This is a genomic window from Planomonospora alba (assembly GCF_039534085.1).
In the GTDB taxonomy this organism is placed as follows: Bacteria; Actinomycetota; Actinomycetes; order Streptosporangiales; family Streptosporangiaceae; genus Planomonospora_B; species Planomonospora_B alba.
The window spans coordinates 57182-108822 of record NZ_BAAAUT010000025.1; the positions used below are offsets into that span (position 1 = coordinate 57182).

The 51641-nt window shown below is 73.8% G+C and carries 47 protein-coding genes and 1 pseudogene (1 of these 48 cut by a window edge); 23 read left to right on the forward strand and 25 right to left on the reverse strand.

Translation table 11 applies throughout. From position 1 onward, the window contains the following. On the forward strand, nucleotides 1-111 hold the 3' portion of the coding sequence (locus tag ABD823_RS16715) for a hypothetical protein (RefSeq protein ID WP_344860513.1). Its footprint begins 693 nt before the window's first position; 111 of the gene's 804 nt are visible here — the last part of the coding sequence; its start codon lies off the left edge, out of view; it ends in the stop codon at nucleotides 109-111. 51 nt (nucleotides 112-162) lie between these two features. Here the strand turns inward: ABD823_RS16715 and ABD823_RS16720 are convergent, their stop codons facing one another. After that, nucleotides 163-876, reverse strand: coding sequence for a LysR family substrate-binding domain-containing protein (locus ABD823_RS16720; RefSeq protein ID WP_344860515.1), 714 nt, complete (start codon nucleotides 874-876; stop codon nucleotides 163-165). A gap of 54 nt (nucleotides 877-930) precedes the next feature. Between ABD823_RS16720 and ABD823_RS16725 the strand changes: the two genes are divergently transcribed. Next, nucleotides 931-1296 (forward strand): DUF5997 family protein, encoded by a 366-nt coding sequence (locus ABD823_RS16725; RefSeq protein ID WP_344860516.1) that lies wholly within the window; start codon nucleotides 931-933, stop codon nucleotides 1294-1296. 207 nt (nucleotides 1297-1503) lie between these two features. On the opposite strand, the gene ABD823_RS16730 is transcribed toward ABD823_RS16725, so the two are convergent. Next, on the reverse strand, nucleotides 1504-7017 hold the full coding sequence (locus ABD823_RS16730) for a VWD domain-containing protein (protein WP_344860518.1): 5514 nt from the start codon (nucleotides 7015-7017) through the stop codon (nucleotides 1504-1506). A gap of 139 nt (nucleotides 7018-7156) precedes the next feature. Here ABD823_RS16730 and ABD823_RS16735 point away from each other — a divergent pair, with 139 nt between their 5' ends. Further along, nucleotides 7157-8047: a TolB-like translocation protein gene (locus ABD823_RS16735; RefSeq protein ID WP_344860520.1), complete on the forward strand. Its 891-nt coding sequence runs from the start codon at nucleotides 7157-7159 to the stop codon at nucleotides 8045-8047. A gap of 213 nt (nucleotides 8048-8260) precedes the next feature. Here ABD823_RS16735 and ABD823_RS16740 read toward each other — a convergent pair whose 3' ends face one another. Then, nucleotides 8261-8713, reverse strand: coding sequence for a nuclear transport factor 2 family protein (locus ABD823_RS16740; protein WP_344860521.1), 453 nt, complete (start codon nucleotides 8711-8713; stop codon nucleotides 8261-8263). Nucleotides 8714-8833: 120 nt separating this feature from the next. Between ABD823_RS16740 and ABD823_RS16745 the strand changes: the two genes are divergently transcribed. The 8 genes from ABD823_RS16745 to ABD823_RS16780 all read left to right on the forward strand — a co-directional run bounded on the left by ABD823_RS16745 (nucleotide 8834) and on the right by ABD823_RS16780 (nucleotide 16514). Further along, entirely contained in the window at nucleotides 8834-10156 is a 1323-nt protein-coding gene (locus ABD823_RS16745) for a hypothetical protein (RefSeq protein WP_344860523.1), read from the forward strand. 92 nt (nucleotides 10157-10248) lie between these two features. Then, the gene (locus ABD823_RS16750) at nucleotides 10249-10647 is read left to right on the forward strand and encodes a hypothetical protein (RefSeq protein WP_344860525.1); all 399 of its coding nucleotides are present in this window, start codon (nucleotides 10249-10251) and stop codon (nucleotides 10645-10647) included. 113 nt (nucleotides 10648-10760) lie between these two features. Beyond that, nucleotides 10761-11084: a PadR family transcriptional regulator gene (locus tag ABD823_RS16755; RefSeq protein WP_344860527.1), complete on the forward strand. Its 324-nt coding sequence runs from the start codon at nucleotides 10761-10763 to the stop codon at nucleotides 11082-11084. Next, nucleotides 11081-11965: a hypothetical protein gene (locus ABD823_RS16760; protein WP_344860529.1), complete on the forward strand. Its 885-nt coding sequence runs from the start codon at nucleotides 11081-11083 to the stop codon at nucleotides 11963-11965. Before ABD823_RS16755 ends, ABD823_RS16760 begins: the two co-directional genes overlap by 4 nt. A 34-nt stretch (nucleotides 11966-11999) precedes the next feature. Further along, nucleotides 12000-12926 (forward strand): hypothetical protein, encoded by a 927-nt coding sequence (locus ABD823_RS16765; RefSeq protein ID WP_344860531.1) that lies wholly within the window; start codon nucleotides 12000-12002, stop codon nucleotides 12924-12926. Between the two features lie 6 nt (nucleotides 12927-12932). Further along, nucleotides 12933-14666: a peptidoglycan-binding protein gene (locus ABD823_RS16770; protein WP_344860533.1), complete on the forward strand. Its 1734-nt coding sequence runs from the start codon at nucleotides 12933-12935 to the stop codon at nucleotides 14664-14666. Further along, on the forward strand, nucleotides 14659-15336 hold the full coding sequence (locus ABD823_RS16775; protein WP_344860535.1) for an ABC transporter ATP-binding protein: 678 nt from the start codon (nucleotides 14659-14661) through the stop codon (nucleotides 15334-15336). The genes ABD823_RS16770 and ABD823_RS16775 overlap by 8 nt, the downstream gene beginning before the upstream one ends. Next, on the forward strand, nucleotides 15336-16514 hold the full coding sequence (locus tag ABD823_RS16780) for an ABC transporter permease (protein ID WP_344860537.1): 1179 nt from the start codon (nucleotides 15336-15338) through the stop codon (nucleotides 16512-16514). The genes ABD823_RS16775 and ABD823_RS16780 overlap by 1 nt, the downstream gene beginning before the upstream one ends. Here ABD823_RS16780 and ABD823_RS16785 read toward each other — a convergent pair. Next, entirely contained in the window at nucleotides 16507-17025 is a 519-nt protein-coding gene (locus tag ABD823_RS16785) for a phosphatase domain-containing protein (RefSeq protein WP_344860539.1), read from the reverse strand. The genes ABD823_RS16780 and ABD823_RS16785 overlap by 8 nt on opposite strands. 244 nt (nucleotides 17026-17269) lie before the next feature. Between ABD823_RS16785 and ABD823_RS16790 the strand changes: the two genes are divergently transcribed. From ABD823_RS16790 to ABD823_RS16805, 4 genes are all read left to right on the forward strand, one after another. Next, entirely contained in the window at nucleotides 17270-18073 is an 804-nt protein-coding gene (locus ABD823_RS16790; protein ID WP_344860541.1) for an SDR family NAD(P)-dependent oxidoreductase, read from the forward strand. Nucleotides 18074-18363: 290 nt separating this feature from the next. Next, nucleotides 18364-19470, forward strand: a complete 1107-nt coding sequence (locus ABD823_RS16795) for a TetR/AcrR family transcriptional regulator (RefSeq protein ID WP_344860543.1) — start codon at nucleotides 18364-18366, stop codon at nucleotides 19468-19470. A gap of 89 nt (nucleotides 19471-19559) precedes the next feature. After that, the gene (locus ABD823_RS16800) at nucleotides 19560-20186 is read left to right on the forward strand and encodes a transcriptional regulator (RefSeq protein WP_344860545.1); all 627 of its coding nucleotides are present in this window, start codon (nucleotides 19560-19562) and stop codon (nucleotides 20184-20186) included. Between the two features lie 6 nt (nucleotides 20187-20192). Next, the gene (locus ABD823_RS16805) at nucleotides 20193-21983 is read left to right on the forward strand and encodes a pyruvate, phosphate dikinase (protein ID WP_344860547.1); all 1791 of its coding nucleotides are present in this window, start codon (nucleotides 20193-20195) and stop codon (nucleotides 21981-21983) included. Nucleotides 21984-22190: 207 nt separating this feature from the next. Here ABD823_RS16805 and ABD823_RS16810 read toward each other — a convergent pair whose 3' ends face one another. Beyond that, entirely contained in the window at nucleotides 22191-23096 is a 906-nt protein-coding gene (locus ABD823_RS16810) for a sterol desaturase family protein (RefSeq protein ID WP_344860549.1), read from the reverse strand. 329 nt (nucleotides 23097-23425) lie between these two features. Here ABD823_RS16810 and ABD823_RS16815 point away from each other — a divergent pair, with 329 nt between their 5' ends. The 3 genes and pseudogenes from ABD823_RS16815 to ABD823_RS16825 form a co-directional block, all read left to right on the forward strand. Beyond that, entirely contained in the window at nucleotides 23426-24034 is a 609-nt protein-coding gene (locus ABD823_RS16815; protein WP_344860551.1) for a TetR/AcrR family transcriptional regulator, read from the forward strand. A gap of 124 nt (nucleotides 24035-24158) precedes the next feature. Beyond that, nucleotides 24159-24611: an iron chaperone gene (locus ABD823_RS16820; protein ID WP_344860553.1), complete on the forward strand. Its 453-nt coding sequence runs from the start codon at nucleotides 24159-24161 to the stop codon at nucleotides 24609-24611. A gap of 4 nt (nucleotides 24612-24615) precedes the next feature. Continuing rightward, nucleotides 24616-24899, forward strand: a pseudogene (locus ABD823_RS16825) (excinuclease ABC subunit UvrA); the annotation flags it as partial. A gap of 163 nt (nucleotides 24900-25062) precedes the next feature. Here ABD823_RS16825 and ABD823_RS16830 read toward each other — a convergent pair. Both ABD823_RS16830 and ABD823_RS16835 read right to left on the reverse strand, forming a co-directional pair. Continuing rightward, on the reverse strand, nucleotides 25063-25986 hold the full coding sequence (locus ABD823_RS16830; protein ID WP_344860555.1) for an LLM class flavin-dependent oxidoreductase: 924 nt from the start codon (nucleotides 25984-25986) through the stop codon (nucleotides 25063-25065). Between the two features lie 101 nt (nucleotides 25987-26087). Beyond that, nucleotides 26088-26570 carry a MarR family winged helix-turn-helix transcriptional regulator gene (locus ABD823_RS16835; RefSeq protein ID WP_344860557.1) on the reverse strand — a complete coding sequence of 161 codons (483 nt, stop codon included), beginning with the start codon at nucleotides 26568-26570 and terminating at the stop codon, nucleotides 26088-26090. A gap of 203 nt (nucleotides 26571-26773) precedes the next feature. Between ABD823_RS16835 and ABD823_RS16840 the strand changes: the two genes are divergently transcribed. Continuing rightward, nucleotides 26774-27436, forward strand: a complete 663-nt coding sequence (locus tag ABD823_RS16840) for an HD domain-containing protein (RefSeq protein WP_344860560.1) — start codon at nucleotides 26774-26776, stop codon at nucleotides 27434-27436. Nucleotides 27437-27450: 14 nt separating this feature from the next. On the opposite strand, the gene ABD823_RS16845 is transcribed toward ABD823_RS16840, so the two are convergent. From ABD823_RS16845 to ABD823_RS16900, 12 genes are all read right to left on the reverse strand, one after another. Continuing rightward, nucleotides 27451-28101 carry a response regulator gene (locus tag ABD823_RS16845; protein ID WP_344860561.1) on the reverse strand — a complete coding sequence of 217 codons (651 nt, stop codon included), beginning with the start codon at nucleotides 28099-28101 and terminating at the stop codon, nucleotides 27451-27453. Beyond that, nucleotides 28094-29272 carry a sensor histidine kinase gene (locus ABD823_RS16850; protein ID WP_344860564.1) on the reverse strand — a complete coding sequence of 393 codons (1179 nt, stop codon included), beginning with the start codon at nucleotides 29270-29272 and terminating at the stop codon, nucleotides 28094-28096. The genes ABD823_RS16845 and ABD823_RS16850 overlap by 8 nt, the downstream gene beginning before the upstream one ends. Before the next feature lie 3 nt (nucleotides 29273-29275). Continuing rightward, the gene (locus ABD823_RS16855) at nucleotides 29276-29971 is read right to left on the reverse strand and encodes an ABC transporter permease (protein ID WP_344860566.1); all 696 of its coding nucleotides are present in this window, start codon (nucleotides 29969-29971) and stop codon (nucleotides 29276-29278) included. Nucleotides 29972-29983: 12 nt separating this feature from the next. Next, entirely contained in the window at nucleotides 29984-30877 is an 894-nt protein-coding gene (locus ABD823_RS16860) for an ABC transporter ATP-binding protein (protein ID WP_344860567.1), read from the reverse strand. Nucleotides 30878-31076: 199 nt separating this feature from the next. Further along, nucleotides 31077-31844: a hypothetical protein gene (locus tag ABD823_RS16865; protein WP_344860569.1), complete on the reverse strand. Its 768-nt coding sequence runs from the start codon at nucleotides 31842-31844 to the stop codon at nucleotides 31077-31079. Then, entirely contained in the window at nucleotides 31841-32647 is an 807-nt protein-coding gene (locus tag ABD823_RS16870; RefSeq protein ID WP_344860571.1) for an ABC transporter permease, read from the reverse strand. The genes ABD823_RS16865 and ABD823_RS16870 overlap by 4 nt, the downstream gene beginning before the upstream one ends. Continuing rightward, a complete protein-coding gene (locus tag ABD823_RS16875) occupies nucleotides 32641-33357 on the reverse strand; it encodes an ABC transporter ATP-binding protein (RefSeq protein ID WP_344860572.1) in 717 nt (238 codons plus the stop codon). The genes ABD823_RS16870 and ABD823_RS16875 overlap by 7 nt, the downstream gene beginning before the upstream one ends. A 78-nt stretch (nucleotides 33358-33435) precedes the next feature. Then, the gene (locus tag ABD823_RS16880) at nucleotides 33436-34107 is read right to left on the reverse strand and encodes a response regulator (RefSeq protein WP_344860574.1); all 672 of its coding nucleotides are present in this window, start codon (nucleotides 34105-34107) and stop codon (nucleotides 33436-33438) included. Between the two features lie 76 nt (nucleotides 34108-34183). Next, a complete protein-coding gene (locus ABD823_RS16885; RefSeq protein WP_344860597.1) occupies nucleotides 34184-35275 on the reverse strand; it encodes a sensor histidine kinase in 1092 nt (363 codons plus the stop codon). Beyond that, nucleotides 35272-35835: an ATP-binding cassette domain-containing protein gene (locus ABD823_RS16890; protein ID WP_344860576.1), complete on the reverse strand. Its 564-nt coding sequence runs from the start codon at nucleotides 35833-35835 to the stop codon at nucleotides 35272-35274. The genes ABD823_RS16885 and ABD823_RS16890 overlap by 4 nt, the downstream gene beginning before the upstream one ends. A gap of 60 nt (nucleotides 35836-35895) precedes the next feature. Continuing rightward, nucleotides 35896-36549: a response regulator gene (locus tag ABD823_RS16895; RefSeq protein ID WP_344860577.1), complete on the reverse strand. Its 654-nt coding sequence runs from the start codon at nucleotides 36547-36549 to the stop codon at nucleotides 35896-35898. After that, a complete protein-coding gene (locus tag ABD823_RS16900; RefSeq protein ID WP_344860579.1) occupies nucleotides 36546-37883 on the reverse strand; it encodes a sensor histidine kinase in 1338 nt (445 codons plus the stop codon). Before ABD823_RS16900 ends, ABD823_RS16895 begins: the two co-directional genes overlap by 4 nt. A 181-nt stretch (nucleotides 37884-38064) precedes the next feature. Between ABD823_RS16900 and ABD823_RS16905 the strand changes: the two genes are divergently transcribed. Continuing rightward, on the forward strand, nucleotides 38065-40089 hold the full coding sequence (locus tag ABD823_RS16905; protein ID WP_344860580.1) for a serine hydrolase domain-containing protein: 2025 nt from the start codon (nucleotides 38065-38067) through the stop codon (nucleotides 40087-40089). An 85-nt stretch (nucleotides 40090-40174) separates the two neighbouring features. Here ABD823_RS16905 and ABD823_RS16910 read toward each other — a convergent pair whose 3' ends face one another. Together ABD823_RS16910 and ABD823_RS16915 are read right to left on the reverse strand one after the other, a co-directional pair. Further along, the gene (locus tag ABD823_RS16910) at nucleotides 40175-40492 is read right to left on the reverse strand and encodes an STAS domain-containing protein (protein WP_344860583.1); all 318 of its coding nucleotides are present in this window, start codon (nucleotides 40490-40492) and stop codon (nucleotides 40175-40177) included. Next, entirely contained in the window at nucleotides 40489-44658 is a 4170-nt protein-coding gene (locus tag ABD823_RS16915) for a SpoIIE family protein phosphatase (protein WP_344860585.1), read from the reverse strand. Before ABD823_RS16915 ends, ABD823_RS16910 begins: the two co-directional genes overlap by 4 nt. A 98-nt stretch (nucleotides 44659-44756) precedes the next feature. Here ABD823_RS16915 and ABD823_RS16920 point away from each other — a divergent pair, with 98 nt between their 5' ends. Together ABD823_RS16920 and ABD823_RS16925 are read left to right on the forward strand one after the other, a co-directional pair. After that, a complete protein-coding gene (locus ABD823_RS16920; RefSeq protein ID WP_344860586.1) occupies nucleotides 44757-46253 on the forward strand; it encodes a PP2C family protein-serine/threonine phosphatase in 1497 nt (498 codons plus the stop codon). Continuing rightward, nucleotides 46232-46588, forward strand: a complete 357-nt coding sequence (locus ABD823_RS16925; protein ID WP_344860588.1) for an STAS domain-containing protein — start codon at nucleotides 46232-46234, stop codon at nucleotides 46586-46588. The genes ABD823_RS16920 and ABD823_RS16925 overlap by 22 nt, the downstream gene beginning before the upstream one ends. 106 nt (nucleotides 46589-46694) lie before the next feature. Here ABD823_RS16925 and ABD823_RS16930 read toward each other — a convergent pair whose 3' ends face one another. From ABD823_RS16930 to ABD823_RS16940, 3 genes are all read right to left on the reverse strand, one after another. Continuing rightward, nucleotides 46695-47264 carry a hypothetical protein gene (locus tag ABD823_RS16930; RefSeq protein ID WP_344860589.1) on the reverse strand — a complete coding sequence of 190 codons (570 nt, stop codon included), beginning with the start codon at nucleotides 47262-47264 and terminating at the stop codon, nucleotides 46695-46697. 196 nt (nucleotides 47265-47460) lie between these two features. Further along, nucleotides 47461-48018, reverse strand: coding sequence for a DUF488 domain-containing protein (locus ABD823_RS16935; protein ID WP_344860591.1), 558 nt, complete (start codon nucleotides 48016-48018; stop codon nucleotides 47461-47463). A gap of 109 nt (nucleotides 48019-48127) precedes the next feature. Then, nucleotides 48128-48709, reverse strand: a complete 582-nt coding sequence (locus tag ABD823_RS16940; RefSeq protein WP_344860592.1) for a TetR/AcrR family transcriptional regulator — start codon at nucleotides 48707-48709, stop codon at nucleotides 48128-48130. 97 nt (nucleotides 48710-48806) lie between these two features. Here ABD823_RS16940 and ABD823_RS16945 point away from each other — a divergent pair, with 97 nt between their 5' ends. Next, on the forward strand, nucleotides 48807-50000 hold the full coding sequence (locus tag ABD823_RS16945) for an MFS transporter (RefSeq protein ID WP_344860594.1): 1194 nt from the start codon (nucleotides 48807-48809) through the stop codon (nucleotides 49998-50000). A gap of 151 nt (nucleotides 50001-50151) precedes the next feature. Here the strand turns inward: ABD823_RS16945 and ABD823_RS16950 are convergent, their stop codons facing one another. Next, complete coding sequence (locus ABD823_RS16950) at nucleotides 50152-50721, reverse strand: hemerythrin domain-containing protein (RefSeq protein WP_344860595.1); 570 nt, start codon at nucleotides 50719-50721, stop codon at nucleotides 50152-50154. Between the last annotated feature and the right edge of the window lie 920 nt (nucleotides 50722-51641).

A 51641-nucleotide genomic window follows, 5' to 3' on the forward strand; every position in this document is an offset into this window, starting at 1 on the left:
GGCGTCTCGCTGCTGCGCAGCGGCCCCCCGCCGACCAGGCGCGCCATGGTCTGGATCGCCGTCCTCATCGCCGTGCACGTCCTCATGACGGCCTTCGGCCCGAGAGGATGACGGCCCGGGCATCGGATGCGGCCTGTGACGGCCTGCGATGCGGTGCACCGTTCAGCGGGGACGGCGGCCCTTCCCGCCCCGGCCTGTCCGCGCACCCCCGCGACCCGACCCGCCCGGGGCGGGACTCCGCGGCTGCTTGCGCGCCTTCTCCGGGGCGGGCGCGGGGGCACGGCCCCGCGAGCTGTTCACCGTACGCCCGCGGACGATGCCGATGAAGTCCTCCACCAGCTCGGTCGTCGCCTCCGTGGGCCAGGCCAGCGCGACCTGCGACTGCGGCGTCTCCACGACCGGCCGGTAGGTCAGGTCCCTGCGGTGGTGCAGGCGCGCCAGCGACTGCGGGACCAGCAGCAGTCCGGCCCCCGCCGCCACCAGCTCGATCGCCTCCGCCGTGGTGTCCGGACGCGTGAAGGCCGGCAGCCCCGGCAGGGCCGTCCACTCAAGGGTGTCGTCCATCGGGTGGAGCACCTCGTCGTCGGCCAGGTCGGCGACGGTCACCTCGTCGGCGGCGGCCACGAGGTGGTCCTTCGGCACCACGACCACGGTGGTCTCGACGTAGAGGGGGATCACGCTGAGCCCCGCGCGGTCCACGGGCAGCCGCACGAACCCGGCGTCGGCACCGCCCGCGTGCAGGACCTCCACCGCCTCGGCCGCGGCGACGGGGACCAGGGTGAGCGGCACGTCGGGCACCCGCTCGGCCCAGACGTTCACCCATTTGGCGGGCGTCACCCCGGGCACGTAGGCCAGCCGGAACTCCCTGTCGGTCACCTGCCCAGGGTACCGATGTCAGGGAAGGCGGTTCCGCGCCATATCCTTGGCACCATGGCCAAGCCCAAGACCACTCAGACGATGAAGCCCGCGACCGCGGCCAAGAAGCTGGGTGTGCTCCTTGAGGCCACTCCCGCCGAGTTCCAGGAGGGAGTCGTCTCCAGGGACGAGCTGAACGCGCTGCAGGCGAATCCGCCGGCGTGGCTGGCCGATCTGCGGCGCAACGGGCCGCACCCCAGGCAGGTCGTCGCCGCGAAGCTGGGCGTCTCCAACTCCGGCCTGGCCAGGGGCGGCATCACCGGGCCGCTCACCACCGCCGAGATCGACGCCATCAAGGCGGAGAACCCCGAGTGGCTGCAGCGCGAGCGGTCGGTCCAGGCCGAGGTGCGCAAGGAGGCGCAGCGCCTCAAGCAGCGCTAGGCGTCGACGGCAGCGGCGGACCGGTCCGGTCCACCGCCATCCGCACCGGCCGCCGGGTCCTTCCGGTGCGGATGGCGCATCACGTTGGCGATGGCCGCGGCGGCCTGCTGATCGGTGAGCTCCCCACGATGCGCCGTACCTTCCGCATCGGTGATCCGGCGCCTGAGGGGAGAATCACAGGACCGCCCCCATCACCCTCCTGGACCGTCACGACAGCACCACCTTCGTGGCCAGAGAGCCGGTCTTGTCGGTTTGAGGGTTGAAGACGATCGTGTAGGTGCCCGTGGCAGGCAGCGTCATCTCCGAGATGGTGCAGTTGCGGCCGCAGTAAGGCGAACTCCCGAGCGCCGTGCCGTCAGGCTTCAGGAGGGATACCCGAACATCGGTAGAGGCGGTGAAGCTGGTACCGGTGAAGGTGATGGTGACCTTCTGGTCGGCGACGCCGCTGAAGGTCCAGCTCCCGTTCTGGCCCGGGGTCGTGGTGGTCAGGGTGGACACGGTGCCGCCGATGGTGATGGCGGCCGGGGAGAGGTCGGTGACCGGGTGGATCCTGAGGGTCAGCTTGCCGACCTTCTCGTCCTGCGGATCGAACTCCACGGTGTACGTACCGGCCACGGGCAACGCCACCGGCTCCAGGAAGCAGTTCTTCCCGCAGTACGTCGCGGACACCAGCACCGTCCCGTCAGGCTTCCTCACCGACACCCGGGCACCGGTGGAGGCGGTGAAGTTCGCGTCGGTGAGGTTGAACGACACGGTCTTCCCCGCCGTCCCGGCGAACGACCAGGTGCCGTTCTGCCCCGGCACCGTCGCGGTCAGCGTCGAGGCGGCACCGCCGACGGTGACGCTCCCGGTCAGGTGGGCGACCGGGTGGATCCTGAGGGTCAGCTTGCCGACCTTCTCGTCCTGCGGATCGAACTCCACGGTGTACGTACCGGCCACGGGCAACGCCACCGGCTCCAGGAAGCAGTTCTTCCCGCAGTACGTCGCGGACACCAGCACCGTCCCGTCAGGCTTCCTCACCGACACCCGGGCACCGGTGGAGGCGGTGAAGTTCGCGTCGGTGAGGTTGAACGACACGGTCTTCCCCGCCGTCCCGGCGAACGACCAGGTGCCGTTCTGCCCCGGCACCGTCGCGGTCAGCGTCGAGGCGGCACCGCCGACGGTGACGCTCCCGGTCAGGTGGGCGACCTCGTGGAGTTGCAGGGCCATCGAACCCGACTTGGCCTTCTGCGGCCTGAACTCGACGGTGTAGGTGCCGTCCGCCGGGAGGACGGTCGGCTCCAGCAGGCAGTTGCGCCCGCACGGGGTGTCGTCGATCAGCACGGTCCCGTCCGGTTTCCTCACCGCGACGTACACGTCGTACAGGCTGGTGAGCGTCGTCCCGGTGAAGTTGAACGACACCTGCCTGCCCGCCGTCCCGGTGAACGTCCACAGACCGCGCTGCCCGGGGACGGTGGTCATCAGCGTGGACGCCTCTCCCCCGACGGAGATCCGCGCGGTCACGTCCGGCGGCACGATGTTGAGCTGCGCCGAGATCGAGCCGGTCTGGATGCCGGCGGGGTCGGCCACCACCTGGTAGGTGCCGTCTACCGGCAGCACGGTCGCGTCGAAGTGGCAGGAGGCCGCGCAGGACTTCTCCGGCACGAGGACCGAGCCGTCCGGCTTGCGCATGAGGGCGTTCGCACTGGTGAACGTCCCGTCCGAGAGTACGACCGAGACCCGCTGTCCGGCCGTCCCGGCGAACGACCAGATCGGGTATTGCCCGGGGCCCTTGGTGGTCAGCTTGACCGCGGCGCCGTCCGCTGTGAGCGTCCCCGTGACATCGCCCTCGGTGACCTGCGCGGAGATCGAACCCACTGTCGTCTTGGACGGGTTCAGCACGACGGTGTAGGTGCCGTCCACCGGCAGCGAGACCGTGTCGAACGCGCACGACGCCTTGCAGAAGGTCGAGTCGAACAACTCCGTGCCGTCCGGCTTGCGCACCGACGCGTACGCGTTGCTGTAAGTCCCGTCCGTCAGGGCGAACGCGATGCGCTGCCCCGCCGTACCGGCGAACGACCAGGTGGCGGCCTGGCCCGGCCCGGTCGTGGTCAGCTTCACCGGCCCGCCGCCGACGGTCAGCGAGCCCGTCGCGTCGCCTTCGGTGACCTGCGCGGAGATCGAACCCACCGCCGTCTTGGACGGGTCCACGACGACGGTGTAGGTGCCGTCCACCGGCAGCGAGACCGTGTCGAACGCGCACGACGCCTTGCACCAGGTGGACCTGAACAGGTCCGTGCCGTCCGGCTTGCGCACCGACGCGTACGCGCCGCTGAAAGTTCCGTCCACCAGGGCGAACGCGATGCGCTGCCCCGCCGTACCGGCGAACGTCCAGTACGCCCGCTGGCCCGGCCCGGTCGTGGTCAGCTTCACCGGCCCGCCGCCGACGGTCAGCGAGCCGGTGACGTCGCCTTCGAGCGCACTCACCGTGATCGGCCCCGTGTGCACGTCGGTGGGATCGACGAGGAGTGTGTAGGTGCCGGTCATGGGCAGCGTGGTGGTGTCGAAGGCGCAGGCCGCCGAACAGTAGGTGGAACCGAACAGCCGTGTTCCGTCCGGCTTGCTGATCGAGGCGCTGGCGGCACCGGTCAGACCGCTGACCCCGAACGCGATCCGCTGGCCCTCCACACCGGCGAACGACCAGGACGCCGTCTGCCCGGGGACGGTGGTCGTCAGCGTGGACGGCGCTCCGACCGCGACCGCGCCGGTGACCGCGTCAGGCACCCCGAACAGCCGCAGTGCGATCGAGCCCGTCTTCGCGTCCTTCGGGTCCCATGTCACCGAGTACGTGCCGGTGACCGGCAGGGTCTCGGTGTCCATGAAACACTCCTTGCCGCAGGACTTCTGCGCCAGGATGGTCCCATCGGGCCCGCGCAGCCGCAGGGAGGCGTCGCCGAGCGAGCTCAGGGTGCCGTCGCCGAGTTCGGCGGAGACCTTCTGGCCTGCCGTGCCCGCGAACGTCCAGGTGCCGTGCTGGCCCGGATCGGTGACCTCGAGCGGCGCCTTCGGCCCGTCGATCGACGCGGTCGTGACGACGTCGGCCCCCAGCGTGTTCACGCTGAGCTTGTAGGGGCCGAACACGTCGTTCCAGGGCGAGACGCGCAACCGGTAGGAGCCTGCGGCCAATCCGTCGACGCGCTTGGCACCGCACAGGTAGGAGGTGGCGACGTTCGCGCCTGCGGCGTTCACCAGCTCCCACCTGAGCCCGAATCCCGGGCACTCCTGCGCGTTGACGAAGATCGAGGCCGGCTGGTCCAGTGTGAACCGGTACTCGTCGACCGCGACCTCTCCCTCCAGGTTGCCCGCGCCCGCACCGGGGACGCCGTCCGAAGCCGTGAACGGCAGCGACACCGTGAACGTCTCCGGCGGGACGACGTCGAGGTCGAGGGTGACGTTGTCGATCCCGTACGCCTGGTTCGAGATGCCGGCCGCCCCGGTGGCCGAGACCTTGATCTCGATCTGGCTCTTCTTGTGCGTGACCGGAACCGTGATGCGGTGCTTCGCCCATGCCAGGCCGTTCGCCAACGTCCCGGATGCGACGGGCGTCAGCTCGCCCGGCGTGATCATGTACGGGTCGCCTCGATCGGTCTCGATCTCGACCGTCTCGGCGTCGGAGTCGGACGTCCAGTCGCCGAGGACCATCAGGTCGAAGCTCAGAGTTCCGCGCTTGTGGAGCGGCAGCGACTGCACGAAGAACCGGTAGGAGTCGCTGCCGCTGAACGGCCCGGCGAACGAGCCCACCGCCGCGTCGGCCGACACCCGCGACGGCAGAACGTTCTTGCCGAGCGTCCCCTCGAAGTCGATCGCCAGGTCACCGTTCGCGTCGACGGTCTGCGCCGCCGGGTCGAGGCTCACCGTCTTCTGCTCGGCGGCGGCCTCGGCGAACGAGGTGTCCGAGGTCAGCGCGATGTCGAGGATGCAGTCGTTGAACGGGACACCGGGTTGGACGCCGCTCTCCTCGCATTGCGCGGTCGCGAGCTGCATCTGTTCGGGCGTCAGGTCGTGGATCGTGACGATGCGGGAGGGGAACTGCAGGTTCGTGAACGTCGCGGTGCTCTCGCCCGGTCCATAGGTGAACATCGACTCGGTGTCGTCCAGCCGCCACGAATTGGCGTAGTCGGTGTGCAGCTGGGCCGGCGAGGCGTTGGCGGCGAGCTGGGTGCCATCCCGCAGCTTCAGGTCGTTCTTCGGGTCGCCGTCGGCGTTGCCGAGCAGGCCCACGAGGTCACTGTCGGGGGACGGCGGCAGGTAGAGGCCGGCGGCGCCACGCCTCCAGGACAGGGCCGGTCCTTCGAGACCGTCGAACATGACGACCCACTTGCCGTCCTTCCGCAGGATGAACGCGTTCTCACCCAGGTAGAGGATCTTGTCGGTGTCGAGCGTGTGCTTCCGGCCGTCGATGTACAGGTCGTCCTCGTGGAACTCGACCTTGTGATCACCGGCCTCCATCGCGGCGTCGAACATCACCGACACGTCCCGGCCGCCGCTGGCGGGGCTGAGCCGGCCGTGGATCTCCAGGCCCCACTTCTCGGAGTCGGCGAGGACGAACTCCCCGACGGACTGCAGGTCGTAACCCAGGCCGTCCAGGGTGGTGAAGTGCGGCTCGCCCTTCACCAGGCCGCCGTGCTCGGAGAAGTACCACCACAGGATGAGGATGACCAGCGCGGTCACGCCGAGCGCCATCGCCGCCTCGATGGTGATGAAGCCGGCCGCGCGCAGGAACATCGCGCCCCGCTGGCTGGCGAGGAACAGTTCGACCTCGGCGGTCAGCGCGGCCGCGGCGGCCTCGACGCTGCCGTACGCGGCGACGTCCCCGGCGAGCGAGGTCGCGCCCACGGTCGTGATGCGCTGGATCAGTGGAAGGAGGATCGGCGGGACGGGCCATTTGTCATCGTCGTCGTTCTCTTCCTCCTGCGGGATGTCAGCGGGCGGGTCACCCGGTCCGGGCTGCCGTTTCTGCTGCTCGCACTTGCGTTCCTTCTTCACCTCTTCGATGTGGAGGAGACCGGGGGTCGGCGAGACGGCCTTGTACGTGGACAGCTGGTAACCGTTCTTGCCTCCCACCTTGCACGTGGCGTTCTTGCTGTAGACCTGGAACCAGTCCTCGTACGTGCCCCATCGGTTGAGGACCGTACCGGCGGTGACGTTCTTGATGCCGTTGGCGGTGAGCACGGCGGCGTACCGGGCGACCTGGGCGCCCCAGCCGGAGTAGTCCGGGTTGTCCTTGACCTTGGCCTCGATCACCTGGGCCCAGTTGTTACCGGCGCGGTCGTAGTAGATGATGTCGGGCCGGTCGCTGCCGCCGCTGAGGGTCGGCTCCCACTGGATCTCGGGGTTGATGAGCCCGCCGGCCACGCCGAGCTGATCGTTCAGGTACTTGATGGCCCGGGCCTGCCCGATGGCCTCGACGCCGCCGGACGGGCTGCACTCGCTGGGCCGCTGGTAGATGTGGGTCCCGAGCACGGGACGGTCACGCAGGCACACCTCGTTGATACGGCGGCGCGTGGAATACATGTGCTTGAAGACGCAGCGTTTCTGGCCGCTGGTGCCGATCGACCAATCGTCGCTGTTCGGCTTACACGCGATGGCCGCCTCCGCCCATTTGGGTGACAACAGCTCATGCATGGGGATGAGGAACCCGGCCATGAGCACGCCCACCATGATCACGCAGAGACGCCGCACGAGCTCACCCCGTATAAAGAGAAAATAAAGCCCAACGGCGGGACGCTACACCGGTAAGATCGTTTTGCGATAGATGCCGGAGTCGTCCAGTTCTGCAATTCTTGACTGACTGAACGCCCGACCAGCAAATGGAGGTTTCGTGGTCGTCGACCGGTCGTGGGAGATCGCATTCGACATGCTGGCTTCGCGGCCGGTGCGGGCGGCACGGATGGTCCTCGCGGTCCGCGGGCCCGATCGAACCGCCGTGATCGTACTGGACGCCGACAGCGACGCGTTCATGACCGTCCCCGGCCTTCCCCGGCACTTCGCGCCCGAGACGGTGTCGCTGTCGTCCGACGGCACCCGGCTGGTGTTCACGGCACGCCAGGACGACGGGGCCGGCCCTCCTCGGGTGGTGCTTCACACGCTCGCCACCGGCGACCGCCGGGAGTTCACCTCCGACGACTACATGCGCGCGGCGCTCTCCCCGGACGGCACCCGGCTCGCCGTCCTCGCCGACCTCTCGAACGGCCCCGGCATCCCCGGCGTCGGTGACGAGATCGCCGGCATCGAGCTGATAGAGACCGGCACCGGCGCCCGGTACCCGCTCTGGTCGGCTGAGGGGTACTGGGAGGAGGCCTCCATCAGCTGGTCCCCCGACGGCCTGCTCCTCTCCGCGACATACCTGACGCTGGACGACGTCCTCACCACCGTCGTCCTCGACCCCACCGGCAAGGAGATCGGCTCCTACGCGGAACGCGTCGCCCTGCCCGGCCCGCACTCCGTCTGGGCCTCCGATCACGAGCTGATCGTCTACCCGGAGCCCGACGACGAGAGCCCTCTGATCACGATCGACGTATCGACCGGTGGTGAGCGCCGCTTCACCAGGCGGAATTTCGACGCTTACCTCGCCATCAGCGGCGGCCGGGTCGTCCGCCCGGGTCCCGTACCCGAGCGGTTGATCACGACCGACCTGAACGACGACGACGAGCGGCCCTTCCTGAGCATCAGCCCGGCGGTCCCGGTCTGCGCCCTCGACATCGTTCCCTGACAGCTGCGGTGGAAGCGGGACCGGTGTGCGCTGACGCGAGCGCGCTGCCTGTCACCGGTCCGGCACCGACCGGAACCCGCCGCATGCGGATCGACCTGGTGTTCCTTCGGAGCGGGTTTCCCTCCGCCGAGCGCTGGAGGGCGGTGGTCGGCACAGGCTGCCCGCCGTGAGCGCGACCCGGGCCCTCGGCCCGGGGCCCGGATCACGGCGTGCTCAGCCGCGCGTGGCCGGCGGCCAGCCGTGGCCCCAGCCGCCCTGGACCATCGTCTGGAACGCCCACCCCTCCGCGGTCCGCACCAGGAGGTCGGCGTAGCGCATCGACTGGGTGCTCCCCTCCACGGTGACCGTGGCCTCCGTCTCGACGAGCACGAGGTTGGGCGTGAGGAAGCGCGGGGTCCGCACGGACGTCATCTCCATGCCCGCCGTCCCGCCGCCCATGACCTCGGTCATCACCCGCACGAACTCCTCGCGGTCCCACTGGCGGACGGCGCCGAAGCCGCCGGGCACGTCGGTGGCCAGGTTGAGCGGGAAGACCGCCAGGTCGGCGATCTCCTGGACGGCGCCCCGCGCGGCCAGCGCGTCGTACTCGGCGAACCAGGCGTCGATGCTCGCCAGGTCCTCGGCGCTCGGCGTGAACGTCTCGTTCTGCGCGGTGTCCTTTGTCATCGGGCTCCCTCCCACATTTTTCCGTACGATGTACGGTACAAGATACGGAACGATTGGGGCAAGCCGGTCATTCCCTCCGGCGGGTGATCGGTACGCTCGCGGCGGGGAAAGGGGGAGCCGATGCTCTTCGCCGTCGCGGCGGCCTCCGGGCTGACCTGGTGGCTCGGGCTGTACGTGATCGTGCGGGATCCGCGGGAGCGCGGATCCCGGTGGGCCGGGCTGGGGCTGCTGGCGTACGGCTCGGCACCGGCCGCCGGGCAGGTGCGCGCGGCGCTGGGAGGAGGGTCGGCGGCCGAGGCGCTGGCGGCGGCGGAGACCGTGCTGAGCCACCTGCCGGTGCTGTTGTGGACAGGGGCGGTGCTGACCCTGGTCCCCGGTGCCGAGCGCCTGGAGAAGGCGTGGGCACGGGGCCTCGTCCCGGTCGGCCTCGGAGCGCTCGCGTGGCTGGTGGTCTCCGGCCGGGAGGCGGAGGCGGGCACCGCGGCGCGGGTGGTGACCGGGGCACTGCTCCTGGCCCCCCTCGCCGGGGCGCTGGTGCTGCTGGTACGGGCCAGGCCGGCGCGGGTGGGCGGGCTCGTGACGGTCGCCACGCTGTTCTTCACGCTGGGCGCGGCGCTGCTGGTGCTCCCGCTCGGTCCGACCGGCCTGCTCACCGTGCTGGCCCTCGACGTGGACCTGGCCATGCTGGGCGTGGCCATCGCGATGTCCAGCGCGTTCCAGGCGGGGGAGGCGCTCTGGCGCGACATGCTGCGCTCCCTGCTGGGGGCGGCGGTCGTGATGCTGGCGTCGGGCGGCCAGGTGGTCCTGGCCCTCGTCCTCGGCGAGCCCACCCCCGCGCTCACCGCCCTGCTGTTCGGGGTGATCGCGGTGGCCGTCACCGTGCAGACGCTGGCCGGTCCGGTGCACCGGGCGCTGGACCGCATCGCCTTCCCCGGCGACCCGGAGATCCGCCGGGAGCGCGCCGAACTGCTCGCCTCCTCCGAGGCGCTGCCCCGCCGCGAACCGGGCCCTCCCCCGATGGACGAGGCCGAGTTCGCCCGCCTGACGCGGCGCGCCCTGGCCGCCTACGGCGACCTGGGCAAGCTCTCCAGCAGCCCGCTCGCGAACCTGCCGGTGATCGACGGGCGGGTCACCGGGGACAGTCCTCTGGAGCGGGCGGCCGAGCTGAAGACCCTGCTGCTGGAGAGCATCCGGCGGCTCAAGCCCCGGGACGGCGAGTTCGGCACCAGTGAGGAGTGGCGTTTCTACAACGTCCTCTACTTCCCCTACGTCCGGGGGCTGCGGCCGTACCGGAGAGGGGCCCGGCGCGACGGGCTCGGCCCGGTGGACCGGCAGGCGTTCGACTGGTTCCTGCGCGAAGTTCCCGAACGTACGCTCTACAACTGGCAGAACGCGGCGGCCAAACTCGTCGCCGACGACCTCCGCAGGGAGAACTGGCAGTGAATGGCAGTGCCGTGTCTGCAGCTGGCAGCGGGTGAGGCGGTGTGCTGAGGGCGTCGGAAGACGACGCACCCCGTTTCGTGAAGGAGCCACCGATGACCGCCGTGACCACCGCCGCCCGCCGCCCCGCCCTCCTCCCCCGCGCGCTGTGGACCGACGCGATCCTCACCGGAGGGTTCGCGGCCGGGCTGGCCGTCGCCGCGGGCCCGCTCTCGGGCCTGCTCGACCTGCCCGAGCCGCTGCTGCGCTGGGCCGGGATCGGCCTGCTGCCGTTCACCGCGCTCCTCGCCTACCTGGCGAGCCGTCCGGCTCCTCCCCGGCGGGCCGTACAGGCGGTGATCGCCGTCAACGCGCTGTGGGCCGTCGACAGCATCGCCCTGCTGTTCACCGGCTGGATCGACCCCAACCCGCTGGGCGTCGCCTTCGTCGCCGGCCAGGCCCTGCTGGTCGCCGCCTTCGCCGAGTTCCAGCTCATGGGACTGCGCCGGGGCTGACGCCCCGGTCCGCCCCGGCATCGCAAGGCCCCGCCGCGCAGGCACCCGGCTCCGCGCGGCGGGGCCTTCCCGCGCGTTGCATACACTCCGTTGAACGGAATACTGTCCCCCTCATGCCCAGAGGAACCTCAGAAGTCAGCGAGCCGATGTACTTCGTGCTCACCGCCCTCCGTGCGGGCCCGCTGCACGGACACGCGATCAGCAAGTCGATCAGGGAGCTGTCGTGGGGGCGGGTCCAGCCGTCCGTCGGCACGCTCTACGGCATCCTGGAGCGCCTCAACGAGCGGGGCATGATCACCGTGGACCGCGAGGAGACGGTCAACGGCCGCAGCCGGCGCTACTTCAGGATCACCCCTGAGGGCCAGACGCTGCTGGAGGCCGAGGCCATGCGGATGCAGGAGGCGGCCGCCCTCGTCCTGCGCCCCTCCGGCGCATGACCGCGCTCGAACGGCACTACCGCAGGCTGCTGTCGGCCTATCCGCGCGCGTACCGCCGGGCGCACGGCGACGAACTGCTCGACGTCCTGCTGGAGTCGGCCGCCCCCGGCAGGAGGGTCCCGCCGCTGAAGGAGGCGTGGGGGCTGCTGGTGGGCGGCGTGCGCAGCCGCATCACGCACCAGGCGACCGGCAGCGCCTGGGAGGACGGGCTGCACCTGGGCGTCACGGCGGTCGCCGCGGTGAACCTGGCCGCGCTGCTGCCGTACGCCGGGGCGCTGCCGCTGTGGACGCTGCTGTCGGCGCTGGCGCTGCTGGCGATCCTGCGCGGACATCTGCGCGCGGCGTTCCCGCTCACCTTCGTCACCGGCGTGAAGGCGGTCGGGCTCGCGGCCGGCCGGCAGCCGTTCGACGTGACCCTGCTGCCGGTCCACCCGAACCCGCTCGCCGACCGGGCACTGTTCCAGGACAGCGATCCGGCGCTCGTGGCGGCCGGCTACGCGATCGTGCTGATCGGCCTGGTGGTGCTCACGTCGCTGCGGCGGCCGGTGCGCGCCCGGTCATGGTGGTGGTGGGCGGCCGTCGTGCCGGCCGCCTGGGCCGGCCCCGAGTGGATGGCGCAGGAGACGGACTACCCCATCAGCCTGAGCCGGCTGGCCGTGGAGGCGGCGGCGTTCGGGCTGGGCACGGTGGCCGCCTATTCGGCCCGGGACCTGCGGTGGGCACTGGCGTCGAGCATCTACCTGCTGATGGTCTCGGGCGGCCTGGTCCTGCACGCCGACGCGTTGACCAGGCAGCACCTCGCCTATGCGGGCATCCTCCTCCTGCTGGCCGCGGCCGCCGCGTTCGCACCCTTCCGCCAGCGGCGGCACTGTCTCGATTGACCATACTCCGTTGAACGGAGTATGGTCTCCTGCCATGTCCAAGAGATCATGCTCGATTCTCGCCCTGTCCATCTCGGCGGCCGTCCTCAGCGGGTGCGGGGGCGCCGCCGAGGGCACCGGTCCCGCGCCCGGCGCGGCCGCGAACACGGGTGCGACCGCGAACACGGGTGCGGCCGCCGCCAAGGACAAGCGGCACCGGTTCGAGGCGGTCAAAGCCGACTGCATGAAGCAGAAGGGCTTCACGTACGTCCCGCACATCCGGCCCGCCGGACCGGAGAACGAGGAGGAGCGCCGCCGCGACTCCGGCGACTACCGCGCCATGCGGGAATACCGCGCGAAGTACGGGTTCGGGGTCTTCTCCACGCACGTCTACCCCGACGAGACCGGCGCCCCCGGCGCAGGGCCCGGCGACACCGCCGACCCCAACGCCAAGACGCAGGCGTCGCTCTCCCCCGCCCAGCTCACCGCCTACCGCAAGGCCAAGGACGCCTGCGTGGCCGAGGCGGGCAAGCAGGTGCTCGGGCTGACGCTGAAGTCGAACCTCGACTACCTCGGACAGCTCGCCAAAGCCCACAAGAGGGCCAGGGCCGACCGGCTCGACGGCGACCCGGAGCTCGTGGAACTGGCCGGTTCCATGGCCACCTGCCTCAAGGGCAAGGGCTACCGGGTCACCGACACCAGGCCGACGGCCATCGTCAGACGCGGTGAGATCGCGTTCATGGTGCAGCAGAGCAGGCTGGGCCGTGAGCAGAACCCCGACCAGGCCGGAGGTCCGAAGCTGACCGAGGAGACCGTGGAGTCCGTGAGGCCCACGCTCACCCCCGAGGAGGCCAGGCCGTACCTGGACAAGGAGATCAAGGCGGCGCTCGACGACCTGGAGTGCGGCAAGGACTTCTACGCGGCCTTCGCGCCGAAGAAGACGGAGCTCCAGCACCGGATCAACGACCAGTACGCCTTCTGACGGCCCATGAAGTCCCCCCGTACGCTCCTCGTCGGCGTCCTCGCCGGCGTCGTGGCCGTCGCCGGCGCGGGCTGGGCGGTCGGCACCCGGCTGCGCTCCCCCGCCGACGAGGCGGCCCGCCGGGCCGCGCCCGCCGCCTCGCTCGTCACCGCCGCGGTCGAGCGGCGCAGGCTCGTCAGCACCGTGGTGCTCAGCGGAACCCTGGAGTACGGCTCCCCGCTGCCGGTCACCCTGGCCGGCGTGGTCGGCGGCACGTCCGAGCTGCAGCGCGTCACCCGGGCGCCGCGCCAGGGCCGGATCAAGGAGGGCGCCGTGCTGATGGAGGTCAACGGCCGCCCGGTGTTCGCGCTGCGCGGCGCGGTGCCGATGCACCGCACGATCGCCCCCGGCGGTGAAGGGGACGACGTGGAGCAGCTCCAGCGGGCCCTGCGCAGACTCGGGTACGGCGCGCCCGCGTCGGGCGTGTTCGACCGGGCCACGATCGCCGCGGTCACCCGGATGTACGCCGAGAAGGGGTACGAGGCCCAGCGGCCGACACTGGCCGACCGGCAGACGTACGACACGCTGCGCAAGGCCGTGCGGGCGGCCGAGGAGACGCTGGCGACCGAGAAGAAGGCCCTGGACCAGGGGCGCGACGTGCTTCCGCTGAAGGTACGGCTCGACAACGCGAAGGAGGACCTGGAGTCGGCGCGCGCCGCGCTGGCCGCGGCCGAGTCCCGGGAGCTCACGCCCGCGGACGAGACCAGGCGGGCGGCGGCCGAGTCGGCCGTGCGGGCGGCGGAGGAACGGCTGCTGGAGGCCGAGCAGGCGCTCGCGGCCGCGCGGAACCGGCCGGGCGGCGCCCCCACCGGCCTCCCGGCGGGAGCGGCCGCGCCCACCCCCGTTCCCGGACCCGCCGCCGACACGGCGCTGCTGGAGCTGAAGGCCGCCAACGCCAGGGCGGACCTGGCTGCGGCGCAGGAGGCCCTCGACCGGGTCGTGGAGGAGGCCGGGGAGGCGCGGGAGGCCAGGCTGGAGGAACTGCGCAAGGCCGTGCGGACCGCGAAGGAGGCGGTGGTCACCGCCGAGCAGGCGCTGCGCCAGGCCAGGCGGCTCTCCCCGGCCCGGCTCAAGGTGGCCAACGCCAGGAAGGACGTGGCGGCGGCCAGGGACCTGCTGGCCGAGTACGCCCGCACGTACGGCGTGTCGATCCCGCCGGGCGAGGTGGTCTTCCTGCCGGAGCTGCCGGCCCGCGTGCAGAAGGTCTCGGTGAAGCCGGGGCAGCCCGTCGAGGACGCGGTGGCCACGGTGACCGGCTCGACGTTCGCGGTGACCGGATCGGTCGAGGCGGCGGAGTCGGAGCTGCTGCGGCCCGGCATGGAGGCCGTCATCGAGCTGGACACCGGCGGGACGTACCCGGCCAGGCTCGCCGCGGTCGGCGAGAAGGCCCGGCTCCCGGGCGCCGCCGAGCCGCCGGAGGGCTCCCGTCCCGTCCTGCTCACGCCGTCGTCCGGCAAGGGCCTGAAAGCCGGCACGGCCGTGACCGTGCGGGTGACCGTGGGGGCGACCGAGGAACCGGTGCTGGTCGTGCCGGTGGCCGCGGTGATCACCTCGGCGGACGGCAGGGCGCGGGTGCGGGTCGAGTACGCCACCGACCGCACCAGGGACGTCGAGGTGCGCACGGGCTTGACCGCCGACGGGAACGTCGAGGTCAGCGGCGCGATCAAGGAGGGTGACCGGGTGGTGGTCGGCGATGCCTGAACCGCCGGTCATCGAGCTGAGCCGGGTCTGCCGACGCTTCCCCGCGCGACCGCCCGTCCGCGCGCTGCACGAGGTCTCACTCCGCGTGGACAGGGGTGACCACGTGGCCGTCATGGGCCCGTCGGGTTCGGGCAAGTCCACCCTGCTGAACGTGCTGGGCCTCCTCGACCGCCCCACGTCCGGCCGTTACCTCCTGGACGGCGTGGAGACCACCACGCTCCGGGACGGAGCCAGAACCCGGCTGCGGGGCGACCGGATCGGCTTCGTGTTCCAGTCCTTCCATCTGCTCCCCCACCGCAGCGTGGTGGAGAACGTGATGCTCGCCGAGATCTACGGCGGGCCGGCGCGCAGGGGCAGAAGGGAGCGGGCCCTGGCGGCGCTGGAGCGGGTCGGTGTCGCCCACCGGGCCGCGTTCGCGCCCAACCTGCTGTCCGGGGGCGAACGCCAGCGCGTGGCCATCGCCAGGGCCCTGATGGGACAGCCGTCGCTGCTGCTGTGCGACGAGCCGACGGGCAACCTCGACAGCCGCAGCACCGGGGCGGTCCTCGACCTGTTCGACGGGTTGCGGGAGCAGGGGCTGACGATCGTGCTCATCACGCACGAGCAGGAGGTCGGCGAACGGGCGCGGCGCCGGGTGCGGATCACCGACGGCGTGCTGGTGGAGGAGTGATGCGGGTACGCGACCTGGTCGGCGAGGCCGTCGCCGGCGTGCTCGCCCGGCCGGTGCGCTCGGCGCTCACCACGCTCGGCACCGTGCTCGGCATCACCACGCTGGTCGTCACGCTCGGCGTGGCGGCCACCGCGGGCAACCAGATCGTCGGCCGCTTCGACGAGCTGGTCGCCACGGCCATCACCGTGGAGGTCCCCGAGTCCACCGGCACGCCGCTGGTGACCTGGGACGCGGTCGAGCGGCTGACCAGGCTGCGCGGCGTGGAATCGGCCGCCGCGGTGGCCGAGCCGGAGGAGGGCGAGAGCCTGCCCGTACGCGCCAACGACCTGGTGGATCCCACCAGGGTCACCACGCGTTCGCTGACCGTGCTGGCCGCCACGACGGGACTGCCCGAGGCCGCGCGCGGCCGGATGGTACGGGGCCGCTTCTACGACAGCGGGCACGTACGGCGGGGCGACCGGGTGGCCGTGATCGGTGACGAGGCGGCCAGGATGCTCGGCATCACCCGTCTCGACCGGGCACCGGCGGTCTTCGTCGGGAAGCACGCGTACACGGTGATCGGCGTGCTCGGTGACCTGCGCCGGGAGAGGAGCCTGAGCACGGCCGTGATCGTGCCGCCGACCGCGGGCAGGCGGTTCGGGCTGCGCGACGTCACCCGGGTGCTGGTCAACACCGGCCTGGGCGCCGCGGACCTCATCGCGGGCCAGGCGCCGACCGCGCTCAGCCCCGGGAACGGCGACATGCTGCAGGTGATCACCCCGCCCAGCCCCACCAGGGCGCGGGACGGGGCGCAGGACGACGTCGACGCGCTGTTCCTGATCCTCGGCCTGGTCTCGCTGGTCGTGGGCGCCGTCGGCATCGCCAACGTCACCCTCGTCACCGTGATGGAGCGCGTCCCGGAGATCGGGCTGCGCCGCTCGCTCGGCGCGGCGCGGCGGCACATCGCCGCCCAGTTCCTGCTGGAGTCCACACTGATCGGGCTCACCGGGGGCGTGATCGGCACCGCCCTGGGCGTGGTCGCGGTCGTCGCGATCTCGGCCGTCAAGCAGTGGACGCCGCTGCTCGACGTGCGCCTGGCGGTCGCCGCGCCGGTCGCGGGAGCGCTGGTGGGACTGCTGGCCGGGCTCCATCCGGCGCTGCGCGCGTCCAGGATGGAGCCCGTGGACGCACTCAGGTGAGCCGTTCCGCGCCTCCGGGCGGGGGCGGCGGGAACCGCAGCACCCAGCGGCGTTGCCACGGAGTCTCCACGGCCCGGTGGTGGTGGTGCTCACGCGCCCAGGCGACGGCGTCGGCCGGGTCGAGACCGGCCAGGATCGCGAGGCAGGCGATGACCGTGCCGGTGCGGCCGACGCCGCCTCCGCACGCGACCTCCACCGCTGCCCCCGCGCGCGCCCGCTCGTGCAGGGCGCGGATCCGCCGCACGGCCAGATCGCGGTCGCGCGGCAGGAGGAAGTCGGGCCACAGGATCCACTCGTGCGGCCACCGCAGCCCGCCCTCGTGGCGGCTGCGGAGCCGGTCGGAGCCGAGGTAGAGGCCGAAGTCGGGCGTCGGCCCCTCCGGCGGCGGACGGCGCAGGCCGCGGCCGCGGATCCAGGAGCCGTCCGGCAGCCGGATGGCTCCCGCGAGCGGCGGCTCACTCCCCGGCCCGCCGCCCGGCCCGGCCGCCGTGCCGTCCACAGGGTGTTCCATCGGTTCCTCCTCGTGTCCTCCGTCGAGCGGCGCCGCCCGGATGGACGCGCTCCCCGGGCGTTCCACCGGTGAGGCACCGCGCCGCCGTGCGTCGTGCGGCACGTCCCCGGCCGACCGGCGTGCCACGCCCAGACACTACGGACGACCGGGCGGGTCCGGAATGAGGCGCGTGGCCGCTGCGGGGCGCGGTGCCGCTCCCGGCGCGCGGGTAGGGACGGGAGGGGAGACGGAAGGCGGCGGGAGCATGGGGAACGGATCGGGCACGGCCGTGGTGACGGGGGCCTCGTCGGGGATCGGGGCGGAGTACGCCGCCCGGCTGGCCGGGCGGGGCTGGGACGTGGTGCTGGTCGCCCGGCGGGCCGACCGGTTGGAGGACCTGGCGCTGCGGTTGCGCGGGGAGACCGGGGCCGCGGTCGAGACCTTGGCCGCCGATCTGGCCGTGCCCGGTGATCTGTCGCGGGTCGTGGAGCGGGCGGCGGCGCGGGACGTCGGGTTCCTGCTCAACAACGCCGGCATCAACGGCTACGGGCCGTTCGCGGACCTCGACCCGCCCCTCATGGCCAGGGTCCTCGACGTCAATGTCGTCGCGCTCACCACCCTCACCAGGGCCGTCGTGCCCGGCATGCTGGAGCGGGGACGCGGCGCGGTCGTCAATGTGGCCTCGCTGCTGGCCTTCGCCGGCTCCCTGCCTCCCGGGCCGCTGCCGCAACGTGCCGTGTACGCCGGGACCAAGGGGTACGTGGTCGCCTTCACCCGCACGCTCGCGGCCGAGCTGGCCGGCGGCCCGCTGCGCGTACAGGTGCTGTGCCCGGGGCTGACCGCCACCGAGTTCCACCTGAGCACGGGGGCGGAGCCGGTGCCGGGACGTGAGCCGTCGGTGCACCGGGAGGGCGGCATGCCGGTGGACGAGGTCGTGGACGCCTCGCTCTCCGCCCTGGACACCGGCGAGGTGGTCTGCGTACCGGGTCTTCGCGACGGCGGTCCGATCGAGGGACTGGTCGCGGCGGAGCTGACCCTGCGGACGGCCGCCCGCCTCCGGCGGAGCTGAGGGGTGCCGAGGCCGGGAGCGCCGTGCCGTGGCAGCGGCCGTGTCGGCACGGTGACGGCCCGGTGTCAGAGCGGCCGGCGGCGGTGGGTGCCATGAGCGGTTCAGCGGTCGCGGAGACCGGGTTCCTCGTCACGCCCGGGCGAACGGGTGAGAACTCGTTCCACGACGCGAGCGCGCCGCCGTCGGCGTCCTGACCGGCGGACGATCCTGCTAGATGTTCTCATCATCCAGATGTTGTTATCATTTGGATGACGGGCTCCGCGGGGCCGTAGCGGGCGGAGGGGGCGGGCATGGCGAGACTGACCCGGGCACAGCAGCAGGAGCGCACCCGAGCGGCGGTGCTGGCCGCGGCGAGACAGGAGTTCGCCGAGCGCGGGTACGCCGACGCCAAGGTCGACCGGATCGCCGAGCGCGCCGCGCTGACCCGCGGCGCGGTGTACTCGAACTTCCCGAGCAAGCGTGCGCTCTACCTCGCGGTCCTGGTCGACTCGGTCGGGCACACGGGTGCGGCCCCGCCGCCGTCGCCGTCCGGACTGGCCGACGCCCTGGGCGCCTTCGCCCGCGTGTGGCTGGAGCGGCTGCCGCTGACCGGTGACACGCCCGCCCACGGGAGGCTGCTGTCGCGCTCACCGGCCGGGTTGTTCGACGACGAGCCGGGCCGCACCGCGCTGGCGCAGGTCACCAGGCTGGAGGCGGTGCTGCTGGCGCTGGCGCTGGAATCGTGCGCGCCGCACCGCACGGAGCGGGTGCGGCTGGTACGGCTGGCCGAGCTGCTCCTCACCCTGCTGCACGGGGCCGGGCACCTGGCCGACGCGGCCCCGGGGTTCGGCGACCCCTTCGATGTGGCGCGCGCCTGCGAGCACCTGGCCGGCCTCGACCTCGCCGACACGTGGGACCCGCCGCACCTGCCCCACGTCGCCCCCGCGCGGCTCGTCCGGGACGCCTGGGAGCCGCCCGCGGGGCTGCCGGACCAGATCACCGGCCGCCCGGTCGGGCTCGGGACCGACGGGGTGATCGCGGTCCTCGGAACCGCCCGGCTGGAGGCGGCCGAGGAGGCCGTCCGCGCCGCCCGCCCGGGCGACCAGGTCACCGTGGCCGTGGTGACGGGCGACCCGGCCGAGGTCGGGCGTCTCGTGCGGCTGAGGATCGGCGACCTCGCCGGCTGCCTGCGGCGCGTGTTCGCCCCGGACGCCTGGCCGGGACTCCGCGTCGTCCTCGACGAGCACGGCGCCGTGGCGGCGGCCGCCGGGATCCCCGGCCCGGACGACGCCACCGAGGCCGCGGTGCGCATCCGGGCGGGCGAGGTCGCCGCCCGGGCCTGCGGGCGGGGCGCCGCCCACGCCGCGGCGGCCGCGGACGGCTCGGCCGCCCCGCGCTCCGGCGGAGCCGGGAGATGACCTCCTCCTCCCGGCACACCCCCGGTATCGAGACGAGTTCTCCCGGCACACCCCGGTATCGAGACGAGACGGACGGAAGGCCTGCCGACATGATGGGACCACCCGGTTCGACCGGCGATGACCTGCTGGTGCTCCACACCCTTCGCTGCATCGGGTTCGCCGGTGCCGCCCGCGTGGCGGAGGCGGCGGGACTGCCCCGGCCCGTCGTGGAGTCCGAGCTGGACGATCTGGTGGCGGCCGGCCTCGTCTCGCACGATCCCGGGGACTTCGGCGGGTGGGGGCTGACCGAGGCCGGCCGCGCCGCGGACGCCGAGCGGATCTCCCGGGAGCTGGACGCCACCGGCGCCCGGGCCGCGGTGACCGCGGCGTACGAGGACTTCCTCGTGCTCAACCCGGAGCTTCTCGACATCTGCACGGCCTGGCAGCTGCGGTCCGCCGACGGCGCCTTCGCGCCGAACGACCACACCGACCCCGCCTACGACGCCCGGGTCCTGGAGCGGCTCGCGGACCTCCACCGGCGCGCCGACACCGTCTGCGCGGAGCTGTCCGCAGCGCTGCTCCGGTTCCGGCGCTACCGGGTACGGCTCGCCCGCGCGCTGGACCGGGCCGGATCCGGCGCGGTGCAGTACGTGACGGACGATCTGGAGGCGTACCACACCGTGTGGTTCCAGCTCCACGAGGACCTGCTGGCCACCCTGGGCATCCCGAGGCGCTGAACCGCCGTGCCGACGACCTGGATCCACCCGCTCTCGGCGGAGGTCGCCGAGGGCCCGGACGTCCTCGGCGGCAAGGCGCACGGCCTGGTCGTCCTGCGGCGTCTCGGGCTGCCCGTGCCCCCCGGGTTCGTCATCGGCACGGCGGCGTGCCGTGCCTTCCTGCGCGACGGGCGGTTCCCCGACGGCCTCACCGCCGAGCTGGCGGCCGCCGTCTCCTGGCTGGAGGCCGTCACGCGGCGGCGCCTCGGCGGGTCCGAGCGGCCGCTGGCGGTCTCGGTCCGCTCGGGCGGCGGCGTGTCGATGCCCGGCATGATGGCCACGATCCTCGACCTCGGCCTGACCTCCGGGGCGACGGCGGGCCTGGCCGCGGAGACGGGCGATCCGTGCTTCGCGCTCGGCGCGCGCCTGCGGTTCCTGTCCGGTTTCGCCTCGGCGGTCTCCGGCCTGGCGCCGGAGAGCCTGGACGCCGTCGTACGCGGGGCGGCCCGGCCCGGATCCGGCGGCCGGGCGGGCGACCCCGCATCCGGCTGCGGGACGGACGACCCCGCCGGAGACGCGCGCGGCGAGGAGACGCGCCTGGCCGAGGCGGTCCGGGACCTCGAATCCCTCATCCGCGAACGGACCGGCCGGCCGGTCCCGGACGACGCGATGCGCCAGCTGGAGCTGGCGGTCGGGGCCGTGTTCTCGTCATGGGAGGCCCCGCGCGCCAGGGCCTACCGCGAGGTGCACGGCATCCCGCACGACCTCGGCACGGCCGTCACCGTGCAGGCCATGGTCTTCGGCGACCGCGACGGGCGCAGCGGCAGCGGCGTCGCGTTCAGCCGCGACCCCGGCACCGGTGAGCGCGTCCCGTTCGGGGAGGTCCTGTTCGGCCGCCAGGGCGAGGACGTCGTCTCCGGCAGGTCGGCGACCCGGCCCCTGTCCGAGCTGGCCGGCCGGGAGCCCGCGGTGTGGACCGGCCTCCTGGACGCCCTGGACCGGGTCGAGGAGCACTACCGCGACGCCTGCCACGTGGAGTTCACCTTCGAGACGGGCGAGCTGTGGCTCCTGCAGGTACGGCCCGGCGGCCTCGCCGGCCGCGCCGCCGTCCGCGTCGCGGTCGACCTGGCCGACGAGGGCGTCATCGACCGCCGCGAGGCGCTGCTCCGGGTCTCCCCGCGGCACCTCCGGCACGCTCGCACGCCCCGGGTGGAGACGGCCGGCGCGGACGGCGTCCTCGCCCGGGGGCTGGGCGCCTGCCCCGGGGTCGCGACAGGCAGGATCGCGACGACCGCCGACAGGGCGGTGCGGATGGCCGCCGACGGCCCGGTCATCCTGGTGCGCCCCCACACCTCCCCGCTCGACATGCACGGCCTGGCCGCCGCGGCCGGGGTCGTCACGGCCGTCGGCGGACCGGCCAGCCACGCCGCCGTCGTCGCGCGGTCGATGGGCAGGCCCGCCGTCGTGGGGGCCGCGGACCTCACGGTCGACGCCGCCGCCGGCTGCGTGCGCGCCGGCGGCCGCACCCTCCCCGAGGGCGCGCTCATCACCGTCGACGGGACCGGCGGGCAGGTCCTCGCCGGCCGTCCCCGCACCGTCTCGACCGCGGCCGATCCCCGCCTGGACCGCCTGCTCGGGTGGGCCGACGAGGTCTCCGGCGGCGATCCGGACCGGGACGGCGCCGAACGCCTCGCCGCGGCCCGTGCGGTCCTGTCGGGCACCGGCGACGCCCTGCCGCGGACCCCGTCCGGGACCCCGCGGCCGGACACGGGACGGCCGGACACGGGACGGCCGGACACGGGACGGCCGGACACGTGATCACCGGTCGGCGCGCCGGGCGGCGTCATCCGCGGCCGCTCCGCGCCGGTGATCTGGACCATGCCTCCTCCTCCCCATGATTTCGCTACTCGAAGTATCGATACTGTTCGTAGCGTAATGGGTCGTGGTGCGCGCAGGCCCCGGGCGGTCCCGTCCACCGGGCCGTCCGGGTCATGCGCGCACCGGGGTCCCGCCCGGCGGACCGGGTCACGCCACCGCCCGCTCCCGCCGGTCGGGATCGGGAACCGCGGAGCCGGCGTGGCAGGCGCCCGAGGCGCGGAAGGGTTCGGCGAGCTGGGCCAGATAGCCGGTGGGGTAGTGCGGCTTGGCGGCCATGCCGAGCTGGCCGGAGGTGAAGCGGCGACCCGGGTCGTAGGAGAAGGTGCCGAGCAGGTGGTCCCAGACCAGGGTGAACAGCCCGAAGTTGACGTCACCGACGCCGGCCCACTTCAGGTGGTGGAAGCGGTGGCCCTCGTTGAGGGCGAGCACGTACTTCAGGGCGCCGACGCGGTAGTCGGCGTTGGAGTGCTGCAGCAGCAACTGGACGGCGACGGTGACGGCCAGCGCGGAGGCGACGTCGAGCGGCAGGCCGACGAGGACGAGCGGGGCGACGCCGACGCCCGTCTCCAGCGCCTGGTGCAGGGGGTGCTTCATCAGGCCGTTGAAGCCGTAGAAGCGGGTGACGGAGTGGTGGACGGCGTGGAAGCGCCACAGCACGCCGATCCTGTGGCTGGCGTAGTGGGTCAGCGTGATGCCGAGGTCGGCGACCAGGACCGCGGCCAGCACCTGCAGAGCGAAGGGCCAGGAGTGCGGCCATAGGTCGGCGACGGTGACGGTGGCGGCCAGCAGCGGGATGGCACCGACGCCGGCGAGCAGCAGCAGCTCGTTGACACCGGCGTGCGCGACATCGCGGGCGCCGTCACCGGCCGGCCTGTTCCACTCGGCCTCGTACGGCAGGACGCGTTCGGCGGCGAAGGAGCAGCTGATGGCCACCGCCAGCAGGGCGACCAGCCACAGCTTGGAGGCGCCGGTGGCGGCCAGGGCGGCGGCGGCGCCGTCGACACCCAGCAGCATGAAGGGCACGTAGCCGTAGCGGACAACGGATTTCACCATGCTCATCAGCGTCGCGGCCGGGCCGGGCCCGGGGCGGGATGACCGCCGCCCGCACCCGGCGGCGGGTGCGGTGGGCATCGGCCAGCTCCACCGTCCCGGTGGCCACGACGAGGATCTGCAGGGCCGCGTGCGCGTGCGGCTCGGTGGTGCCGACGTCGCCGGTGAAGGCGAGCCGGCCCGGCTGCAGCATGGTCGTCCCCTGCCACCCGGCCGAGGTCGCGGACGAGGGCGCCGCACCGGTGTCCCCACCCATGCCCCCTCCTCGGCCGGACGGTTCCGCCACGTCACGTATCGATACCGACCGTAGCGCAAATGACTATCGTGTGGCCATGACCAGATCGACCCCGTCCACCAGGCCACCCGGTCGTCCGCGTTCCGGCGTCGACGCCGCGGTCTTCGCCGCGACGCTCAGCGCGGTCGACGAGCTCGGCTACGCGCGCGCCACCGTCGACCGCATCGCGGCGGCGGCCGGCGTCGCGAAGACGACGATCTACCGTCGCTGGCCGTCGAAGGGCGCGCTGATCGTGGACTGCCTCCTCGACGCGTTCGGCCCGGTGCCGCTGGAGGGCGCCGGGCGGGCCGAGCTCATCTCCTCGGCCGTCCGCTGGGCCGCGGCGAAGATCGGCGAGCCCGGGGTGGGCGACGCGTTCGCGGGCGTGTTCAGCGACGCCGTCAGCGATCCGGCGCTGCGCGAGATCCTGTCCACCCGGCTGCAGGACCCGTACCGGCTCGCGCTGCAGGACGCGCTCGGCGAGCCGGAGCACCGGGTCCTGTTCCTCATCGACGTCGTCGTCGGAACCCTGCTCCACCGGATGGGCATGACCGGTGAGCCGATGGCCGACGCCGACGTCTCCGCGCTGGTCGAGATGGTCCTGTCGCACTTCGCCGGCGGCGCCGGGCCGGACCGGAGCGCGGGTTCCGGGGCTTCCGGCGCATGAGCCCCGGGACGGGCCGCTCTCCGGCCGGCCCCTCCCGGCGCCGCCGCATCGTCATCGCATAGCGGATGTATCAACCCGGACGGGCATTCTTGATCTCACACCGGAACCGACGGAGGAGAACACGATGAGCAGCACCGGCAACAGCGCGTACGAGGGGTTCACGGCCGAGGAGCGGGCCGCGATGAAGGAGCACGCCCAGGAGATGAAGAAGGCGGCGCGCCGCGGCTCCAAGGCGGACAAGGCGGCGGAGGCGGAGCGGGACGTGCTCGCGAAGATCGCCGAGATGCAGGAGTCGGACCGGCTCATGGCCGAGCGCGTCCACGCCGTCGTCAAGGCCAACGCCCCGGTCCTCGCGCCGAAGCTCTGGTACGGGATGCCCGCCTACGCGCTGGACGGCAAGGTCGTCTGCTTCTTCCAGAGCGCGGAGAAGTTCAAGGCGCGGTACGCGACGCTCGGGTTCAACGACTCGGCGAAGCTGGACGAGGGCGTGATGTGGCCGACCGCCTTCGCGCTGACCGAGGTGACGGCCGAGGTGGAGGAGAGGATCGCCGCGCTGGTGAAGCAGGCGGTGAGCTGAGGCCCTGATCCGCGTGCACGGCGCGCGGGTGAACAACCTCGAGGACGTCAGCGTCGAGATCCCGGAACGCCGGCTGACGGTGTTCACCGGCGTCTCCGGCCCGGGCAAGAGCTCGCTGGTGTTCGGCACGATCGCCGCGGAGTCGCAGCGGCTGGTCAACGGGGCCTACAGGTCGGCACCGCCACCGACGCCAACGCGATGCTGCGCATCCTCTTCAGCCGGCTCGGGCGGCCGCACATCGGCTCGCCCCAGGCGTTCTCCGGGCTCATCCCGAAGATCCGCAAGTCGTTCCTGCCGAAGGACCGGGAGGCGATGCAACCGCACATCCGCCACCTCGGCTCCCCGCCCACCGACACCACCTACGTCTTCGACGAGCCCACCGGCGGCCTGCACCTGGCGGCCTACGTCGGCGCCTGACCGCGTCCCGGGCCGCGCCGCGGCCCGGGACTGCTCAGCCGTCCTCCTTCGCGACCGCCTCGCGTACGGCCGGGGCGACCTCCCGGGCCCAGCGGCCGAGGGTGACGGGGTCCGGCACGCCGTGATCGGCCGCGAAGAGCGTGAAGCCCGACGCGCCGTGCTCCAGCACGGCCCCGGTCAGCTCCTCGACCCACTGGCCGACGGAGCCGCCGATCCAGCGCCCGTCGCGGTCCCGCGTGGCGGGCAGCGGCCGGTCGGTGATGCGTCCGGGGAAGTTGAAGACCGTGCGGATCTCGCGCGGATCGCGGCCCACGGCCGCCGCCGCCTCGTCGATGACCGGCCGCGACGTGCGGTACCGCTCGCTGAGCCAGTCCGCCGCGTGGCCGGGGATCCAGCCGTCGGCCACGCGGCCGGTGGCGGCCAGGGATTTCCGTCCGACCGATCCGGTCCACACGGGGGGAGCGGCCACCGGCGCCGGCTCGATCCGCTCCACCCGGTAGTGCCGGCCCTGGAAGGTGACCGGTTCCCCGCCGCCCGCCAGCAGCTTGACCAGGACGATCGCCTCCTCGAAGGCGTCCACGGCGTCACCGGGTGACAGCCGCGGCACCCCCATGTCGGAGATCCGGTCCCACAGCCCGCCCGCGCCCATGCCGAGCACGATCCGGCCGTCCGACAGCGCCGACAGCGACGTCACCGTCCGCGCCAGCATGGGGGCGGGCCGGGTCGGCAGGTTGGTGACGTTGGCGAATCCCGCGATGCGCTCCGTCCGCCCCAGGATGAACCCGAGAGCGGCGTAGGCGTCCACGCGCCCGCCGATGTAGGGGTGGTCCGACAGGGAGAAGACGTCGAGCCCGTCACGGTCGGCCTGCTGGACCATGCGCAGCAGCCGCGGCACCTCGTCGATGCCGCTGTGCGCGCCGAAGCCGAAGACGACTTCTCGTACAGGTGCACGACCCATGATTCACGCTCCCAGGAAAAAAGGCCGCAGTTCGCATAACGAACCATATTAGTTCGCAACACGAACTACAACTCCCCGTTCCGCCGGGAGGGCGGCACACCTCAGTTCCCGCGGTCGCCCGCGTCCTCCTCCCCGGGCCCCAGGAAGACCGCAGGGACCTTGTTGTCCAGCACGACGCGGCCGAGCAGGGCGGCGAGCGCGTCGCGCTCGGCCGGGGCGAACCCCGCCGTCAGCGCCTCGATCCGCCGGCAGGTCTCGGTGTAGAACTCCTCCGCTATCCGGCCCCCCCGCCGGGTGAGCGCGACCCGCACCGCCCGCGTGTCCTGCGGATCCGGCCTGCGCTCGACCAGGCCGTTGCGCTCGGTGCGGTCCACCAGGCCGGTGAGGCTCGACTTGGCCAGTCTCAGCGTCGCGCCCAGTTCGCCCATGCCGTACGGCTTGGCCATCAGCACGCACAGCAGCTGGCCCTGCTGCGAGGTGATGCCGTACTCCCGGGCGGATTCGGCGTACACGGCGTTCACCAGGAAAGCGGACCGCACCAGTGCGGCCGCGATCCCGATCCGGCCGCCATCATGCTTAACCATCCGGCCAGGCTAACATTCGCCCGCCCCTGCAGTTCGCAGGACGAACTAGCCGGTTTCCCCGCAGCGCCCGCCGGGTTCCCGCCCCCGCCTTCAGGACGGCTGAAGCATGGACTAAGCTTCAGGGTGACTGAAGCTTGAGGAGACCGGGCGCGGGACGTCCCGCCCTGCGCCCACCCGAGCACCACACGGAAAGGACGACTCCGGTGGACGACGACCAGCTGCCGTTCCCCCGCACGGACCTCGCCCTGGGCGCGGCGCGCTTCGCCCGGGAGATCGAGGACCCGGCGATCTTCAACCACAGCATGCGCAGCTACCTGTACGGCCGCTTCATCGGCGAGCAGCAGGGCCTGCGCCCGGACGCCGACTACGACGACGAACTGCTGTTCCTCGGCTGCGTGCTGCACGACGTCGGGCTCAGCGACGAGGGCGACGGCGACCAGCGCTTCGACCTCGACGGCGCCGACCTGGCCGCCCGCTTCCTCACCGACCTGGGGGTGCCCGCCGAGCGCGTCGAGGTCGTGTGGGACGCCGTCGCCCTGCACCTGTGCCACGACATCGCCCTGCGCAAGCGGCCCGAGATCGCCCTCGTCTCGGCCGGCGCGGGTTTCGACCTCGGCCCCGACGGCCCCTACACCCTCCCGGCCGGCTACGCCGACCGCGTCCACGCGGAGTTCCCCCGCCTGCGCGCCTCGGCCGTCCTGTTCGACGCGATCGTCGGGCAGGCGCTCGCCAAGCCCCACAAGGCTCCGCCGTACACCATGCCCGGCGAGCTCCTGCGCCAGCACACCGGCGGGGAGTGGCCCACCTGGCGGCAGCTGATGACCCGGCCGCCGAGCTGGAACGACTACGGCCACCCGGCGGCCTGAGCCCCCGCGGCCGGTCAGCCCCCGTCCAGGGTGAGCAGACCTCGCCGGAAGGCCGCGGCGACGGCCGCCGCGCGGTCGTTGACGTCGAGCTTGGCGTAGATGTGCAGCACGTGGCTCTTGACCGTGGCCTCGCTGATGAACAGGCGGGCGGCGACCTCGCGGTTGGTGGCGCCCTCGGCGATGAGGGAGAGGATCTCCAGCTCCCGGGCGCTCAGCGGGGCGGCGGGCGTGCGGACCTGGCCGAGGAGGCGGGTGGCGACCGACGGGGAGAGCACGGCCTCCCCCCGCGCCGCCGTGCGCACGGCGCGGACGAGCTCGTCGCGGCCGGTGTCCTTGAGGAGGTACCCGGTCGCCCCGGCCTCGATGGCGGGCAGGACGTCGCGGTCGGTGTCGTAGGTGGTCAGGACGAGCACGCGGGCCCTGCTGCCCGTCCGGGCGAGTTCCTTGATGGCCGCGACGCCGTCCGTGCCGGGCATGCGCAGGTCCATGAGGATCACGTCCGGGTCCAGCGCCCGCGCGAGCTCGACGGCCCGGGCGCCGTCGGCGGCCTCGCCGACGACCTCGAAGCCCGGGTCGCCGGTGAACATGCCGCGGATGCCGTCGCGGACGATGGGGTGGTCGTCGGCGATCAGCAGCCGGACGGGGGTCTGCGAGGGCTCAGTCACGGGCCACCGCCGGGACGCTCGCGGAGATCGCGGTGCCCGCGCCGGGCTCGGACTCGATCACCAGGGTGCCCGCCAGCCGGTCGACCCGCTTGCGCATCGACGTCAGGCCGAACCCGCCGGCGTCTCCCACCCGCTCCGGGGCGAATCCGGCGCCGTCGTCGCGGACGTCCAGGGTCACCACGTCCTCCATGTACGACAGGGTCAGGCCCACCCGCGACGCGCCGGCGTGCTTGGCGGCGTTGGCCAGCGCCTCCTGCGCCGTGCGCAGCAGCGTCTCCTCGACCTCCGGATGCATGGGACAGACCGTACCGGTGACGGTGAAGTCCGCGCGCACCCCGTTGAGCTCGCCCCACCGGGCCACGACGTCCCGCAGCGCCTCGGGCAGCGGAGCCGCCTCCAGTTGGCCGGGCCCCACCGCGTGCACCGAGCGCCGGGCCTCGGCGAGGCTCTCCCGCGCCAGCCCTATCGCGTTGTCCACGTTGCGCCGCCAGTCCTCGGCCTGCTTGGCCGCCTGGAGCTGGGTGATGATGCCGGTCAGGCCCTGGGCGAGGGTGTCGTGGATCTCCGCCGCCATGCGCTGCCGCTCGTCCATCACGCCCGCCTCCCGGGCCTGGACCAGCAGCTGGGCCTGGAGCCCGGCGTTCTCCCGCATGGCCTCCTCGAGCCGGGCCACCATGCGCCTGCGCTCGTCGCTCCGCTCGGCGGTGACCTCGCCGACGAAGCTGAACAGGCTCACCCCCGCGACGATGGCGGCGGTGAAGAACAGGTAGGTGAAGATCGCGTAAGGGGTGGGCTCGGGCAGGCCCCCGCCGTAGGCCGCGACGCTGATCGCCGCCGTGGCACCCACGCCGGCCAGCCGCCACTTCCCCTTCAGGTACTGCCAGGAGTGGAGATATCCGATGAAGCCGAAGAAGCTCGCGAACCACACTCCCTGCGTGCAGAGCACGCCGATCAGGACCACCAGTCCGGCCACGTAGACCGCGCCGCCGGCCACGCCCCGCGGCATGAGCCCCGTCCAGGCGGCCGCGAGAACGGTGAGGCCGAGCGTGATCCAGGGGCTCGCGCCGCCCAGCAGGGAGAGCACCGCGGAGACCACCAGCAGGACGTACGGCGCGGCCGCCATCTGGCGCTCCAGCAACCGTTCCCATCGGTCGAGCCGGCCGGTCGTCATCCGTCACTCCCAGCGGAAGAACGTGGCCGCCGCGATGCTGACGACCAGGGCGTAGCCGGCCAGCACACCCAGCAGCAGGGGGCTGGGAGCAGCACCCGCCCAGATCTCGCGCATGCTCTGCCCGAAAGCACCCAGAGGGGTGTACTCCCCGATGCGGGCCACCATAGCGGGCATCTGATCCTTGGGCTGCATGAGCCCGGCGAGGTAGGCCATCGGGAAGTACAGCAGGACCCCGATGCCGTTGGCGGCCCGGCCGTTGGGCGCCAGCGCCGCGATGAGCAGGCCGATCGCGAACATGCTCGCCGTACCGAGGAGGAACACCGCCGCGGCGGGCAGCACCCCGGTGGGCAGGCGGGCGCCGAGGACGGTGCCCGCGACGGCCAGCAGCAGGCCGCAGGCGGTCACCGCGAGGACGAGCTGCAGGATCAGCTGCACCACCAGCAGGTTGACCGGGCGCACCGGGGTGGCCGACAGCCGGCGCAGGATGCCCCGCTCGCGGTAGGTGGCAAGAGTGGTGGGCAGCAGGTAGAGGCCCACCATCCCCACGGCGATGGCCAGCGCCATCGGCAGCAGCACGGTGTCCCCCGGCTCGATCGAGCTTCCGAACACCACCAGGATGAACAGCGGGATGAGCAGCGAGAACAGCGCCCCGGGCTCCCGGGTCAGCAGCTTGGTCTCGACGACGGCGAGCTTCATCATGTTCGGATTCCTCTACTCGAAGGAGCGGCCGGTCAGGGCGGCGAAGGCGTCGTCCAGGGTGCGCTTGTCGATGCGGAGATCACTGACCAGGACGTGGTGGCGGGCCAGGTGCGCGGTGACCGCCGTGGCGAAGTCGCCCCGGCCGGTGACGACCACCCGGTCGCCCTCCCTGGACACACCGGTCACCCCGGGCAGCCCTTCCAGGCCCGCCGGGTCGCCCGCCATCAGCCTGAACCGCATCCGGTGCTCGCCGCCGACCAGCCCGGCCGGGGTGTCGACCGCCACGACCCTGCCGCGGTCGAGGACGGCGACGCGGTCGCACAGCTCCTCCACCTCGTCCATGAAGTGGCTGACCAGCACCACCGTCACCCCGCTCGCCCGGACCCGCTTGACCAGCTCCCAGGTGGCGCGGCGGGCCTGCGGGTCCAGGCCCGTGGTCAGCTCGTCCAGGAAGGCCACCTTCGGGTTGCCGACCAGCGCCAGCGCGATGAACAGCCGCTGCTTCTGGCCGCCGGACAGCTTGCCGAAGCGGGCGTCGCGCTTGTCGGCCAGCCCCCACTCCTCCAGCAGCTCCCGCCAGTCGCGCGGCTCGGTGTAGAAGGAGGCGTACAGGTCGAGGGCCTCCCACACCTTGATGTTCTCCGGCAGCCGGGTCTGCTGGAGCTGCACCCCGATCAGCTCGCGGACCTTGCGCGCGTCCTTCACCGGGTCGAGCCCGAAGATCCTGATCGACCCGCCGTCGGGCCGGCGCAGGCCCTCCACGCACTCCACGGTGGTGGTCTTGCCGGTGCCGTTCGGCCCGAGGATGCCGAAGATCTCGCCCTCCTCCACGGAGAACGACACCCCGTCCAGAACGGTCAGGTCCGCGTACCTCTTGCGGAGGTCTGTGACTTCGATGACTGCCATGGATCAAGGATCTTCCGTCCCCGTCCGGGGCGAATCGATCCGCCGGCCACACTCGGCCGCCGATCGTGCTGACCCTCGAATCCACCGAACGGTTGATTGCCACCCGCGGGGATCATGTGCGGGGTCCCCGGACCGCGCCGCCGGGCCGGGCCGCACCACCGGGGCCGGACCGGCCCCCGGCAGGAGCGGCCGGGAGCCGTCAGCCGTCCCGCCGGGCGGTGGCCGCCCAGGCGGCGCCGACGGACACCGCGGCCCACGCCGCGACCACCAGCAGGCCCACCGGCCGCTCCAGCGCGAGATCCGGGCCCTCGGGCACGCCGAGAAAGCTCAGCGCCGCCTCGTGCGGCAGCGACCGCACCACCTCGGGCGCCATGCCCCGCAGCAGCGGGGAGACCAGGACCGGCAGGGCGGCCAGCACGGCCAGCGGGGCGACGACCGTCCTCGCCAGCGCGGCGAACCCGTACGCCACCAGGCCGACCAGCAGGTAGGCCACCGCCTTCGCGGGCACGCCGCCGGCCGCCCCGCCCGCGTCCGCGCCGCCGAGCACGTGCCGGACGAGGTGGCCCGGCAGCACGGCGGGGAGCGCCGCGACCGCGAGCACGCCCAGGACCGCCAGGAGCTTCGACAGGAAGAAGCGGTCGCGGTCGGGAACCGCCAGCAGGCTCACCCTGACCTGTCCGCCCCGGTACTCGCCGCCCGCCGCGAAGACCGGCACGGCCGCGAAGGCGTACACCGGGGCGAGCAGCACGGTGCCGGACCGGGCGAGCGCGACCTGCCCGTCCGGGCCGGCGAGGCGGACGGCGTCCGTGGCGGCCAGCAGGCCGAGCAGCGTGTCGGCCGCCAGGGCCAGGGCGAGCGCGATCCACGTCGCGGGCAGGGTGAGGATCTTGGTGAGCTCGGCGCGGACCGGATCGGACAGCCTGATCCCGTCCGCGTCCGGAACGCCACCGGCCGGGGCCGCGGTCATCGCGCGTCCCGCCGGGTGAGGAGGACCGCGGCCGTGACGGTGGCCAGCAGCGGCCAGGCGACGAGCACGGCCATGGCGTGCGCCGGACCGGCGGACAACCGCAGGTCCTCCCCGGGGAGGAGGATCAGGTTGCGGCCCGCGCTCAGCGGGACCAGCGCGTCCAGCGCGGGGGCGAAGGCCGCCAGGACCTGGCTCATGGTCAGCGCGGTCAGCACCACGGTGACCAGGACGCCGGCGAGGGTGCTGCGGGCGATCAGGGTGACGGCGAAGGTGACGAGACCGCTCAGGACCGCGTAGGCCAGGAACTTCGCCTGGGCGGCCCACGCCTGCGCGCTCACCACCAGGCCCGGATCCCAGCCCCTGGTCGCGCCGTACATGAACGCCGTGCTGATCGCGGCGATGACGGCGGCGGCGGACAGCAGGAAACCGCCGGTGGCGAGCGTCTTCGCGCCGACCAGCAGCCCGCGCCGCGGGACCGCGAGCAGGGAGGCCCCGAGCTGGCCGGCGCGGAACTCCTGGCCCCCGATGACCGCGGCGGTGAAGGGCAGGAACAGGCACATCTGGAACGACGACGCGGCCAGATACTCGGCGAGCGCCTCGCGGGCCGGGCGCACCGTGCCCGGGAACCGCTCGATCATGCCGTCCGCGGTGATGCCGTCCACCGCCTCCGTCTCGGCGTCTATGTTCTGGGTCCACAGGAGCAGGTGCAGGCCGACGACGGCACCGGTGACGAGCCACACCGCGCGGAGCGTGACGATCTTCGTCAGCTCCGCCCGGACCGCGGCCGCCGCGTCCCTCACCATCCTCCCCTGCCTTCCCGGTCGCCGGTGAGCGCGAAGAACGCCGACTCCAGCGACCCGTGCCCCGCGCTGAGGCCGGCCAGCGGGCCGTGCGCGACGATCCGGCCCCGCGCGATCACGATCGCGTCGTCGGCGGTCTCGGCCGTCTCCGCCATCAGGTGGCTGGAGAGCAGCACGGTACGGCCGGACGCGGCGTACTCGCGCAGCAGGTCCCGCACCCGGCGGACGCCCTCCGGGTCGAGCCCGTTGACCGGTTCGTCCAGCACCAGGACCTCCGGGTCGCCGAGCAGCGCCGCGGCGATCCCGAGCCGCTGCCGCATGCCGAGCGAGTAGCCCTTCACCCGCTGCCGGGCCGCGCCGGTCAGGCCCACCAGTTCGAGCACCTCGTGCACCCGGCGGCGCGGGATCCGGTTGCTCTGCGCGATCCAGGTGAGGTGGTCCACGGCGCGGCGCTCGGGCACCGGGCCCGCCCCGTCCAGCAGCGCCCCCACCGTGCGCAGCGGGTGGCGCAGGTCCCGGTAGCGCCGTCCGCCGATCAGCGCGGTGCCGCCGTCCGGGCGGTCCAAGCCGAGCAGCACGCGCAGGGTCGTCGACTTGCCGGCCCCGTTCGGGCCGAGGAAGCCGGTGACCCGGCCGGGCCTGACCGTGAAGCTGACGTCGTCCACCGCCGGCTTCCCGCCGTACCGCTTGGTGAGCCGCGTGATCTCTATCATCCCTCGCCTCGTGTCTCGTGTCGGAGCACTCAGCATCCGGCGAGGCCGCGAGCGGGCGCGTCACCCGGAAGTAGACAGCTAACGCGGCTCGTGCAGCAGTCCCGCCTCGTGGGCGAGCACGGCCAGCTGGGTGCGGTCGCTGACGTCCAGCTTGGCGAAGATCCGGCGCAGGTAGGTGCGGACCGTCTCCAGGCTCAGGCACAGCTCGTCCGCGATCCGCCGGTTGGACAGGCCGCGGGCGACCAGCCGGATCACCTGCAGCTCCCGCTGCGACAGCACCTGCCGGGTGAACGCGTGCCGCTCGTCGGGCCGGCGCGGACGGAACCGGTCCAGCAGCCGTACGGTCACCTCCGGGGCGAGCATCGCGTTGCCCGCGTGCACCGTGCGGACCGCGTGCAGCACCTCCGCCGGGGCCGCGTTCTTCAGCAGGAAGCCCGACGCGCCGAGCGTGAGCGCCTCGTGCACGTACTCGTCCAGGTCGAACGTGGTGAGCATCACGACCCGGGTGCGCGTCTCCGCCAGGATGCGCCGGGCCGCCTCCAGCCCGCCGGTCCCGGGCATCTGCACGTCCAGCAGCGCGACGGACGGCCGCAGCGCCGCCACCAGCCGCGCCGCCGCCTCCCCGTCCGCCGCCTCCCCGGCGAACCGGAAACCCGGGGTGCGTTCGAACAGCTTCCGGTACGCCCCGCGCAGCCCCGCGTCGTCGTCGGCGAGGAAGACGGAGACCGGATCGGACCCCGGCCCGCTCACGGACCGCCTCCGGGGAACGCCTGACCGGCCCGGCCCGGGCACGGTCCCGGCGGACGTGCTCCCCCGGTTCCGGCCGTCACGGGGCTCCTCCCACGGGCAGCCGGGCCTCCACCTCGAAGCCGCCCCCGGGCCGGGCCCCCCACGCCACCGTCCCGCCCACCAGCCGGGCCCGCTCCCGCATGCCCCGCAGCCCGGACCCCGATCCGGCGCCCGGAGCCCGGCCGACCGGCCTCCGGGCCCCGCCGTCCCGGACCCGGACCACCAGCACGTCGCCCTCCCGGCGCACCCGCACCGTGCACCACGCGCCCGGGGCGTGCCGCACCACGTTGCTCAACGCCTCCTGCACGATCCGGAACGCCACCGCGCCCACCCGGCCGCCGACCGCCCCGCCGGCGTCGACCCGGGCGTCCACGTCGACGCCGGCGGCCCGGGTCGCCTCGACGACCTCCGCGAGCCCGTCCCGACCGGGCGCCGGCCCGCCGTCCGGAGCGCGCAGCGTGCGCACCAGGCCCTGCACGTCCTCCAGCGCCCTGCGGGCGTGCTCCTCCACCTCCGACAACGTCTCGCGCAGCTCCTCCTCCCGGGCGTCCGGCAGGCCGAGGACCACCCCCGACTGCGCGATGACCACCCCGAGCGCGTGCCCGACCACGTCGTGGACGTCCCGCGCCACCTCCAGCTGCACCCGCATCCGCTCGGCCTCCCGAGCGGTCGCGAGCTGCCTGCCGGTGACGGTGCCGAGCAGCCAGGACACGCTCAGCGCGGCCACCGCGAACACCACCTGCCGCCCCGGCCCGGCCGCGTCCCCCTCCGGCACCGCGGTGACCATCGCCAGCCCCGCGAAGACCCCGGCCAGCACCCCGGCCACGACCCGGGTGCGCCGCGCCCGCTCGATCGCGAGGGGGTACAGGCACCAGGCCGCGGCCAGCATGGGGTCCTGGCAGACCCCCAGCACCGTGCCGGCGACGGTGGCGGCCCCGGCGGCCAGCGTCGCCCCGAACGGCGCCCGCCGCCGCAGCACCATCGCACCGGCCGTCATCCCGGCCAGCACCGCCCCCGCCGCCACCGTCGGCCACGCTCCGGCGCCGAGTGCCGGCCACGCCCAGAACACCGCCACGACGCCGGCCGCCGCGCCGCCGTCCACCGCGCCGTCCACCCAGGGCCGTGTCATCCCCCGCACGCCCAGCACCGTAGGCGAACGATCGCCGATCGGCCACACCCGCGCTCCCCGGTGACTCCCGGTGACTGGAGCAGCTCGCCGTGGGTGCCCTGCTCCACGACGCGCCCCCGGTTGAGCACGACGAGCCGGTCCATCCGCACGACGGTGCTCAGGCGGTGCGCGACCACGACCGCGGTACGGCCCTGCATCAGGCGCCACAGAGCCTCCTGGACGAGGATCCCGCTCTCGGAGTCCAGGGCGCTGGTCGCCTCGTCCAGCAGCGGGATCGGGGCGTCGCGCACGGACCGGTGGAACATGGCGGGTTCCTGGGGGACGTAGGCGATGAGGCTGCGCGGGTCGGACTGGCGCAGCCGGGCGATGTCCTGGCCCCCTATCAGGATCCTGCCGCCGCCCACGTCCATGAGGCGCAGCAGCAGCCGGGTGAGCGTGCTCTTGCCTCCGCCGGACTGCCCGACCAGCCCGGTCTTCGCGCCGTCGGGGATGTCCGGGTCCAGGTCCTCGAACAGGGGCGGGCCGCCTCCCGAGCCTCCGGCCGATCCGAGCACAGCCATCCGCCCTCCCCGAACGCCGACGCCGCTGTGACCGCTCAGCACCCGCGCGGAACGCGGCGATCACTCGACGATGCCCGCGCGGAACGCGGCGATGGCCAGCTGCACGCGGTTGGTGGCCGAGAGCTTCTCGAACAGGCGGGTGACGTGGCTCTTCACCGTCGCCTCGCTCATGTGCAGGCGGGCGGCGATGTCGGCGTTGGCGTGGCCGAGGCCGATCTCGACCAGCACCTGCCGCTCCCGCTCGGTCAGGCCCCGCAGCCGCTCCAGGGCCGCGCGGCGGCGGCGCGTGCGGTCCTCCGCGGTGAGGCGGTCGATGAGCTGCCGGGTGACACCGGGCGAGAGCATCGCGTCGCCCGCCGCCGCGTGCCGTACGGCGCGCAGCAGGTCCCGCGGCGGGGTGTCCTTGAGCAGGAATCCCGTCGCCCCGGCCTCCAGCGCCCGGAAGACGGTGTCGTCGGCGTCGAAGGTGGTCAGGACGATCACCGCGGGCGGGTGCGGGCGCGCGCGGATCGCCGCGGTGGCGGCCAGGCCGTCGAGGCCGGGCATGCGCACGTCCATGAGGACCACGTCCGGGCGGGCGCGGGCGACCGCCTCGAGCGCGGCCCGCCCGTCGGCGGCGTCGCCGACGACGGCCATGTCGTCGGCCGTTTCGAGGATCATGCGCAGGCCGGCGCGGACGAGGGCCTCGTCGTCCACGAGCAGGACCGAGATCATGGTGCGTGCTCCGCGGGGACCTCGCCGGTCGCGGCCGGCGCGCCGCCCCGCTCGCCGTGGCCGGGCCGGGATCCGCCCCGGTCACCGTGGCCGAACCGGGGCTCACCCTGGTCGCCGTGGCCGAACCGGGGCTCACCCTGGTCGCCGTGGTCGAGCCGCGGGATGCGGGCCCGCAGCCGCCAGCCGCCGCCGGCCCCGGATCCGCGGGGGCCGCTGCGGAGGGTCCCGCCCACCAGCCGGACCCGTTCGGCCAGCCCGACCAGCCCGGAACCCGACCCGGGCAGGTCCGCCGGTGCGCCGCCCGCCGGGGCGTTGTCCACGGTGACGGTCACGCCGCCGTCCTCGCCGGGCTCCACCGAGACGGTGACCGGCGCGCCCGGCGCGTGCTTGCGGGCGTTGGTCAGACCCTCCCGGACGATCCGGTGGACCACCCGGGCCGCGGCCGGCGGCAGCGGGCCGGCCCGGTCGCGCAGCTCGACGCGCTGCCCGGCCTGCTCCGCCTCCCGCACCAGCGACGCCGGGTCGGCGAACGGCGCGCCACCGTCCGGGGGCGCGCCGGGGTCCGGCACGCCCGGTTCCTCCCGCAGCACGCCGAGCACGTAGCGCAGCTCCCGCAGCGCCTCGCGGGCGGTGACGCGGATGAGCGCCGCTCCCTCCTCGACCCGGGCGGAGCTCCCGCTCGCGGCGAGTTCCAGCGCGCCCGCGTGGAGCGCGATGAGCGACACCTTGTGCGCCAGGACGTCGTGCATCTCCCGGGCGATCCGGGTGCGTTCCGCGGAGCGGGCCTGCTCGTCGCGGAGGCGCCGCTCGGCCTCGGCGCTCTCGGCCCGCCGGTGGAGCGCCTCGGTCAGCGCCCGCCGGGTGGCGGCGTGCAGGCCGGCGGCCGTCACCACGGCGGCCGCGACGGCCGCCGAGACCGCGCCCTCGGCCGTCAGCCGGCCCTCGTCGATCCACGACCATCCGGCGAAGCCCGCCCAGCCGGTGAGCGCGAGCGCCCCCGCCTGCCGCCGGGGGGCGTACGAGGCGCCCGAGTACAGGCCGACGAGCAGGGGGCCGGGGTTCCCCGACAGCGCATACGCCGCCGCTCCGGCCGCGGTCGCCGGCCACCACCGCCGCCTGCGCCAGATCTGCGCGAGGCCGCCCGCCGCGCCCGCCGCCGCGATCACCGGCGGGGGCAGCGCCGACCAGTGCGCCCGCACCGCGAAGCCGGTCAGGACCAGGCACCCCAGCACCAGGGCGGCGTCCACGGCCCCGGGACCGGTCAGGCGGGCCCGCAGGCGGTCCGTCACCGCGTCCCGCGGCCCGGGGGCGTCCATGTCCGCGGCCTCTGCCATACCCCGCAGCCTAGAGACCAGGAGGGCACCGCGCCCATCCCGCTTTCGTCGGCGGACCGGGCGGCGCGGCTCCGACTTTCGTCGGAGTACGGCCTCGCCCGCGGACCGATGCGGGCCGCGCCCCCGCGTCGCGACCCTTGACGGTGTCCCCTTGCCGAGCACCGTCACCAGGAGCCGACCCATGAGCCGACCCGTGCGCAGCCGGCCGTCCCGCCTCGCCCGCCCAGCAGCCGCAGGGCTGCTCGCGGCCTGTCTCGCCCTGCCCGTCCTCGCCGGCCCGGCGGCGTCCCGGGCCCGGCCGCCCGCCGCGGCCGCCTGGTCCACCCCGGCCCGGCCCGCCACCGGGACCGCCGCTGCCGCCGGGCCCGCCTCGGCGGCCTCGCCCGCCCCGGCCCGATCACTGTCCGCGCCCGCCTGCCCTGCCCCCACCGCGCGGGCGCTGGCCGGTTTCTTCGACGACGCGGTACCGGCCCGCCTCGCCCGCGACCGGGTGCCCGGCGCGGTGGTCTCGGTGGTGTCCGGCGCCAGGACCGTGTTCACCGGGGGCTACGGCCTGGCCGACGTCGCGCGCGGGACCGCGTTCGACCCCGGCCGCTCACTGGTCCGGATCGGGTCGATCACCAAGCTGTTCACCTGGACGGCCGTGATGCAGCAGGTCGAGGCCGGCCGGCTCGACCTGGACGCCGACGTGAACCGCTACCTGAAGGGGTTCCGCGTCCCGGCCACCCACCCGGAGCCGGTGACGTTGCGGACCCTGATGGACCACACCTCCGGCTTCGAGGAGCGCGCGGTCGGCATCGGCGCGCGCACCGCGGCCGACGTGCCGCCGCTCGGCGAGTATCTGGCACGGCACCTGCCGGCCCGGATCCGGCCGCCCGGCGAGATCTCCGCCTACTCCAACCACGGCGCCGCGCTCGCCGGCCACGTCGTGGCCCAGGTCACCGGGGAGCCCTACGGCGCCTACGTCCGCCGCCACCTGCTGGAACCGCTCGGCATGACACGCAGCACCGCGGCCGAGCCGGTGCCCGCGCCCCTCGCGGCCGACCTCGCGCGCAGCTACGACTCCGAGGCCGTCCCCCCGCGCGCCGTCCCCTTCACCTTCGACGCGATGCCCCCCGACGGGTCGGTCAGCGCCACGGCCGCGGACATGGCCAACTTCATGATCGCGCACCTGAACGGCGGGCGGTTCCGCGGCACCGCCGTGCTGAGCCCGCAGACCACGGCGCGGATGCACCGGCGCTCCTTCTCCGCCGACCCCCGCCTGGGCGGGTACGCGCACGGCTTCATGGACCGCACCGTCGGCGGCCACCGGGTCCTGATGCACGACGGCAGCTGGGAGGGGTTCCGGAGCGTGCTGCTCCTGGTGCCCGGGTGCGACCTGGGGATGTTCCTGTCGGTCAACGGCACCGGCGGCATCGGGGCGGCGGCGGAGCTGACCCGCGCGTTCCTCGACCGGTTCGCCCCGCCCCGGGCGGCCGCCGGGCCCGCCCCGGAGCGCTCCCCGGCGGCCGGGGAGGCCCCCCGGGAGGGCTTCTACGCGCCGGCCCGGCACAACGCCTCGACGATCGAGAAGATCCTGGTCCTGCTCGGCCCGGCGCGGCTGCGGGTGGACGGTGACGGCACCGTCCGCTTCCAGGGTGAGCGGTGGCGGCCCCGGGGCGGCGGCCTGTACGCCTCGGCGGACGGCCGCGACCACCTGGTGGCCGTCCCGGGCGGGGACGGCCGGCGCTACGTGGCCACCGACGGTCCCGCCTACCGCCTGATGAGCGCCGCGGAGGGACCGATCGTCAACCTGGCGGTCCTGGCGGTCTTCACCGCCGCGGCCCTCAGCGCGCTCGCCGTGCCCCTGGCGGCGGTGTGGCGCCGGGCGCGGCGGCGGCCCGCCGCCGCGACGGCCGCCTGGCGGGCGGCACGCGCGCTGGCCTGCGGGGCCGCCCTGCTGGGCCTGGGGTTCCTGGCGCTGCTGGCGGCCCGGGTCCTCGGCGACACCGGCGACTTCCTGTACGGCGTGCCGCCGGACATGCGCATCCTGCTCGCCGTACCCCTCGTCGTGCTGGCGATGACGGCCGGGGCGGCCGGGTACACGGTGAGGGGCTGGGCGGGCTCCGGCACGGTCGCGCGCGTGCACCAGGTCGCCCTGTTCGCGGGGCTGGCGGCGCTGGCGTGGTTCCTGTGGCAGTGGAACCTCATCGGCTGGCGGTTCTGACCGCGTGGGACGGCGCGCAGCGGGAACCGGCCGGCCGCGCGGGCGGCGGGACCGCCGGGGCGGCGCGGGCCCCGCTTCCCGGCGCCTACCGCGGGGCCGTCCCGTCCGGTGCGATCCCCTCGACCTCGGTGACCTCGGTGAGCCCGGAGATCGTCAGGACGGGGGCGAGCAGGGGGTTGGCGACCAGCCGGATGCGCGGCGCGTGGGAGAACAGGACGGTCAGGCCGGCGCTGTCGAGGTAGTCCACCGCGCTCAGGTCGACGACCAGCGAGCCGTCGCCGGCGGACCTGGCCAGCGCGGCGTCCAGGGTGCCCGCGTTGCTCATGTCGATCTCCCCGGTGACGGCGAGGACCGGCGTGCCGTCGGGCCGTTCCGAGGCGACCAGGGTCAAAGGGGTGGTCATCGGGTGATCCTCGCATGCATGTCGACGGTGGTCCCGGAGGCACCGGGTTCGATGGTGACCTCGTGCATGAGGGCGCGCATGAGGGCGACGCCCCGGCCGCGGTGGGGATTGGCCTCGGGTTGCGGCGGCTTCCACCGGCCGGTGTCGGCGACGGTCAGGTGCAGGTCGCCGGCGGTGGCGACCGCCCGCAGGCGGATCGTGCGGCCGGGACTGTGGCGGTGTCCGTGCTCGATCGCGTTGGCGCAGGCCTCACCGGCCGCGACGAGCACGTTCTGGATCAGCGAGGGGTTGAGCTCGCAGCGGCTCAGCCAGTCGCGCAGGGCCGTGCGGACCGGGGCGAGCTGGCTGGACTCGGCGGGGAAGGCGACCTCCAGCGGCGCGGGCTGGCGGTACAGCAGCAGGGCGACGTCGTCGTTGAAGCCGCCGTCCGGCGCGAGCCGGGCCATGACGTGGGTCGCCAGGTCCTCGATGGGAGCGGCCCGCCCGTCCTGGACGGCGGCGCTGGCCTGGTCGATGCCCGCGGTCAGCGGGCGCCGGCGCCGCTCGACCAGCCCGTCGGTGTACAGCAGCAGGGTGGAGCGGGCCGGCATGGTGCACCTGGCCTCGGGCCGGGAGTGGTCCGGCCGTACGGCCAGCGGGGTGGAGCGGCCGCCCTCCAGCAGCTGGGTGGTGCCGTCGGGGTGGGCCAGGATGCCGGGCGGGTGGCCGGCGCTGGAGTAGACGAGGTCGCCGGTGGCGGTGTCCAGGACGCCGCAGAAGACGGTGGTGCACCTGGCGCCGGGGACGAGGGCGGCGAACCGGTCGAGGGCGCCGAGCACCTGGGCTGGCCCGGCCTCCTGCAGCAGCAGGGCGCGGCAGGCGCTGCGCAGCTGCCCCATGACGGCCGCGGCCTCCAACCCCCGCCCGACGCAGTCGCCGACCACGATCCCGATGCGCTCGCCGGCCAGCGGCACGATGTCGTACCAGTCGCCGCCGACCTCCAGCGGGCGGGTGGCCGGCTCGTAGCGCACGGCGAAGCCGTCGGGCAGCCGCGAGGGGCCGAGGATGGCGCGCTGGAGGGCCACGGCGGCCTCGCGCTGCTGGTCGAGCTGGTGCGCCCGGTTCAGGCCCTGGCCGAGGTGTCCGGCCAGCAGCGCGAGCAGGGTCTGGTCCTCGGTGGTGAAGGGCCGGTTCTGGCCCAGGTCGATCCAGAGCGTCAGAAGGCCCTGCGGGTGCTCCAGGGTGACGCCGGCTCCGTCCGCCCGGTCCGCGACCGGGCGCAGCGGCGGCTGCTCGCGCAGGGCCGACAGCTTCTCGCGCACCTGTTCCGGCAGGTCCTGCCAGCCGCCACCGGCGGGCGCGCAGACGAGCTCCGGCGAGGCGCCGCCGTTCCAGAGCGCCGCCGTGACCCGGCGGGCCCGCCAGACCTCCTGCAGCGCCTCCAGCGCCCCGGACAGGGCGTCGGTCACGTTGTCCGCCCGGGAGACGCGCATGCTCAGCGCGGCCAGCGCGCTCTCCCGCTGCACGAGGTAGTGCTCGGCGGTGACGTCGCGCACGGTGCCCACGACCCGGCGCCGGCCGGTGTCGGGGTCGGTGACGTCGTTGAAGGTGACCGCGATCCAGACCTGGTGCCCGTCGCGGTGGGTGACGGGGATGACGCAGCTGCCCCTGCCCTCGCTGACCAGCTGGGAGAAGGCCGCGGCGACCATCGCGTGGGCCTGCGGGTCCTCCCGCTCGTCCGGCCACCAGGGGTGCAGCGGGGTGTACGGCAGGCCCTCGGGGCCGTAGCCGAGGATGTCGGTGAACGCCGAGTTGATCTCGACGACGGCGCCGTTCTCGTCGGTGGCGAAGAACGCCTCCTGCAGCGATTCGATCATGGCGTTGCGCCACCGGGTGTGGTGGTTGCGCATGCGCGCCAGCTCGACGTTCGCCCGCACCCTCGCCAGCAGCTCGGCGGCGGAGAACGGCTTGACCAGGTAGTCGTCGGCGCCCGCCTCCAGCCCTTCGATGGAGGCCTCCTGCCCGGCGCGGGCCGACAGCAGCAGCACCGGGACGCTCGCGGTGCGCGGATCGGCGCGCAGCGCGGCCACCAGCTGCAGGCCGTCCAGGCGCGGCATCATCACGTCGCTGACGACCATGTCCGGCGGGTCGGCCCGCGCCGCCTCCAGCGCGGCCTGGCCGTCGTCCACCACGGTGACCCGGTAGGTCTGCCGCAGCAGCCGCGCGAGATAGTCGCGCATGTCGGCGTTGTCGTCGGCGATCAGCACCCGGGGCGGCGCGCCGCCGCCCGGCGCCGCGGGGTGCGCGGCGGCGGGGACGTCGGGGGTGACCGCCCGCCCGGCGTCCGCGCCGTCTCCGGGGATCCAGCGCAGGGTCTCCTCGACGAACGGGTCGGCGGTGGCGGAGACCGCCTCCGCCGACCCGGCCGGGATCAGGCTGTCGGCCGGCAGGTGAGCGGAGCCGAAGGGCAGCCGGATGGTGAAGGTCGTGCCCTCGCCCTCGACGCTGTCGGCGGTGATGGTGCCGCCGTGCAGGCCGACCAGCTCCTTCACCAGCGCCAGTCCGATGCCGCTGCCCTCGTTCGAGCGCGACCGGGCGCTCTCGATGCGGTGGAAGCGCTCGAACAGCCGCGGCAGCTCTCCGGTGGGGACGCCGATGCCGGTGTCGGCGACCGTGACGACGGCGTGGCCGTCCTCGGTGCGCAGCCGGACGCCGACGGAGCCGTCGAAGGTGAACTTCAGGGCGTTGCTCAGCAGGTTGAGCACCACCTTCTCCCACATGCTCCGGTCGATGTACACCGGCTCGGCCAGCGGCGGGCAGTCGACCTCGAAGGCCAGCCCGGCCCTGTCCATCGCGGAGCGGAAGACGCTGGCCAGCTCGGTGGTCACGGCCGCCAGGTCCACCGGCTCGTAGCGGGCCTGCATGCGGCCGGCCTCGATGCGGGAGAAGTCGAGCAGGGTGTTGACGAGCTTGCCCAGGCGCAGCGCGTTGCGGTGGACGACCTCCAGCTCCTCGCGCACCTGCGGGTCGGCCTCCTGCAGCCGGCCGCGCAGCTCCTGCACCGGCCCCATGATCAGGGTCAGCGGGGTGCGGAACTCGTGGCTGATGTTGGAGAAGAAGACGGTCTTGGCCCGGTCCAGCTCGGCCAGCTCCTCGGCCCGCCGCTGCTGGGCCTGGTAGCTGCGGGCGCTGGCGACCCCCGTCGCGACGTGCCCGGCGGCCAGCTCGATGAAGGCGCGGTAACCGTCGTCCAGGGGACGGTACCGGTTGAGCCCGGCCACCAGGAACCCGTACGGCGCGCTGCCCTGCTGCAGCAGCGGCACCACCAGCGCCTGCGCGGGCGGCTCCGCCCAGGCGCCGGACGGCAGGCCGGTGAACGGGGCGCCGTCGAGCGCCACGAGCGCCGACTCCCCGCGGGCCAGCTCCGCCGCGGGCCACGCCCCGCCGGTGTCGCCGAACGGCAGGACGGCGGGGGCGGCCGGGTGCCCGGCGGGGATCCCGGTCGCCCCCGCCAGCCGCGCGCGGTCGTCGCCGTCGAACAGGTAGGTCAGCGTGAACGGGAGGTCGTGCGGGTTGCCGCCGAGCTGCCTGCAGGCGAAGGCGAGCATCTCCTGCTCGGTGCGGACCACGCTGGGGTCGGAGCCGAGGTCCCGCAGGGTCGCCATCCGCCGTTCGCCGATGACCCGCTCGGTGTCCTCGCTGACGACGCACAGCATGCCGACCACCGCGCCGGCGTCGTCGCGCAGGGGGCTGTAGGAGAACGTGTGGTAGGTCTCCTCCGGGTAGCCGGCGCGCTCCAGGAACAGCAGCAGCCCTTCGTCCCAGGTCGCCTTCCCCGTGGCCAGCACGGCGTCGATCCGGGGGCCGATGTCGTCCCAGATCTCCGCCCACACCTCGCCGGCCGGCCGGCCCAGCGCCCACGGGTACTTCCGGCCCAGGGTGTCGCGGCGGTAGGCGGCGTTGCAGAAGAACGTCAGCTGCGGCCCCCACGCCATCCACATGGGGAACCGGGACGACAGCAGGATGCTCACCGCCGTGCGCAGGCTCTGCGGCCAGCCGGCGGGCGGCCCGAGCGGGGTCGCCCGCCAGTCCACCGCCGCCAGATCCGGGCCGACCTCGTCGTCGACGGCGAAGACCTCAGCCTCGCCCCCCGCCGGGCCGCGCTCAGCGCCGTCACAGCGCGTCATCTGACACCCTTTCGCTCACGCCGAGCCCGGCCGCACCGCGCCGGACCCGCCCACCGTGCCGCCGCGCGGCAGACCGCACCTCCCGCCTGCGGAGACCGGTGGCGTGGCTCGCCCGGCCCGCCTCCGCGACGGCCCTTCCATGTGCACCGGTCGACGACTCCCGGCTCGGAGCGGCAGGTACGCAAGGACCAGGTCAACGGTTACGTAGGATAGGGCAAATCGCTCCGGGGCCCTGCGTCCGCCCCTGTACCGCACGGAGCGAGGCGGGAAAGGAGCCTGACGTCAGCACCGCCGACGAAACGCGCCGGCTGGCGGCCGTACGCCGCTACGCCTCTCTGGACGCCCCCGGTGACGACGCGTTCGGCCGGGTGACCTCGCTGGCCGCACGGATCTTCCACGCGCCGATCGCCACCGTGACGCTCGTCGACGACGAGTGGGTCCGGTGCAAGGCCGCCCACGGGCTGCCGCCGCGGCTGTGCCAGGGCAGCCGCGCGGTGAGCCTGGGTGCCGCGGCCGTCACCCACGACGGCGTGTACGTGGTCCCCGACACCTCGGCCGACCCGCGTGCCTCCGCCGACCCGCTGGTCCGGGGCGAGCCCGGGGTCCGGTTCTACGCGGCGGCTCCGATCGTCACCTCCGACGGCCACCGCCTGGGCAGTGTCAACGTCATGGACACCCGCCCCCGGCAGGCGACCTCCGAGCAGCTGGCCTCCCTGCGGGACCTCGCCGCCCTGGTCGCGGGCGAGCTGGAGCTGCGGCTGACCGCCTCGCGCACCGTCGCCGCCGAACGCGAGCTGCGCGCCGGGGCCGAGCGCCTGGCCCGCACCCTGCAGCGCACCCTGCTGCCCCCGGCCCTGCCGCGGGTGCCCGGCCTGCACGCGGCCGCGGCCTACCACCCCGTCTCCGCCGACGAGGTCGGCGGAGACTTCTACGACCTGTTCCCGCTCGACGGCGACCGCTGGGGGTTCTTCCTCGGGGACGTCTGCGGCAAGGGCGCCGACGCGGCCGCCCTGACCTCCCTGGTCCGCTACACGCTGCGCGCCGCCGCCGTCTACGATCCCGACCCGTGCGCGGTGCTGGCCAACCTGGACGCGGTGCTGCAGCAGGAGCACGCCGGGAGCACCGCGCCGCCGCCGTACTGCACCGCCGTCTTCGGCGTCCTGGAGCCCGACCGCGACGGGTTCACCGTCACACTCGCCGGCGGCGGGCACCCTCCGGCCCTGATGGTGCGGACGGGAGGTAGCATCGAGGCCGTCCACCCGGAGGGAGGGCAGCTGATCGGCATCCTGCGTGACCCGTACTTCGCGCAGGTGAGGACTCGTTTGAACGCCGGGGACGCGTTGCTGCTGTACACCGACGGCCTGATCGAGGCCCGCACCGAGGCCGGGGCCAGGCTGGACGAGGAAGGCCTGGCCGCGTACCTCGCCGCCGCCGCGCCCGCCACCGCCGACGACCTCCTCACCGCGGTGCACAAACTGATCGCCGCCCTGGGCGAGGGCGTCTCCGACGACACCGCGGTGCTCGCGCTGTCCGTACCCGCCTATTCGACCGCCGTCCCCCTTCAGGAGTCCTGGTGCAGCATGACCACGACCTGACCGTCACCCTGCAGCCGCACCCGGTCAGCCCTCTCGTGCTGACCGTGGCGGGTGATCTGGACCACCACACCGTCCCCCGCCTGCGCGCGGCCCTGGACGATCTCACGCTCGCCCCGGGCGCCGGGCTGGTGATCGACCTGTCGGGGCTGACGTTCTGCGACTCCACCGGCATCTCGGCGCTGGTCTCCGCCCACCAGCGCGCGCAGGACGCCGGCGCCGCGCTGGCCCTGGCCGGCCTGGACCCCGAGATCATCCGCGTCTTCCGCATCATGGGGTTGGACCGGCTGTTCTCCTTCCACGACACCGCGGAGAAGGCCATCGCCTCCCTGCAGTGATCCACTCCGCCCCGGCCGGGACGCGCCGCCCCCGGCGGGCGGGGTGCGCCGGGGGCCGGACGGCCGGGGCGCGTGCGGGAGCGGCGGCCGGCCGTACGGGCCGTGCTCAGAGGCGGCGGCACTGGCCCTCCTCGTCGCCGCGGGCGGAGTTCCCGCTCCCGACCGGCGCCGGGCGGTTCTCCTTGCACTGCAGGTCGCCCTCGACCAGGTTGCGGTGGAGGCGGGCGCCGCCGCGGTTCCCCACCACCTGGACGTCGCCGCCGACCCGGTTCCCGTCGACGCGCAGGGGGCGGCGGTTGGCGTCGAGCTGGACGTCCCCGCCGACCCGCGAGGAGGTGACCGTCACGGCGCCGCCCTGCTTCACCTGGACGTTCCCGTCCACCACCGAGCCGCCGGTCACCGACACGGCGCGGGCTCCCTCCCCTTGGACGTCGCCGTCGACCTTCACCTCGCGGGCGACGAGGGTCGCGTTCCGCTCCACCTTGACGCCGCCCTCCACCCGGGTGCCGAGGAGGGTGCAGCTCGCGCCCGCCGGCACGCGCACGCCGTCGACGGTGACGGCCCGGATGGTCCCCCGGCAGGTGCGGTCGTCCGCGAACGCCGGAGCGGCCAGGGCCGGTCCGGCGAGTACGGTGCCGAGGACGGTTCCGGCCACAGCCATCTTGATCTTGCTCACGTCATGCCCTCCGTCGTCTCCCGGCCGGACTCCCCGCCCGGCCGCAGGAAGAGCATTTCGACGGGGGGTGAGGGCCCGGTGAGGCGTACATGAGCGTCTTCTCATGAGGCCGGACCGGTTCTCCCGCGGTCGGCCCGGCCCGCCGCCGGGCGGTCCCCGCGCCCGGCGGGCCGGGCCTGCGGCGGGCGCACCCCGGTCACTCCCGCCGGTCGTACACCAGGCCGTCCGCGGTGACGCGCGCCCCGGCCGACGGCTCGTGCCGGGTCCGGCGCCCGTCGTGCCCGAGGTGCTCGACGGGCAGCCCGTGCAGCAGCACGGCCACGTCGCCGATGAGGCGCCGGTGGCAGCGCCACCACACCGTCTCGCTGCACATCACCGCCGTCGTGCCCGATCCGGCGGTCCTGACCTCCTCCACCAGGGCGGCCATCGCCTCGACGAACTCCGGAGTCCGGCTGTGGGCCGCGTAGGCGCGGAAGGCCTCGACCCGCCACCAGGGGTCGCGCACACCGGACGCCTCCGGTCCGGCAAGGCGGCGCCGTCCGCCGAGCCGCGGCTCCCACCGGTACGCGATGCCCTCGGACGGCAGCCACCGCGCCAGGGCGTCCCGGGCGACGTGCGGGTGGCGGCGGCTGCCGGGGAAGCGCCTGACGTCGACGATCGAGCCGACCCCCGCGCCGCGCAGCAGCCGGACGATCAGCTCCCGGTCCGCCGTCCCGTGTCCGAAGGTGAGCAGGGTCGGGTCCGCCGATGCCATTGCGCCAGTCTGCCACCCGGGATCCGCGCCGCCGGCGCCCGGCCGCGGGATCCCTCCCGGAGCCGGCCGGCGGCCCGGCCGCGCCCCTTCCCCTGGCGACCGTCCGCGATCAGATCGCAGGTGCCGCGAGCGTTCTGATCGTGAAGTCGATGGCCGTGGCCAGCCGCTGGGGATCGTGTCCGGCGCGTTCGCGTACGCGCAGCCCGAGCACTGTCGTGAACAGCATCTCCGCGGCGGCGTCGACGTCCAATGCGGCGGGCAGGTCACCGTCGCGGACGCCGCGCTGCAGGAGCGACGTCAGGGTCCTGCGGGTGACGTCGAACGCGGCCTCGGTCCTCTGGCGGACCTCGGGGTCGGCGGCGCCGAGCTCGGTGGCCGTGTTGACCACGAAGCAGCCACGGCCGGCCTCGTGGCCGACCATCCAGATCATCCACTCCCGCAGGATCTCGAGGCTGGGGCCGGGGGCGCTCAGCCGTTCCTCGGCCTGGGCGGACTCGGTCGCCCGGTAGTGGTCCAGCGTCCGCAGGAACAGCGCGCGCTTGTCGTGGAAGGTTCGATACAGACTGCTCTGCCTGAGGCTGAGCTCGGCGCCCAGATCACGGACGGACGTGGCGTTGTAGCCGCGGCACCAGAACACCCGGGTCGCCCTGTCGATCACGTCCTGCTCGTCGAACTCCCTGGGTCTCGCCACGGTCGCCACCCTACCAGAGTTGTGGAGCGATCGTTCCCATATTAGGGTGTGCCGTCATACGGGAGCGATCGCTCCCAAATCGGAGAGGAGACTCGACGTGCCGACATCGGACCGCACGCTGACCGAGCGAGACGTCTCGGCGAAAAGTCACTGGATCGCGGTGTCCGCCGTGGCCTTCGGCACTTTTCTCCTGGTGACGGCCGAGCAGCTCCCCATCGGGCTGCTCGCCCCCGTCGGATCGGCGCTGTCGGTGTCCGAGGGCGCGGCGGGGCTGATGGTCACGGTCCCCAGCGTCGTCGCCGCCGTCGCGGCGCCGGCGGTCCCGGTACTGGTCGGCCGGCTGGATCGCAGGCTCCTGCTCATCGCCCTGATGGGACTCATGACGCTCGCCAACCTGGCCTCCGCCCTGGCCCCGGACTACCAGCTTCTGATCACCGCCCGCGTGCTGGTCGGGGTCGCGATCGGCGGGTTCTGGGCCATCGCCGGCGGTCTGGCCGTCCGGCTCGCCCCGCCCTCGCACGTGCCGCGGGCCACCGCGATCATCTTCGGCGGCGTCGGAGCCGCGAACGTCTTCGGCGTGCCCATCGGCACGATGATCGGCGGGCTGGCGAACTGGCGGGTCGCGTTCGGCGCGCTGAGCGTCCTCGCACTCGCGGTGCTGGTCGCCCTGCTGATCGTGCTGCCACCGCTGACCGCCGCCCAACCCGTCGGCCTGCGGCGGCTGGCCGGACAGTTCCGCAACCGGGGCGTCCGGGTGGGCATCCTGGCGACCTTCCTCATCGTGACCGGCCATTTCTCGGCGTACACGTTCATCGGTCCCGTGCTACGGGATCTATCCGGCATCGATGAGCACCTCATCGGGCCGCTGCTGTTCGGGTTCGGCATGGCGGGCATCGCGGGAAACTTCATCGCGGGTGCCGCCGTGTCGAAGAGACTCCACCGCACGGTCCTGTCCATCGCCGTCGCCTTGGGGGTGACCGTGCTGCTCTACCCCGTGGCGGGCCTCACCGCTGCGGGCGGGGTGACGTTGCTCGTCGTCTGGGGCCTGGCGTACGGCGGGGTCTCCACCAGCCTCCAGACCTGGATGATCAAGTCCGCGCCGCAAGCGGTCGAGGAGGCCTCCGCGCTGTGGGTCGCGGTGTTCAACCTCTCGATCGGTCTCGGTGCGCTGGCCGGCGGTGCGATCGTCGACGCCCTGCCGCTGCAGGGCGTCCTCTGGCTCGCCGGCGTCCTCCTCCTGGCGGCCGGGGCGGCCGTGCGGGGTGCACGCCGGAACGAGAGCCTGCGATAGCCCGGCGTGATCCGCCCGGCCCCCTCCGGGGTTCCCGGCCGGTCCGGGCGAGGATCCGATCCGGCCGGCCCGGGCGAACGAGGCCGTACGGCTTGCGCGGGTGCCGGGCCGGGACCGGATGGGATCCGGTCCTGCCGCCCGGCCTCGTGACTCAGTCCCGGCCGCGCCCGCTGAGCGCGTCCCGCATCCGGTCGACCAGGCCCGTCATCGGGCCCAGCACCTTGTTGGCCGGAGGCTTGTCCGGAGCGGCCGGGTGCGGCCGGGTGGGCGCGATCTTCTTGATCGCCTCGACCTTGCGGCCCAGCTCCTCCAGCCGCTCGGCGTCGGCGCTCTCGCGGAGCCGGGGGAACAGCTCGTTCTCCTCCTCCTGGATGTGCGCGCGGATCTCGGCCATCAACCGGGCCAGCAGGACGTTGTGGCGCTCCTCGGACACGTCGGTCCGCTCCAGCTCCTTCATGGTCTCCTCGGCCTCGGCGTGCTCGGCGAGCTCCCGGTCGGCCAGCGCGTCGCCGCCGGGCACCAGGTCCCGCACGGCCGGGTACAGGTAGGCCTCCTCGGCGACCGAGTGGCGGACCAGCTCGGTGATGACCTTCTCGGTCAGCACCCGGCGCCGCTCGGTCTCGCTCCGGCTCAGCCGCTCCAGCTCGGTGAACATCTCCTCGACCTCGCGGTGGTCGTGCGTCAGCACGGCCACCACGTCCATCTCCTGAACCCTGCTCATCACAGGCCCCCTCTTCCGCGTGGTGGTCCGGGGCCACGGCGGAGCCGCGGCCGATCGCGGCGCGCCCGGGTGCCCCGGCGCGGCGCCCCAGCGGCGCCACTCCACCGACACGATCACGAACCGGTCGATAGGGGTACGACCGGCACGGCCGGACCGGTGAACCCTTCCCCTGCGATATCCGGCGCATCATCCGGGATCCGGAATGCGGGGGTTCACCTGGGGATGTCTTTCCCCGCCGGAGACGACCCCGGCGGAGTCCGGGGCGGCCCGGGCCGCCCCGGGGACGCGACGCCGGGAGGCCACCGCCCGGCACCGGGCGCCGGGATGCCTGCGGTCGAGGCGGTGCGCACCGCCCGGCGGCTCGATCCGGTCGACGGAAACAGACATCAAGCCGAATCCATGCCAAGATCACCCCATTTCGTCCACGACTCCCTCCACCCCGATACCGGAACCCGGTGAGGGGTGAAGGAATGGCGCACCGCTTCCACCTGGGGACATCCGTTTCCCGTCGGCGCCGGAGCGGGATCCGGCGGCGGGAAAGCGGGAACCGGGCCGCCGACCGGCCGGGAAACCCCCGCGCGACATGCGGTATCGCGCTCTGTCATCGCTTGTTAACCCCGTTGTAATAACGCTCCGTGAAAAACTGTCCACAATCCGACAAGTCACACGATGTACGGTAGATCACCAGATGACGGCGTGATAACGTTTGTGGCTGATTCCATGTGTTCGCGTTCGGGAATTGCTGGTGTCCATTGTTCGAATTGATTCGGGGAACACCCGGCGGCGTCGCCCCGCCCCCGCCTCCCGGAGCGTTCGACCCCACCGTCCGGCAGACCTCTGCTCCGGCGCGCGCCCGGTTCCCCCGGCCCGAGGACTTTCATGATCGAACCGAACGTCGTGGCGGAACTGCTGCTGGGCGG

Excerpts from the sequence above, each read along its gene's own strand:
- ABD823_RS16760 (WP_344860529.1), top strand. The coding sequence starts at position 11,081 with ATGACCGCGCTCGAACGGCACTACCGCAGGCTGCTGTCGGCCTATCCG.
- ABD823_RS16830 (WP_344860555.1), bottom strand. The coding sequence starts at position 25,986 with ATGGGTCGTGCACCTGTACGAGAAGTCGTCTTCGGCTTCGGCGCGCAC.
- ABD823_RS16775 (WP_344860535.1), top strand. The coding sequence starts at position 14,659 with ATGCCTGAACCGCCGGTCATCGAGCTGAGCCGGGTCTGCCGACGCTTC.
- ABD823_RS16870 (WP_344860571.1), bottom strand. The coding sequence starts at position 32,647 with ATGGTGAGGGACGCGGCGGCCGCGGTCCGGGCGGAGCTGACGAAGATC.
- ABD823_RS16875 (WP_344860572.1), bottom strand. The coding sequence starts at position 33,357 with ATGATAGAGATCACGCGGCTCACCAAGCGGTACGGCGGGAAGCCGGCG.
- ABD823_RS16820 (WP_344860553.1), top strand. The coding sequence starts at position 24,159 with ATGAGCAGCACCGGCAACAGCGCGTACGAGGGGTTCACGGCCGAGGAG.
- ABD823_RS16895 (WP_344860577.1), bottom strand. The coding sequence starts at position 36,549 with ATGATCTCGGTCCTGCTCGTGGACGACGAGGCCCTCGTCCGCGCCGGC.
- ABD823_RS16855 (WP_344860566.1), bottom strand. The coding sequence starts at position 29,971 with ATGATGAAGCTCGCCGTCGTCGAGACCAAGCTGCTGACCCGGGAGCCC.
- ABD823_RS16785 (WP_344860539.1), bottom strand. The coding sequence starts at position 17,025 with ATGGAACACCCTGTGGACGGCACGGCGGCCGGGCCGGGCGGCGGGCCG.
- ABD823_RS16885 (WP_344860597.1), bottom strand. The coding sequence starts at position 35,275 with ATGACACGGCCCTGGGTGGACGGCGCGGTGGACGGCGGCGCGGCGGCC.
- ABD823_RS16745 (WP_344860523.1), top strand. The coding sequence starts at position 8,834 with ATGCTCTTCGCCGTCGCGGCGGCCTCCGGGCTGACCTGGTGGCTCGGG.
- ABD823_RS16800 (WP_344860545.1), top strand. The coding sequence starts at position 19,560 with ATGATGGGACCACCCGGTTCGACCGGCGATGACCTGCTGGTGCTCCAC.
- ABD823_RS16915 (WP_344860585.1), bottom strand. The coding sequence starts at position 44,658 with ATGACGCGCTGTGACGGCGCTGAGCGCGGCCCGGCGGGGGGCGAGGCT.
- ABD823_RS16900 (WP_344860579.1), bottom strand. The coding sequence starts at position 37,883 with ATGGCAGAGGCCGCGGACATGGACGCCCCCGGGCCGCGGGACGCGGTG.
- ABD823_RS16935 (WP_344860591.1), bottom strand. The coding sequence starts at position 48,018 with ATGGCATCGGCGGACCCGACCCTGCTCACCTTCGGACACGGGACGGCG.
- ABD823_RS16910 (WP_344860583.1), bottom strand. The coding sequence starts at position 40,492 with ATGACCACCCCTTTGACCCTGGTCGCCTCGGAACGGCCCGACGGCACG.
- ABD823_RS16835 (WP_344860557.1), bottom strand. The coding sequence starts at position 26,570 with ATGGTTAAGCATGATGGCGGCCGGATCGGGATCGCGGCCGCACTGGTG.
- ABD823_RS16865 (WP_344860569.1), bottom strand. The coding sequence starts at position 31,844 with ATGACCGCGGCCCCGGCCGGTGGCGTTCCGGACGCGGACGGGATCAGG.
- ABD823_RS16815 (WP_344860551.1), top strand. The coding sequence starts at position 23,426 with ATGACCAGATCGACCCCGTCCACCAGGCCACCCGGTCGTCCGCGTTCC.
- ABD823_RS16860 (WP_344860567.1), bottom strand. The coding sequence starts at position 30,877 with ATGGCAGTCATCGAAGTCACAGACCTCCGCAAGAGGTACGCGGACCTG.
- ABD823_RS16770 (WP_344860533.1), top strand. The coding sequence starts at position 12,933 with ATGAAGTCCCCCCGTACGCTCCTCGTCGGCGTCCTCGCCGGCGTCGTG.
- ABD823_RS16810 (WP_344860549.1), bottom strand. The coding sequence starts at position 23,096 with ATGGTGAAATCCGTTGTCCGCTACGGCTACGTGCCCTTCATGCTGCTG.
- ABD823_RS16905 (WP_344860580.1), top strand. The coding sequence starts at position 38,065 with ATGAGCCGACCCGTGCGCAGCCGGCCGTCCCGCCTCGCCCGCCCAGCA.
- ABD823_RS16850 (WP_344860564.1), bottom strand. The coding sequence starts at position 29,272 with ATGACGACCGGCCGGCTCGACCGATGGGAACGGTTGCTGGAGCGCCAG.
- ABD823_RS16750 (WP_344860525.1), top strand. The coding sequence starts at position 10,249 with ATGACCGCCGTGACCACCGCCGCCCGCCGCCCCGCCCTCCTCCCCCGC.
- ABD823_RS16790 (WP_344860541.1), top strand. The coding sequence starts at position 17,270 with ATGGGGAACGGATCGGGCACGGCCGTGGTGACGGGGGCCTCGTCGGGG.
- ABD823_RS16740 (WP_344860521.1), bottom strand. The coding sequence starts at position 8,713 with ATGACAAAGGACACCGCGCAGAACGAGACGTTCACGCCGAGCGCCGAG.
- ABD823_RS16755 (WP_344860527.1), top strand. The coding sequence starts at position 10,761 with ATGCCCAGAGGAACCTCAGAAGTCAGCGAGCCGATGTACTTCGTGCTC.
- ABD823_RS16950 (WP_344860595.1), bottom strand. The coding sequence starts at position 50,721 with ATGAGCAGGGTTCAGGAGATGGACGTGGTGGCCGTGCTGACGCACGAC.
- ABD823_RS16780 (WP_344860537.1), top strand. The coding sequence starts at position 15,336 with ATGCGGGTACGCGACCTGGTCGGCGAGGCCGTCGCCGGCGTGCTCGCC.
- ABD823_RS16795 (WP_344860543.1), top strand. The coding sequence starts at position 18,364 with ATGGCGAGACTGACCCGGGCACAGCAGCAGGAGCGCACCCGAGCGGCG.
- ABD823_RS16890 (WP_344860576.1), bottom strand. The coding sequence starts at position 35,835 with ATGGCTGTGCTCGGATCGGCCGGAGGCTCGGGAGGCGGCCCGCCCCTG.
- ABD823_RS16765 (WP_344860531.1), top strand. The coding sequence starts at position 12,000 with ATGTCCAAGAGATCATGCTCGATTCTCGCCCTGTCCATCTCGGCGGCC.
- ABD823_RS16725 (WP_344860516.1), top strand. The coding sequence starts at position 931 with ATGGCCAAGCCCAAGACCACTCAGACGATGAAGCCCGCGACCGCGGCC.